Here is a 56,373-nt window from a genome sequence, read left to right as displayed (position 1 = left end):
TAATGACTGCATTGCTGTAATCAATGCTAATTTATACACGTCTTCTGCATTACAGCCGCGGGAAAGATCGTTAACAGGCATATTTAATCCTTGCAGGATCGGTCCGATCGCTTCAAATCCGCCTAAACGCTGAACCATCTTGTAGCCGATGTTCCCAGTTTCAAGACTTGGAAAGATAAATACGTTCGCTTCCCCTTTTAAAGGTGAATATGGCGCTTTTTTCGTTGCAACAGACGGTACGAATGCTGCATCGAACTGAAGCTCCCCGTCATACGTAAAGTTCGGGTCCATACCCTTAAGAATTTCGAGTGCTTCTACTACTTTTTCAGTCTCTGGCGAAACTGCAGATCCTTTTGTTGAAAAAGAAAGCAACGCCACTTTCGGATCGATGCCGAAAACGCGAGCCGTTTCAGCAGAAACAACCGCAGATTCAGCTAAATCCTGGCTGGATGGTGCAATGTTGATCGCGCAATCAGCGAATACGTATTTCTCGTCGCCGCGCACCATGATAAACGCACCAGACGTTTTTTTAACGCCTTCTTTTGTCTTGATGATCTGAAGAGCCGGACGAACCGTGTCAGCAGTTGAGTGAGCCGCTCCGCTTACTAGTCCTTGTGCTTTTCCCGTATAAACGAGCATCGTGCCAAAATAGTTTTCATCCAATAAAATCTTGCTTGCCTGCTCTTCTGTTGTTTTCCCTTTACGGCGTTCTACCAGTGAAGCAACTAACGCATCAAACTCTGGATATTCAGTTGGGTTAAGAACTTCTACTCCATCAAGTGAAAACCCACCTGCATCTGCTTTTGCAGAAACTTCCGCTCGGTCTCCTACTAAAATAGGCTGCAACACTTTTTCAGAAGCTAGACGGCTTGCTGCTTCTAGAATTCTTTCATCCGTTCCTTCAGGAAAAACGATAACCGGATTCGCTGCTTGTACTTTGTTTTTTAAATCTATAAAAAGATCACTCATAAGAAAAATAGCCTCCTATATATCTGACTCTGCAATTTACATTCCCTATTAGGTTACTCCTTTTTTATGACCTTTTAAACCTATCCATACAGTTGTAAGCGCTTGATAAGAGAAGTTCTTTTATTTTGAATTTTTCAACGCCTGCAGTTTAGTCGTTTAAAACAAATACTCGAGGGAAACCTTTAACTGAAATCTTATTTAGGGAGGCGTTTTTGGAATGCACCAAACATATCAAGAATGTATCGATGAATGCCTGCGCTGCATGCAGGCGTGTAACCACTGCTATGATGCTTGTTTGCAGGAAGAGGATGTTAAGATGATGGCTAATTGTATCAGACTCGACCGTGAATGCTCTGACATCTGTAGCTTTGCCGCAGAGATGATGGCGCGTAACAGTCCATTCATCAACGAGATCTGTGAACTATGTGCGAAAGTATGTGAAGCTTGCGGAAAAGAATGTGAACAGCATGATCACCAGCACTGTCAGGAGTGTGCGAAAGCCTGCTTCAGATGTGCAGAAGTTTGCAGAAAAATGGTCGCATAATAAAAACCAAGAAAACTTTCTTCCAAACGGGAGAAAGTTTTCTTATTTGAAAATGAATCTTTTTCCTTTTCCTTCCGTAAAATTGAGAGATAAATTTGGAGGAGGAATCGGCATGTCTTTTGTTAACCGTATGTTGGCTAGTGTAGGAATTGGAGCAGCAAAGGTAGACACGATTTTAGATAAGGATACTTACTCACCTGGCGAAACGATTACAGGTACGATTAAAATAGAAGGCGGAAAAGTGGATCAGAACATTGACCACATCACGCTTTATGTGATGACTGAATTTTACCGTGAAGTTGATGATAAAAAAGTGCGTGATACAGCAGCGATTGGAAACACAACGGTTGGCACAAGTCTTGTTGTCAAGGCAGGGAGTTCTCAGGAGATTCCTTTCTCTCTTAAACTTCCATATGATACGCCTTATACACTCGGACACACCCCTGTTTGGATCAAGACCGGTCTGGATATTCAGATGGCCGTTGACCCAACAGACAACGATCAGATCCGTGTACACCCTGATGCAGAAACATCTGCCATTTTTGATTCGATCGAGCAGCTTGGCTTTAGGCTTCGCAAAGCATATTGCGGATCTGCTCCGCGCTATATGCGCCGCAGACTTCCTTTCCTGCAGGAATTTGAGTACGTACCAACTTCAGGTACATATGCTGGGAAACTTGATGAACTTGAAGTTATTTTAGTTCCGCAAAGCGACAGCATCGAGCTTTTAATGGAGATCGACAAGCGCGGAAAAGGGTTGTTCGGCATGCTGGAAGAAGCAATGGACCTTGATGAAACAAAAGTGCGCATGACCCTTGCACGTACTGAGCTCCAAAACCAATCAAGCGTAAAAGCCAAGATCGAACACACACTCCGTCAATTCAGCTAACCCTTTTTGGATTCGTCCCTACTTATGGTATATTTGTAGGGACGTGTTTATTTTTAGCAGGGAGTGAATAAAACGATGAGTGAAGCAGCTATTACACTAGAAGGCTGGTATTGCCTTCATGATTTCCGTGAGATGGATTGGGCCGCTTGGAAAACGCTTACGAGTGACGAGCGCGAATATGCGATTAACGAATTTCTAACGTTTCTTGAAAAATGGGAGAACGTAGAAGCAAACAAAACAGGCAGTCATGCTCTTTACAGCATTATGGGGCAGAAAGCTGATTTTATGATGATGCTTCTTCGCCCTACAATGGAAGAATTGAACGAGATCGAGAACGCTTTTAATAAAACAGCTTTTGCTCAATATACGATTAAAGCTTATTCTTACGTTTCAGTCGTAGAGCTAAGCACATACAACCCGCAAAACGAGAGCGGCGAGATGGATCCGATGATCAAAGCCCGCCTGTTCCCAGAACTTCCAAAGTGGAAACATGTTTGCTTCTATCCGATGGACAAGCGCCGTGATGGTGACGACAACTGGTACATGCTTTCTATGGAAGAACGCAAAAAAATGATGTACTCCCATGGTATGATCGGTCGCGGATACGCAGGGAAAGTAAAGCAGATCATCACTGGATCTGTAGGCTTTGACGATTGGGAATGGGGCGTAACGCTGTTCTCAAACGACATGCTTCAATTTAAAAAACTAGTATACGAAATGCGCTTTGATGAAGTGAGTGCACGGTACGGTGAATTCGGATCTTTCTATGTAGGAAATATCCTTACAAAAGAAGCTGTGCCTGCATTCTTACAAGTGTAAAATGTATATCATTTAAACCTTTGTCTGTTTCAGACAAAGGTTTTTTTCTTATGGCAAGGTCTAGTTTTCCAAAAAGGCTCATACACATATATCGAATGTTCTGTTTCCCTGCTTGTACACCAAGAATCAACACATAGAGGGGGAAGGCAATTGGCTGTTATTAAAGCAAACAGTAAAGATATTGACCTGCTTGCACGTTTAATACGTGCCGAAGCAGAAGGTGAAGGCGACCAAGGCATGCTGCTTGTTGGCAATACAGGCGTTAACCGGATTCGTGGAAACTGTCTTGATTTTAAAAATATCAGAACAATGCAGCAGATGGTGTTCCAAAAACCAGGTGGATTTGAAGCTACGATCAAAGGATATTTTTATCAAGGTGCACGTGAGAACGAAAGACGGCTCGCAAGAAGAGTAATTAACGGCCAGCGGTTTCACCCAGCCAGAAATGCTTTATGGTTTTTTGATCCTAGCGGCGCTTGTCCGCCTAAGTGGTACAATCAGCCGCATTCAGGAAGCTTTAAAGCACACTGTTTTTATCAGCCAAGACAAAGTGATTGTCCGAATGTGTTTAACACCTTTTAGGGAGGCTTGTTGATGAATAATTTTAATCCTTATTACCGGCAGCAAAATGGAATGAATGGTATGAACGGCATGAATGGAATGGGCGGCATGATGGGAGGCATGGCTGGTATGGGCGTGCCGCAGGACATGGCCCAAAGCCAGCAGGCACCAGGTATGGGTGGCGGACCAATGGCAGATATCGGTGCACCGGGGCAGCTCCCGCTTGAACAATCCTATATCGAAAACATTCTTCGTCTCAACAAAGGCAAGGTCGCAACGGTTTATATGACTTTTGAGAACAACGAAAAGTGGAACGCTAAAGTTTTTAAAGGAATCATTGAAGCTGCTGGCCGCGATCACATTATCCTAAGTGATCCGCAAACAGGCAAACGCTATTTGTTATTGATGGTATATGTAAACTACGTAACGTTCGATGAGGAGATCAATTACAGCTATCCATTTGGAACACAGCAGCAATCCGGGCAGCTCTCCCAATATAGCCCGCGCTGATAAGAAAACGATAAATGTCTGGTCAAGACAGGTCACTTTAAAGAAAAAAGGCGTCCCACAAAAGGAACGCCTTTTCATTATGCTTTTACAACCGAAATGATCAGTAAGATCCAGCCTACGATAAATGCTACTCCACCAAGAGGTGTAATCGGCCCGAAAAACTTCATGCCTGTGTTCGACAGAGCATATAAGCTGCCAGAGAACAACAGAATGCCGATCAAGAATGACCACCCTGCTCCACTTAATAAAGCAGATGCTGGCCATTTTCCAAGAAGAATTCCAACCGCAACTAATGCCAAAGCATGATACATATGATATTGAACACCTGTCTGATACACGTCCAGCATGTTGCGTTCTGTTAATTTGGCTTCGAGGGCATGTGCGCCAAATGCTCCAAGCATAACCGCAAGCATGGCATTAACCGCTCCTAATATAAGAAAAAGCTTCATAGTTCCACTCCTGTTTTTCTTATATCTTACCATTGAAACTCACCGAATCAAAAGGTTGCCACAGGATTGTAAAGAATTTGGCGGACAGCTCGTCCATGATAAAAAAACGAACGCTAACGTTGTTTGGTTTGGCGTTCGGTGTCCAGCATCCGGACGTATTGATCGATTTTTCGTTCTAGCTCCTCTTTTTCTACTAACTCTGCATGCAGTTCTTTAATAATTCCCTCCAGACTCTGAATCCGCTTCTCGAACTGAAAGAGCAGGTATCCTGCAATGACGATAGGAAATCCTACATTACCGAGGAGATTTACTAAGTTAAGCCAATCATTCGCTTGCGTCATATCTGTTTCACCCCTCATTTTTTTCGAACGTTATCGAACATATGTTCGTAAATTTATTATAAAACGAAGGAGAAATTTTTACCATCATTCCTTTTTCATATTTCATTTTTGATTCCTTAGACCTATACAAAAAATAGGTTTAAATAATTTTTATAGTGGAATAAAGATACTAAGACGGAACAAACAACAAAGGAGGAACAACAAAATGGAACTTATTATTACGATGATATATACTATTTTAGGACTTGCCACTCTCAGTTTAATTGCAACAGCAGCTGCAGTTTACTTTTCTAATAAAAAGATCAACGAAAAAATCGAAATCGCAAAACGTAAAGATGAAAGAATGGAAAATCAACATACGTACGTATCGATCTAACAGCGTTTAATAGACGCTGTTTTTTTTTGTGTAAAAAAAGCATCATTAATTTTTGTTCGGTCGCCTGCCATTTTTGTGCGGTAACATTTAATTTTTGTTCGGTCACACTAAATTTTTGTTCGGTCGCCCACTTTTTTTGTTCGCTCATAAACTACCGAGCACCTAAAAACAGAAAAAACCCGCTCCAAAGAGCAGGTTTTTACCAAATCCTAACTTAAAAATCAAAAATGGAATCTCCATTTCCATCGTTATCATCGTTATCGTCATCATCATATTCCATGTCATAGTCCATCATGGATTTTTTGTGGCTTTTAGCTGGGGGAGCCGTAACCATGCTCAGCGGTTTTTGAACCGGATGCGAAGGAACCCACTCTTTTACTGAAAGCTGATCGTCATCTCCTGCTTCCATCATTAATTCGCACAGTGTATGGATGGCTGTGACATGCTCTCGAAGCTTAGGAGAGTTTTCTCCTAATTGCTTGATTTCCGCGAGATGCTTTTCTATTTTTTTCGCAAACTGGCTTACTGGTATATTCATCTATTTCACCACAACTATCTTTTTTTCTTATTCTACCAAACGGGGCAACAGAAATAAAATAACGCACAAAAAGGCAGCTCCAAATAAGCTGCCTTCACTTTCCAAATCCGCGCAATAACCCTCATTAACCAACATGCGTGCGGTGATCCAGGCCGCAAGCCATGCAGATGAATGCTAAACATACAAATCCCTATTTATCTTGTTTTATAAATGGAATTCCCCCTTTTCATCTATTTTTTATATCCGTTAAACAATCGTTATGACGTATCCACCCAACTGAACGCCTGATTATTGAAAGTGCTGTTAACTGCTTGCTGAAAGTATTCTGCAATCACATTTTCCGATTCATCATCCAGCTGCAATCTCCCCCAATGATCCACCACAGGCAGAGCTTGTCCCGATTTCGGCAGTGAAGCAGCAACCATATAGTTCTTCATAACAGACCCCATTAACAGCAGAACCCAAAGGATGTACGTCATAACTTCCATGTCCCTTCCCCTTTCAAAATAAGAATAATAAGTTCCCGATCTATTTAAAAACCTACTGGCAAGCTATTTATATTCTTCCTCCCTTCGAACTTACCAATTTATGTGGTGTTAACTGCGATTATACGTACCTTATGATAAAATGTTTGTCATAATGTGCTTTTGTTTCAAAGTTTCTATCAACAAAAAAACTGCCTCACATACAAAAAAGAGCAGATTGAGCACCCTTTTTTGTATAATAGGTAGTAGAAGCTTGAATAAGTTAGCGAGTTCAGGCTGATTATGATAGAAAAAGACGCATACTTTACGATTACTTTATTAGTGAATTATTTTCTGTAGAAAAGAGGAGGAAAATCATGTCCATACTTAACGAAATACTAACGTACAATCAAAAATTTGTTGAAAACAAAGAATATGAACCTTTTCAAACTACTAAATTTCCAGATAAGGGGCTCGTCATCGTCTCTTGTATGGATACACGTCTTACAGAATTAATGCCAAGTGCCATGAACATTAAGAACGGAGATGTGAAAATCATTAAATCCGCTGGAGCGGTTATCTCCCACCCGTTTGGTTCTGTAATGAGAAGTATACTTGTTGCGATCTATGCTTTAAAAGCTGAGGAAGTAATGGTTATCGGCCACTATGACTGCGGGATGAGCAATGTAAATGCAGACGCATTGATTGCCGAAATGCAGGACCGTGGTGTGGAACCCTCCACACTCGATACCTTGAAATATTCCGGTCTTGACCTTAAAAAGTGGGTTCAAGGCTTTGAGAGTGTAGAGGAATCCGTACAAAACAGCGTAGAATTAGTCAGAAATCACCCATTGCTGCCTGAAGGAATCAAAGTGCATGGGCTTGTTATCGACCCTGCCACGGGAAGACTGGACGTTGTAGATGCAGATAATTAATAAATAAAGGAAGGTGCCTCCAAGCGGGGTGCCTTTTGTTTTTATCAAACAATGTGCAACGAACGTTATTCAAAGATAGTAAAATCCTCCTGTTATTGACAACGATTTTGGTGTTTAGAAACTCCTGATTGCGTGAATACACACTATAACTTCGTTTAAAGGAGAGGATATAAAAAATGGTTAAACCTATTGTACATGAATTTAACTCACAACAAGAATTGATTGCTGCTGCAAGTGATTTGAAAGCAAAAGGTATTCATGAAGACAATCTCTATGTCCTGTCACACGAAAAAGACGATACCCGTGATCTAGCTGATAATGCGGATATCAGCACAATCGGATTAAAAGAAGAAGGATTAGGCACGGCGCTCAGCAACGTGTTTGAGTCCAGAGGCGATGAACTGCGCAAGAAGATGACCGAAATGGGGTTATCTGATGTTGAGGCAGATCAATATGAGAAGAGACTCGACATGGGTAAGATCTTACTCATTGTAAAAGACGAAGACAAAGTAACGAACATGCCATAAGAAAAAGAAAGAGTCGCCGAACCCAATTTGGGTTTGGCGGCTCTTTTAGTCATTTATGCAGGCTGCTTCAACTCTTCTAACTGAGGCTCATGTATCTTTTTCAGCCTGAATAGCGCCGCCTTCATTTCTCGTCTCATCGTCCATTTATCGTAAAAAGTAAGATACCGTTCAAATAGATTCTTCTTAGATGTCCCTTCACACATCCATGTTAGTGTTGTTGAACGTTGATTCCCTGAAAGGATAATACCGAATCTCAAGATGGTTTCGCCTTTATTAATCCTCATCTCGTATTGAATATTTTTTCCTTGTACACAGAGACCGATTTTTAAACTAGCCGGGACGCCGTTGATTTCCCAATATTTCGAAGCTCCTTCTCCTCTTTCTGGTCCCACATACATGAACGGTATAGCTGTATTTTCATCCATCTGCCAACTGGGCCAATTTTTCAGATTCAATAAGAATTCATATAACTCCAAACATGAAATGTTCAAATCAGCAGTTTCTTTTACCCTCCATTTAGCTGGGATAAAAAGCGCTGCCAAAACAAATAAAATCATTACAATCCCTGTAAATAGCCAAACCACCATGAGCATCCCTCCTGTTTTCTATTCTATTGAAAAATTTTTCCTTTCATGCGGTTTCTCTTTTGCTTTTCCCGGGAATGAAAAGAGGACGAGGAGGAGTAAATATGAATTTACACAATGGCCAGCTGTTTTGGCCTTCAACATATACCGATGACGTTCAATATCCAGTACTTGAAGAGAATATTACATGTGACGTGCTCATCGTAGGCGGAGGAATGTCCGGAGCGCTATGTGCCTATACGTTAGGCAAAGAGACCGATCTCGACGTTGTCGTCATTGACAGAAGAAAGCCGGGCTATGGCAGTTCATCAGCCAACACCGGACTCTTACAGTTCTCAAGCGATAAAATGCTTCACGAGCTGATCGAACAAAAAGGTGAGCAAGATGCGGTTTACTTTTATCAGCTTTGTCAAAATGCATTAGAAAAATTAAAAAAGACCGCACAAAATTTATCAGAAGATCCTGAGTTCAGAGAACAAAAGAGCCTCTATTATGCCAGTACGGCTGAAGATGTCCAAAAGCTAGTCCGTGAATATGAAGCTTTAAAGAAGTTTGATTTCCCTGTAGAATATCTCGAACCCCAAGAGATTTCCTCACGTTTTCCTTTTTCAAAACCAGCTGCACTCGTAACGAGCGGTGATGCTGATGTTAACCCGTATAAATTTGTTCATACCATGTTAAAAGATGCTGAAGCAGCTGGTGTAAGAATTTTTGAGGAAACGCCTCTCATGCGAAAAACAAAAACCGTACACGGGTTTACATGCGAATCTGAGAATGGAACGGTTCAAGCAAGGCACATCATATTTGCGACGGGATACGAAAATGATTTTCTCGCACAGCAGCTAGGCGCTGACCTTAATCGTTCCTATGCGATTGCAACGGAACCACTCCCATCCTTAAAGACCTGGTACAAAGAATGGATGATCTGGGAAACGAAGCGTCCGTACCTGTATATGCGTACAACGAAAGATGGAAGGATCATTGCAGGAGGCTTGGATGAAGATCAGGCAGAAGCGCCTTTAAATGACGGCTTGATTGAAGAACGCGGAGAGCGAATCAGGCAAAAGATCATGGAACACTTTCCTGATCTGTCACCTGTAATTTCACATTCCTGGTGCGCAACATTTGGCGAATCGCATGATGGACTACCCTATATCGGTGAACACCCTAACCGCTTAGGCGAATATTATTGCTTAGGTTTTGGCGGCAATGGCACCGTGTACAGTATGCTAGGTGCGGAAATGATTAAAGATTTAATCACAAAAGGCTTCCACCCTGCATCCAGATTGTTCACAATAGCAAGGGCCGTAAGCTTGTGAAACAAAGACACTTCTCCCCTTTTAGGAAAAGTGTCTTTTTCATGTGTATATAAAGTTCCATAAAATGGATAATTATATGATGAACCCTCTTTTTTATGTGTTGAAGGGCATTTTTTATGTGATGTTGTCTCTTTTTTATGTGATGACCTCTTATTTTTATGTGATGATGTATTTTTGCACCTAATCAAAAAGAAAAAGCCAGCTGAATTTAGCTGACTTTTCCTAATTTATGAAGCAGTCGGTGCTGCGGCAATTTGTTTTTTGATAAAATCAATCGATTTTTTATTAAAAATGTCCGGCTGATCGACGTTGCAGACATGTCCACAATCTTTAATCGTCAAAAGCTTTGAATGCTTCTTCTTATCGATAAATGCCTGGATCGGCGGCAAGAACATATAATCTTCCTCACCCATGATATACAGTGTAGGAATCGGCATTTCTTTTTTCGTTAACTTTTGCAAAAACGGATTTATTTTCAGCGTTAGCTTGAACCAGCGCTTAAATTCTTTCTGACACAGCTTTTTCGCTTCTCCTATAAACAGTGAGCGTGATGCTTCATGTCTTTTCTTAGGCATGATCACCCATGCGAATAAACTGTAAAGCCACATATAAGGAATAAAAGATTTGCATAGATTCCCCATGGCGATTAAAAACTGTGAACGGAAATTCATTTTCGTTACAGCCCCGCCAAGTGTCATAGAGGCAACTCGCTCTGGTTTCAACTCAGCCAACGTCTGAATCAGTATCGTACCAAGTGAAATGCCAACAAAATGTGCTTTTTCAATCTTCAAATGGTCCATAACTTCAAGCACATCAAGGCTTATTTCTTTAAAAGAATATTTTTTTAACAGAAATTTATCAGATTGAGATTTTCCGTGACCTCTTAGATCAACAAGCAGAATATTAAAGTGTTGTTTGAATTCTCTTAACTGTTTATACCAAATGGATGAACTGCCCCCTGCTCCATGGACAAAAATCACCCATTGATGATTTTTTTCGTGTGTATAAGTTTTGTAATGAAGCACTAAGTACTCCTCCTATTGGTTAAACGTCGATGAAAAATTCCAGCCTTCATTTTATCATACTATACATGTTTTGTACCCCCATCTGGGCAAAAGAATGTGTACAAACTGGAAACATGACGTATTTCTATTTATACTATAGGTATATTAACGATAGTGAAGTCAGGAGGTTTCAAAATGGCTAAAGAAAGTTCATTTGATATTGTTTCACAAGTCGATCTATCCGAAGTCGACAATGCCATTAATATTGCTACAAAAGAAATTACAAACCGTTATGATTTTAAAGGCAGCAAAAGTGAGATCACGCTTGATAAATCAAGTGAAGAATTAGTTTTAGTTTCTGATGATGAATACAAGCTTGAACAGCTGAAAGATGTACTTATTACAAAGCTGATTAAACGCGGTGTTCCAACGAAAAACCTGGATTACAGCAAGATCGAACAAGCTTCAGGTGGAACCGTTCGCCAGCGTGCAAAGCTTGTTACTGGAATTGATAAAGACAATGCAAAGAAAATCAACACATTGATCAAAAATTCCGGTCTAAAAGTAAAGAGCCAAGTACAGGATGACCAAGTTCGTGTAACAGCAAAGAGCAGAGACGATCTTCAGCAGATCATTGCCCTTGTAAAAGAAGCAAACCTGCCGATTGACGTGCAGTTCATTAACTACAGATAAACATAAAAAAGCTTGAGGGATTTACTATTTTCCTCAAGCTTTTTGCTTAAAATTTTCTTTTGTTGAAAGCCACTCATAAAAATGATGATATTGATAGTATCTCGTACCTTTTAGTTCGATTTTAGGTATATCAGGATACTTTTGAAGAAGCTCATTTACTTCATCAGCCGTTAATCCCACATATGAGTGCAAATCTTTTTCTTTAATCAGCACCGGATACTCCGAAAAACGGTTGCCAGGATTCTTAAAATTCTTCAATCCATCCCCTAAAAAATATCCGAGTGCCGCTAGCCCTAATCCGATCCATAGCAAACTGATCTCCATTTATACGGATTCTTTCTTGTCGCTGGTATCTAAAAGTTTCATCTGTTCAAGCTCCAGCCTCATCTTTTGCGTTTCGATCACATAGTTATCGTGCTTCAGCCTTTCAAGTTCAAGCTCATCTTTAAGCATTTTGTGCTTCAGTTTGGTCTGTGATTGAAAATGTCCCAATACGATTGCGATAATTGGAATTGAGAATATCATAATGACTGAAATTGTCCCCGTCATAGTATTCCTCCTAGTAATTTTTACCTTATGTTCCAATAATAACAAATAAAGAATCGGCTCGTACAGATAAAGATTTAATTGATTTTGTATTTCCTCTTAAACAAGCTCCCATTTCAGATTTTGATTGCTAGGTCTTTTTGAAATGCACAAAAGAAATTAGGACTGAACAAAAATCGATGGTGACCGTACAAAAATCAATGTTTACCGTACAAAAAAGTGTCGTAACCGTACAATTTTTCTTCTCCACCGAACAAAAAATAACTTACCAAATAAATTGTCCGCCTAAAAAAGACACCCACACCGAAAGTGAAAGTGCCTTTTCAAAATGTTAAGAAACCGCCTTTTTCACGCCTTCTTTAATGATTTGTTCTGATAACCTAGCCAGTTCCTTCGCCTCTTGCTGTTGAGGATAGATCGGAGGATGTACCTCAATATGGACGGTTGCAGGCTTGATCCAGAATCCCTGTTGCTCCATGATTTTATAAGAACCATTGATGGTAACAGGAATGATCGGCACACCAGATTTAGTCGCCAGCTTAAAACTCCCCGCTTTAAATTCAGACATGTCATCCCCTTTACTTCTCGTCCCCTCTGGAAAAATAACAAGAGATGTACCATTTTGAAGCAATTGTGCACCTTCATTGATCGCTTTTACAGACTGACGCACATTCTTCCGGTCCATGAACAGACAGTTCAGCTGCTCCATCCACGTTCCGATAAACGGCATTTTTTTCACTTCTATCTTGGATATAAAAGCTTTTGGCTTCTGAATATATCCCAGTAAGAGAGGTATATCAAAATTCCCTTGATGATTACTTACAAAAAGCACAGCTGTATCTTTCGGGATGTTTTCTTCCCCGCTTACGGAAACGTTCGATCCAGTAAGCTTTACTAAAGACCTCGCCCATTCTTTCGCCTTTTTATCAGCCAATTCATCACGTTCTTTAATCCTGCCAGATTTCTGCAGGTTCTTTACGCGATTTAATGCAGGTATCAACTTAATTAAGACCGTCCAAAAATAACCAAACCAAATAATCGTCCTCAAAACTACTCATCCTTTAACTGATTATTAACTCACCTGAATCATCATTAGGTGGATCGAGCAAACTTCCCTCTGGAAATATAAACGTCCATGGCATACTTGTTTGAGCAGGAACCTCCAATGTATATTCCGAATCGAACTCTCCTAAAGTTTGACCTTTCTCTTTGTATACGACCTTCTTGCCTAAAAGTGACATCGGAATTTTAGAATAATTGTTTAATAAAACCGTTACTAAAAATTCACGCTTATGATTAAATGCAGTTTTTAAAAGAACAGCTTGGTACCCTTCTTTTCCTTCAGCATTAATTTCAGAAAAAACTCTCTCAATATCATGTCTATCCTTTTCTGCTATAGTCCTGTCCCATGCGGATTCGAATACCAATTTCTGCAAGGTTTATCACCCTTTCGATTCATCTTATCATAAATTTTTATACACATTTTTCAAAAAAGAGGTTATTCCGACAATTTTCTTGGGTATATCTTCCTTGTGCACAAATAACCAAAATTAGAAAGGGATGTGAATTATTTGAAAAAATGGTTTTTTGCTTTACTTGTAGTAAGTGTCATGCTGGCGCCTATGAGTGCCCTGGCTGCCGGAAATGATTCCTCAAAAGCGCAAACTCAAACGTTGCCGGTTAACCTTCTAGAAATCCACTCAGATGTGACTGCATTTTCTGATTTTACCGTAAGTGATTCTATGCGTAAATTAAGCGGCTCCATCAACCTAAACGGAAATGTACCCGATGCTGAAAATAAAATGCGTCCGGTTTACAAGTTTAAGCTTGAAAATAAAACGATGGATTCATTGAGCAATTTAACGGTAAACATCCCTTATCCCACTGGAACACAGCTAGATACTACATACCCTCCTGAAGTACTGATAACTGAAACCAACAAAAACCGCAACAAAGAAGATATCATTGCAAACTATGATACTACAACAGGTATTAAACTAACGCTTTCTGATATGGAAAAGGATGAGATATTAACATTTGATGTAAAATTCTTCTTGCTTCCATTAGAAAATGATGAAGAAAAAACGGTTATAGATCTTCATAAAGTAATGATTAAACCTGAAGCGAAGGTCGTGGAATGGTTTAAAGAGGATGTAAAGGTAAGACTGATGCTGATGATGCACAACTCGAACAACGGAATGATGGAAAAAGTGATGCTGAAATTAAAGCTTCCTGAAGGAATTGAAATCCATGATGCGATGGTTACCGGCATTGAAGGTGCTACAGTAACAATCAAAGATGGCTATGCCATTCTTTATCTTCCTAAGATGGTAAAAGGGGATTCAAATATTGTCCTCCACTTTAACATGAAAAAAATGCAAGGATGGGACAAACTTCATCTTCCACTGATGATTGGAATGGATGGAATGACTGATGTATCTCTTACTCCGCTTACATTCACTTTAACAGATATGCCTGAGATCGACTGGACGAAGATCATGGCAAAAGGCGATTTTATGGCTGAAATGAAAAAAGGCAAGCTTTGTTTAGATTATAAACTGAACATCGACAACAAAAACACTGCAGCTGCAAAAACGTATAAACTGCGCTTGCTTCTTCCTAAATCGGTTAAAATTGAAGACCTTAAAGTTACTGAATTAGAAGGAGCAAAAATTGAAATGGATACAGAAGGTGTAATATGGATCATCATCCCTACTTTGAACGCAGGAATGTCAAACCTTCATGTAAGCTTAACGGGAACGTACACAGGTTCTTCAAGTGATCTATCAACCGACATCGTGACCGAAGGCTCGAATGGAGTTGCCGCAACACTCTCAACAACTGTCAAAGGCATGACTTCGACTGATAGTGATACGACTGAGGTCATCACAGTTGAGAAACCAACAAATGCTTCCGGCGGGTCAGTGAATACCCTTCCTAAGACAGGAAGTCCTTTCAGTCAGTTAACTTGGTCAATGCTCGGATCACTTTTTGTACTATTAGGAATCGGACTGTATGTTAAAGCAGCCCGGATGCAGGCATGAATAAAAAAATGATAAAACGCGGAGGAATTGCAGTCTTTCTTCTCGGCATCGCTCTTCTTATTCTTCCTGTAATAACAGGCTGGCAGACCAGCAGCGAACAACAGGCACTTGAAAAGGAATGGAATGACCTAAACACCTCTTATGACAATCCTTTTACTCTTCCTTCCGTTAAAGCTGCTAAAGCACCAGAGAATAAAAACGAAGAAAATCCAAACACATCCAATGAATCATCCAAGAAAAAAGCAATGGAAAAAGGCGTTATAGGAAAAATGTCAATTCCTAAAATAGATTTAGAGTCCATGATGGTTCCTGGCGTAACACAAAAAGATCTCCAAAATGCGATTGGATGGATGACATCAACATCTTTTCCTGGAGAAAAAGGAAACACCGTTATGGCAGGACATCGCTCTCACACATACGGCCAGTTCTTTCATCGTTTAAATGAAGTGGATAAAGGCGATACGGTCAAGATAGAAACCACTTCTGGACCGATACTGTACAGAATATATGAAAAAACAGTCGTGAAGCCTGACAACCTTACTGTCCTAGAAGCTAAAAAAGAAGAAGAAATCACATTAATAACTTGCGAACCCCTTTATTCTGACGAGTTTCGTCTTATCGTAAGAGCAGAACGAATTAATTAATAGAGAAAGCTGGCTCTTAACCGTGTTTACCACGATTCGAGTCAGCTTTCTTATTTATTCATAGATAGAACTCGCAGCTTTCAGCAAATTTGATTTTGCCTTCTTGCTGTCGGTCTCTTCTTCTTTCAAATATTCCATTTTATGATACAGACCGTCCTCTTCCCATGCTAGTATCGGCAAGTCTGGACTTCCAGAGAAATAGGCTTTTACCCCGTTCTCTAGCTTAACCTTTTCGTTCGTTTCCAGTTTTTCTGCATTCGGAAGAAAGTTAGAGATCCGGTAGGCTAAATAGACATTCTTGCCTTCCTGCCTTGGATAAAAAACAGAATCAAGGAGGATATTTCTTTTTTCTCCCCAATCTGAAATTTGAAAGGTAGATAAAGCCACTTTGAACGGCAGCTTATCAGGAAGTTCTAAAGAAAACGGCAGAGCCTTTTGTGCCTCTTCTTTTGAAACCTGTTCATAATATCTTGGGTAAGCACCTTTTATATGGTCCTGCAGTTTTAAGTTTTTGTCATTTAACGTACCTTGTCCAGCATCGCTTGAACAGCCAGCGAGAAAGACAATAATAACCAGGTAAACAAAAAGCTTCTGCTTACTCAACCGCCCCACCCATTCCTTTATTTTTTGGAAGATGGTACTTTTACTCTCCAGCTATGATCACACGATGCCTGTATTGTACCTCTTTTTAATAGATAGTTAGCCATCAGTTCTGATACATCAATTGGTATATCCTTTACAATACGCTTTCCTTTGAACATATGGTAGTCTCCTCCACCGCCTGCACGGTAGTTGTTCATTACTACTTGATACAGTGCGTCATCATCTACCTCATCACCTTTGAAGGTTAATTCAGTAATTCTTTGTCCAAAAGGTTTTGATAGATCGATCGTATATCGGATACCTTCCCACATATCGTAATTGTAGTGCTGCGGCTTCGGAACAGAAAATGCAGGATTTACGCCTACAGTACCATCCTCATTCCAGACAAAATAAGAAGCCGATCTCTCCAAAGCCTCTCTCATATCACGGCCTGTGATCTCAACGACTTTTAAAGTATTTGGATAAATGTAGTTCGAAACGATATCACGCATCGTCACCCGGGAAGAGAACCCTCTTGAACGATTATCAAACAATGCCGTGCTCGAAATCTCTGTACCCGCTGCATCCATCTGCACTTTGTTAATAAACTCGATCAAAGGAGTGTCTTTTAATCTCGTTTCCATCGGATCGGAAATCTCCATATCTCCTTCGATAACGCCGATCGGCTGATCCAGCCATTCCTGAGCTTTTTCTTCATATGGAGCAATTAAGTCAAGTACAGTCTGATCTGGATCATAGCCTTTTGCAGAAAGAAGAGCAGATTTCTTATTGACCACTTTCCAAGACCCGTTACTCTGTCTAGTTGTTATTTCTACATGCCCTACCGAAGTTCCTTGTGTACCTGGCTGAATAACCGTTACACCATTTATTTCTCTGTTTTCTATCAAACGGTGCTGATGACCCGTTAAAAGGACATCAATACCCTCAACCTCCATACATAATTGATATCCTTGATTTTCCCCAGTTAATGTCTCCGTAGGTTTTCCAGATTCTATGTCTCTTTCAAACCCTCCATGATAGGAAACGACCACAATATCTGCTTTTTCTTTTAAAGCCGGAACCCATTTTTTTGCCGTTTCAACGGCATCCAGAAAGGCTATGCCTTTTATGTGTTCAGGGTTCTCCCAATTCGGAATATGTTGTGTCGTAAGGCCAAGAACAGCTATTTTACAGCCGCTTCTAAAGTTTTTTATGAGATAAGGCTTACCAAAAAGAGGTTCACCTGACTCCTCCCATACAATATTTGCAGACAGCCATGGAAACTTTGATTCATTTACTGATTTTTGTAACAGAGGCAATCCATAATTGAATTCATGATTTCCGATTACAGCTGCATCAAATTCAAGCTCGTTTAATAGAAGCACCATTGGATTGATGGATGCTGCATTCAGCCTCGCATAATGATAGGTAAGCGGTGTTCCTTGGATGAGATCACCGTTATCAATTAACAGACAGTTATCGTTCTTATTTATTTTCTCTTTAATGAGAGCCGCAGCCTTAGCTAGTCCCAAATCCGCTTTCTCATTGCTTCCATATGTTAATGGAAGCACGTTTCCATGTATATCACTCGTTACATATATATGAATGGTTTCTTCCAAAACATCAACCTTCCCTCTATAAACCTAGTACTCGTATTATACTATTTAACCGATATTAAAAAGAAATCGTTTTCTCACTTTTTGTAAAATTGTTCAGAGGATTCGACATTATTTCCGCGGGAATAATCATTTTTCTACAAAAATAATAAATTAAAAAAGCCTAAGGAAATAATTTATCCCTTAGGCTTATACAAAGTTATTAACTAATCGCTTTTACAGCATTACCTCATACTACTTTCGATTCATTTCCGTAAAGGTCTGTACAAAATCAATGATCGCTGGTCCCAGCAAAACGATGAATAGACTTGGGAATATAAAAAGAACGAGTGGAAAAAGCATCTTTACAGGGGCTTTCATCGCAGCTTCTTCTGCTCGCTGCTTTCGTCTGTCTCTCACTTCAGCCGATTGAACTCTCAACACCTGAACCATTCCGATTCCTAGTTTTTCTGCCTGTAAGATAGCACTGATAAAATAATTTACTTCATCAACGGTTAGCCGCTCACGGATTTTACCTAATGATTCTCTTCTCGTCTTGCCAAGCCTCATCTCTTCTAAACAGCGATGAAATTCTCCTGTCAAAACGCCATCTTTTTTCGAGACTAGTTTACTTAATGCTCCATCAAAGCCTAATCCCGCTTCAAGACTTACGGTTAAAAGGTCCAAAACATCTGGAAGCTCACGCAATGCCAAATAATTTCTCGTTTTAATTTTTTGTTTTAAATAGAAACCGGGTAAAAAAGCAGCAATTCCAAACCCTATCATAAAAAATAACAATCCTGCCCCAAACGAAACGCTCAACAGCTGACTGTAAAGCACAGAGCCGATTGGAAAGAAAACAAACAATGCGATCTGCAGCATGCGATAGTCTACAGGTGTCATTCCAAAAGGATGTCCAGCCTGGTTTAGCAATTTTTCAATCTTTGCTTCTTTTTCACCTGGCATTTTTCGTTTGAAACTTCTTTTAAAATCTTTCCATAACGGCATAATGAATCGATCCGCAAAAGAAACAGTCCCTTCTAAGGCAGCTGCTGTTTCCAGATTGCTTTTTTGACCGTTTTTCCCTAACGCCGTTGAAAGCCGCCTTTCTACAAACTGTCTTTTTTCACTCGTCCAAACATATACCGCGTAGGCTGTTAACGTAATGGTCACAAAAAAAGTAAAATACATCATCCGTCTATACCTCGATCGTTGTGATTTTCCGGATTAAAACAAAGCCAATGATTCCTGAAATAGAACCGCATGCGATCATCACCCACCCAATCACGTTTTCAAACAGTGTTCCGATATAATCTGGTTCAATCATATATAAGAGAATCGCAAGTATAAGCGGTAATAGTCCGATAATAATTCCTGATAGTTTTCCTTGTGCCGTTAATGTTGTAATCTGGCGCTGTATTTTTGTCCGGTCCCGAATGGTTTCTACAATCTTATCCAGAACTGTTGCAAGGTTGCCGCCAACCGTTCGCTGAATAATAATCGCTTGAATCATAAGGTCAAGGTCTTCACTTGGCATACGTACTTTTAATTCATTTAACGCTTCTTCAATCGTGCTTCCATACTGCATTTCTGTCAGTACTCTCTCCATCTCCTCTTTTACCGGAGATTGCGCCTCTTCAACTACTGTCATTAACGCTTGAGGAAAACTGAACCCTGCTCGCAAAGAACCCACAACGGTTGTAATCAAATCCGGCAAACCATCATTAAATTGTTTAATTCGCTGTTTCTTCTTTTTCTTAACCCATATTCCTGGAGTTATAAAACCGATTATCGCTCCAATTATTAAGAGGAAGAAAGAGTTTGTGATCAGTAAAAAAAGCATGGCTAATAGGGCGATCAAGATCCATTGAAACAGCACATACTCTTCAGGCTTTAATGGAATACCAGCTTGCTCAAGCATGACTGAAAGCTTTTTATTTTTTTCCTTTGAGAGAACTTCATCTCTCACTTTCTGCTTATACATTTGAACTTGAACAAAAGCATTGAAATTAGAATTCTTAGGCTTTTTCCCGCCTTTTAATTCTAAAAAATACTTCATGCGACGCTCTAACCGCTTATTTGACATAAAGATCAACTTTAACAATCCATAAAAGAACAAAAAGGCAGTCAGTAATATAAGAAGCAGGAATAAATAAACCATTACTGCCAGTCCCCTTCCATAAAGACACTTGGTGGAATGTGGATGCCAGATTGTTCAAGGCGCTCAAAGAATTTAGGTCTCACACCAGTTGGCACTAAACGTCCTATGATCTTACCGTTTTCATCAACGCCTTCTTGCTTATATTCAAAAATATCCTGAAGGACGATCACATCACCCTCAAGCCCTTGCACTTCGGTTATGTGCGTAATTCTTCGCGTACCATCTTTAAGGCGTGCCTGCTGAATAATAACATCAACAGCTCCTGCAATCTGCTCGCGTATCGCTTTAACAGGAAGATCAACACCACCGAGCAAAACCATCGTTTCAAGTCTGGCGATCATATCTCTTGGCGAGTTCGAGTGACCCGTTGCAAGAGACCCGTCATGACCCGTATTCATTGCCTGAAGCATATCAAGCGCTTCACCGCCTCGCACCTCCCCGATTACAATACGGTCAGGGCGCATACGCAAAGAGTTTCGAACTAAATCTCTGATTGAAATCGCGCCTTTTCCTTCTATGTTTGGCGGCCGCGATTCCAGCGATATAACATGCTCCTGCCAAAGCTGTAATTCTGCTGCATCTTCAATTGTTATAATACGTTCATCACCTGGAATAAAAGATGAAAGTACATTTAATGTTGTCGTTTTTCCTGATCCTGTTCCGCCACTGACAAAAATGTTCAAATGGGCTTTTACACAAGCCTCAATAAATACAGCCATTTCTCTCGTAACTGTCCCAAAATCTATTAAATTTTCAATCGTATAAGGGTCTTTAGAAAACTTACGGATCGTTATTGTAGGACCGATCAAAGACAGTGGCGGAATAATAGCATTTACACGAGAGCCATCGGGCAGGCGCGCATCAACCATCGGACTGCTTTCATCTATTCTTCTGCCGATTGGTGCACATATTTTTTCAATAACATTCAGCACATGTTCATCGTCTCTAAATTGAATAGGTGTTAATATAAGTTTTCCTTTTTGCTCTGCATATACTTGATTCGGACCATTTACCATGACTTCCGTTACGTTTTCATCAAGAAGCAATGGATTGATCGGACCAAACCCTGTCAGGTCATTAATCAGTTCATCGATAACCTTCTTGCGATCTACTGCACCTCTGAATGTCTCATCATCTTTTATAAAATCAATGGCCATGCCATCTAGTTTCGGAATAATCTCTTCTACCGAAATATCTTTTAATTCATCTAAAATTTGTTTGTGCAGAAGATTTTTAAGCTGCTGATGCTTCGTTACCTTTTCCAGGCGTTCAGAGGATTTATCGTTCCCTTTCACATCTGGTTTTTTAGGCTGGCGAAAGGTTGACAGCAAATCCTTTTTAGCTGCAGCTTGCTGTTCAGCAGGCTGTTCTTCTTGCGGAGAGGCTCCACCTGGATTTTTGGCTTGGATTTTTTCTAATAAACTCATGTGTTCCTCTCCTTAACTTTTAACTTTTGATTTGCGGAAAAGCTTGGTTAATAGGCTGCTTGTTTTAGATTCAGCAGGTATTAAAGTGATTTCTCGTCTAGTTGAAATCTGTTCAGCCATTTTAAAAACAGCCTTCGCAATATCTGTTTTTCCTTGATTTACAACAAAGGGAATTCCTATATTTAAAGATTGTGTAGCTACCTGCCAGTCGTTCGGGATAAAGATAGGGTTTTCTATGCCTAAGATATCCGCTACGTCTGACGCATTGATGACGCTTTCCATTGTTGCACGGTTTACAACCACCTGAACTTTGTCTTTCAATCCGAGCATATCGAACGTTTCCAGCATTAGTTTTGTGTTTTTAAGCGTCGCCATCTCAAGATTTGTAAGAAGCAGAATCTGGTCCGCTTTTTCGATGATCGGCAGGTTTCGCTCTGGCAAACCTACTCCAGTGTCAGTTAGAACATAATGGTGCTCTATTAATAATAAGTCGAGAATCTTGCTGACAGCTTCTTCCCCAATTAGATCTGCATGCTCCGGTCTTTCTGGGGCAGCAAGAACCTTTATTCCAGATTCGTGCCGATTCAAATAACTCAGCAAAGAATGCTGATCCATCTGCTGTATTTCTTCAACAACATCTTTAATGGTAAAAGTGGTCTGAAGATCCAGTGCTAGACTTACATCGCCAAATTGAAAGTCTGCATCTACAACACCGATCTGTATGTTCTTTTTACAGAGTGCAACAGCAAGGTTGACGGTTATCACGGTGCGGCCAATTCCGCCCTTCGCACTGCATACTGCAATCATCTCGCCCCGTACCTGTCTTTTCACTTCTCTTTGTTCTCCCAGTTGGCTGTCCATGCTTGCCTACCCCTTTTTCCGCATATTCTTTGACTTAAACCTTACTTTGTTTTCTTCAGTTTGCTTCGTACTGCAAGATGAATATTTCCATTCTCCTCTGCATTTACAAGCTTTAGAACATCATCTTGAAACAGCTCCAATGTAGCGGAACTATATTCCACATACGGTTCACCTTCGACCGGCTCCACCATCTTTCTTCCGATCGCAAGAACCCTTACATTTTGCAAAACCAGCTTTGTTTCAATTTGATCGCCTTTTTTAATAGAAGCAAATACATCCACATAATCTTCTGGTTCAACTAGGTTCGAAACCGACTGTACGAAATTAACACCAACAGATACAGCCCGGAATTGTTCTTTTACCTTTCGGCTGATACGCAGTGATTCTTCTGTCGTCGTACGGGCATTATGGGTTAAGAAAACCTCGCCTTCAGCCATTTTTGTCGTAGCATAGTGATTTTCTATTGATTCAATACTCTTTACTGAATCTGGGTGCACAGAAGCTTCTGGAACGTTTTCAATCGTCAGCATATCGGCTGTAATTTTTTCATTCTGTTTAATAACGCGTTTAGCAGTTACGACTTTAACCGTGTTTTCAGAAAGAACGGTTGCCGCATTGTAATCACCCATATAGTTATAAAATAAAAAAGTTGTAATAAGTCCCATAAAGATTGCCGTTCCTAAAATGAGTTTTGCTCTCATGTCTTCACCTACTCTGTTAGTCTTATACTAAATGCACCTTTGTTCACATCAACCGGCTTAACAAAACCCGTTCCTGCGCGTTTAATAAACATTCCAGTAATTGAAGTGTCTTTTGAATCCATAGGTTTCGTAATGTAAAAGTAAGCAAACCCTGTGATTTTTACTTCTTTTAACTGGTTGCCGTCTGATTCAAGCTTTTCATATACAGGAATCAATATAATTCTAGAACAATCCCGATGGTGTGTTTCTCCTTCTGGATATGGACAACTATTGATTCGTTCTTGAATGACAGCACGTGTTTTACCGGCGATATTACCTGTTTGTGTTTCTAAAACATCTCCCACTTCAAGCTCGTTTAGGTATCCTTTTAATAGATTATCTTCATAAGTTGCAGCACCCGTTCCGCCAAGAGCTAGAACTCCGAAGTTTCCGGCTTCAACACCAGTCTGGTCTACTTTCAGCGAATATTCTTTATTAAATTCCAAACCTAAACTTTCATCGATGCCAAGCGGCGCAACGCCTGCGGCTTTCCCCATCGTTCCCAGCTCTGCAGCAGCATGTACGTTTACTGGTACCGTATCAAAACCAAAAAGCTGTGAAAACGTCAACGGAACTTCTCTTGAAAGATCTACACTCACTTTGTCTTCCATTTGAATCTTCATATCTTCCAAACTATGATTCTCACTATGTTTTTCAAGTGTTTCATGAACAATCGTGCGAACCGATTCCTCTTCATGTGTTAGTTCCTGAGCACCAGAAAGAACCGCAGCATTCGCTGTTTTTTGCAGATGGGTTTTCGTTAAAAACAGCTTACCGCCATCAATAATGAGTCCTGTCATCGCTATGAGCGCTACAAGGCTAAACGCAACAAGTATGATTGTATTACCTTCTTCTTTTTTTATAAGACGCCTCATCTTTATTCACCTCACTCCACCCGAATAGTAGATTCCGTTTCAACAGGTATCGTTTCTCCAAACAATTTTCCCATCCCAGGTGTAATAAATTTGTGCGGATACGACAAGGTAACAGTCACATACTGGCCAGATTCTCTTGTTGAAGAGTCGGGCGTAATTCCTATTTGAAGAAGTGATGGATCCTTTATCTGAACATAATCTCGTGCGAATGCACGGATCTCTTCATCCTCTTTACCAAGCCCTCCAAGCCTGACCGTTTCTTGTGTGGCAAGATGCATCTGCATATATGTGTAGAAAAGCTTCCCAAAATCAAAAATGCCTACAATGAGCAAAAGCAGCAGCGGAAGAACAAGTGCCATTTCAACAAGAGATTGTCCCTTTTCGTTTTTCATCATAAAAAGACTCCCTTCATTGCGAGGCATACCGCTGCTCCGCCGGCAATGGCAAGGCCATAAGGGTAGGTTTGGGTCAGAGCATCTTTTTCAATAAAAACAGGAATTCTAATGCCGAATTTCCAGCAACCCATAGAATAGAGGATGCCTTTTATTCTTGTAATAAATCCCTTTCTGAATAACATGATTCCGAGAGCCATTACGCCTCCGATCAAACCCATATAGATCGCTGTATAAAAAACAAACAACGAACCTTTTAAGGCACCAATTAAAGCAAGCAGCTTCACATCACCTGCACCCATACCTCCCAAAAGATAGGGAATGAGCAGCAATCCGAGACCTAGAAAGAACCCTTTTAACGAAAAGAACAAGCCGGTCCATCCAGATGCGATTACATGAGAAAAAACGCCGATCATAAGCCCAGGAAAAATGACGTTGTTATAGATTTTGCGGCTTTTTAAATCAGTTATGACACAGATCATTAATACGAAAATTAAAATGGCATCGAACCACATTGTTATCACCTTCTATTTAAGAAAGTCTTCCATAAACTTAAAACTTGGTAGCTAGGACAAATGTCATCTGACCGCCAAGTTAGACTGTTTGTTTAAAAAAGGCCTTACGTTAAGTAACGTAAGGCCTTGTGGTGCCTTGTATTAAGGAGTTGTTGTACCACCAGATTCACGGTTTACAACCATATCTTTTGCAGTAGTAAACATCTCAACGATTTCTGTACGTAACATTGCTAGTGCTCCAACAGCCGCAACTGCAATCAATCCTAAAACTAAACCGTACTCTGTCATCCCTTGTCCTTGCTCTTCTTTAATAAGACCCATTAATTTGTTTTTCATGATTAGTTCCTCCTAAGAATTTGTTTTTGGTTTCAATCAATAGTTTGTGTCCCACTTTGGTCTGGCTTTTGGCGATCGTTCCAGACGGAAGTTCAATGACAGATGCAGCATGCTTGTACAATTTTCCGAACCGTTTTGGGGGTAGGTCTTCATCCATTGCCACAATTCGCTTTTCACTGTCTAAATAAAGTACATCGATTGCATAATTCATAAAAAAAGTATGGATAGAATGGCAAGGTTTGATATGCATAGCACTCTCAGTTGAAAGCTCTTTCGTAAACATGAGCCCTTTTAATCGTTTGGAAAAACGGTATGCCGGCCTCACTTCTCTTGCCAGCAATTCACCCGTTTCCAGGTTAAGCAGCAAGTGTCTCCCACCTCCTATTACATATATTTTTACTTTTTTACCGAAAAATGGGGTTTATAGGCAAATAAAAAACACCCCGGGCTCTTTCGGTAACTGGCTGGCATCATGTACGATCGATAAGTTTGTACACCTTAGCCCCTGTAGTTTTGCGTCACTGACTTTCACCAGTTTTGCCTTTATCGAGATTCAGCGTGCTTTGTAGGATTTTATCAAGATGTGTCGATGAATCTGACTTATAACCAAATTCTATCTTTTTTCCTGTTATAGGAAATCAGACCTGTTGCTTATTTTTATATTGCAACTTTTAGTTATTTAAACATATTAAGATTTTTTCATTGTAGGTCCAAGTAACCGTAAAATCTTCAACTCTAATTCAGTTAATAGTTTCATAACAAAGCAAAAAGCTTATAATTACTTAATATTCAAAAAATTCTTATGAGCCAATTTACCCTGAATGTGTTTTTTCCCCCTCACTAACGCTATTAGGACTATTTAACCTGCCTCAATCCATACAAAATATCTATTCTTTTATAAAAAATGAATAATTTTTACAGGAATATCCGTCTATATATCGAATACTAATAATCTTGTTCTTTTATAGAAAAAAGGGGGCATTACCATGAACGTAGATTCGAAAGTAAAAAAGAAAAAGAATCATTCGAATCGAAAAGCTTATCTTCTTCCTCTTGCCATTGTTCTGCTTTTGGTAGGATTGGTGGTTTGGAACAATATCCGCCAGGAGACTAAACTTCCAAACAAGGACTGGAGCCGATCCGTCAGTATATCGGCCGAGTCCATAAGCTCAGAACCTATTGCATTTAAGGAAGAAAATCAATATCATATCTATACTCATATTAAAGATGGTTTAAAAGCTACCATATTGGATGAAAAGCTAAATCTAGTTTCCGAGAAAACTGAAAAGCTGTCGATGGATGAAAGAGGAAACTTTTGGACGAACGGCAAGCAGATCGCTTTCGTATCGCAGGGCGATTTGATCATTCAAAAAGACGGCAAGCAAAGTGTATTAGATAAAGGCGTTGAATTCTTAGCCGATACAAAGGATCGATTTGCGTATACGAAAGGAAATGAAGTTTATGCGTATGATCCTAAAGACGGTAAAAGTAAATTAATTTTCTCGGCTAAAGAAAAAATTGCAGAGTTAAACGCAAATCCGGAATCCACATCATTTATTGCCGTTGTCGGTGAAAAGGTTGAAATGGAAGCATTCTATTTAACTGAAAAAAGCGGACAATATGAACCAGTCTCTATACTTAAGTACAGCAAAACGCCAACTGATAAAATTTATAACTTCAGATTGGCTGAAGCTGGTGATGACGTTCATATTCTTTACACGTTCTATTCATCCAAGCAAGGAACGAAATCCTTTAAAACTTTTTACGGTGCAGCACCATTGAACCAGTTGAAAGAGATGTCCTTTACAAGCGTTAATTTTAAAGATGTATCAGAAGGGTACGAAATTGAAAACCCAACATACCTGAATTTAAACATAGAAAACGATGCACCAACTATTCTTTTCTCTGCCAGAGGAGCAATATCTAATAAGAAAGATGCGGGTAATATTTATAGGGCATCGCTTAAAAATGATACGTGGGAAGCAACACGTATTAGTACGACTAACGATTTCTCAATCTACCCTGTAAAAGCAGATGATCAAACCGTTTTCTGGTTAAAAGCGGAGTCTGTTCAGGATTATCAGGTTCACGCAGCAAGTCAGGATCCGGCAATAATAAAAAGCAGTCAATCCATCAGTAAGCAGGATGTCTACAACGCCACATTTGACGCTTTCGCCGCTTCAATTGTTTCGTTTATCGCAATGACAAATGCATTTATATGGATTGTACCGACTATTTTATTTTTAGGTATTCTGTATGCTGTTCGAATTGATGTGATTGAAGAAGAAAGACCTTGGGTGAAATGGGTATCGATTGCGCTCTTTGTTCTTACACAGCTCTACGTGATTCAATCTTTGTTTAACAATCGATTCTATACATTGGCACCTGAATATTTAACTTTTGACGGCAGCTCACTCGTCGTTCCAATTATCGTTTCCATCGTAGCACTGTATGTCATGCAAGCTGTTAAAAATAAGGATTGGGGCCTTTTTGCTCAAGTCTCTTACTTTATCGGAATAACTGTTTTGTTCCAGTTGTTTATTGTTGGAACGTATGTATATTAATAGCTGTTGTAGCAAACTTTGATGCTATTGAAAGTAGTTAATTTCCGCTACAGGACTCCCTTTCCGCAGGGTGGCGGTGAGCCCCCTCGTCGCTTCGCGACATTGATTGGTCTCACCTGTCCCACTCATCCTGCTGGAGTCTCGTCCTTTCGCTCCAATTAACTTTTCAAAGAAGTGTCTGGCAACTATCTTTTTAAAAAAACCAAAAAGAAAAAGCGGGGGATCAATCCTCCGCTTTCTTTATTTTATTCTGTCACAAAACTCTCTGCACTCGGATATACATATGGATCTTTAAGAGGTTCAATCTTTTTTAAAGAGTCTATTTTAACAAGAGGAAGCCGAACATGATTAAATTCGGTTTCGTCAATAATGCCTGTTACTGTGTACCAAGTATCCGTTTTTAGCTTTGATACTTGATCTCCTTCAACAATGGTTCCGTATACTACCGCATCCGCACTGCAACAGTTCATTGAAAAACGGGCAATGACAGCCTGGTCTTCTTTTAGGCCCTCTTCTCTATAAACAAATCCAGTCGTTTCAATTTCTTTTCCTTTAAATTGATCAAGATAGATATTAAGAACACTCATTGCATCTAAATAATGTTCTGATGTAACGGTGATTTTATCTTCTTTTAATAACTCTTTTCCTAATTTCTCATAGTAATCGGTCACATCATACGTTTCGATAGGATTCTCTTTCTTCACGTTCTCTTCCATCTCTTTTAAATAGCCTTCGGGATCCTCTAGATATGCTTCAACATCTATTTCTTCAGACGCCACGACTTTACCTTCCTCAGTCTTTTGAGCAGGTTTCGCGTACAAACCGGTACCGTAACGGATTCCCCTTTTCTCTGCAATAGAGCTGTCCATCGCTTTCTCGGGCATCATAAATCCTGTTAACAAGGGAATCACGAATAACATATAAATTAAGAAGTGTTTAATCGGCGTACCCTTTGGTGTATGGTCCACGCCGCACCCGCATCCCTCTTCATGATGATGCTGTGACCTTCTGAAAAATTGCATGACTCCTAATATTCCAAATATCGCAACAGCAAAATAAACGAAGATATGCATTTTGGGAGCCACATAATAAGTAAGCTTTCCTGATGTGATCAGTCCGATCAACAGTAGCATGAAACCGATCAAAATAATGCCTCTTAAGTAAATATGAAAGTCTTGGTCATTCTTTTTCATATCAGCTTCTCTCCCATTCTAAAAATACTGAAACACCATTGTTGCGACAAACACTATGCATGTAATTAATCCCATGAGCACAAAAACGAATCGTGTTTTGAAATAAGCGAACATCATAAACATGTTTTTTACATCCAGCATCGGCCCGTAAACCAAGAAAGCGATAATGGATCCAACTGTAAACGTACTTCCGAATGAAGCTGCGATAAAGGCATCCGCTTCTGAACAGATCGATAACAAAAATGCGAGTCCCATCATCAGTCCGGTTGACATCCATTCATTGCTGCCAAGCGCGAGTAAATCTTTTCGATCCAGAAAAACCTGGAACATACTCGCTAAAAAAGCACCCATGATCAGGAATTTCCCTGTATCAAAAAATTCATCGGAAGCATGATACAAAGTCTGCTTCCAACGGCTTTGGGTTAATCCATGAGAATGGTCATGCCCCGCTTGAAGCACTTCAGATTTCAACTGATTTTGATTGCGAAAAAGAAAATAAATGATGATCCCAATTACAACTGCAACAGCCAAAGCAAGGCCAACACGGCCGTATACAACTGTCATATTTGTCCGGAATGCATAAAATGTCGACAGAATAACCACAGGATTAACGATTGGCACTGTCAAAAGAAAAACCACACCTAGATGAAGCGGCATGCCTTTTTTCATCAAACGCCTAACCACTGGGATGATGGCACACTCACAAACTGGAAAGATTACGCCCAAAAACATCACTGCTCCAATACCTGCAAAAGGATTTTTGGGTATAAGTTTTCTGATATGATTCTCTGTAATAAACGTCTGGATCAGAGCAGAAATGAAAACTCCCAATAAAATAAATGGAACTGCCTCTATTAAAATACTTAAAAATACGGTATTAAGGTGCATGATTGAATTAGGGAGATTTTTAAACACTGAATCATTTTTAATCTCTTCCATAAATAGAAACGAAATGATGAATATGGCCAGCAATAAAAGACCGATCATCTCTTTTCTTACAGAATCTCTAGTTGCAATATCTCTCATCACACGAATCTCCCTTCCTATCGTTTTGATCCATTTATGTAATCTATTAATTTTGTATTTAACCACTTTATATTAAATCGTAATTATTACGCTTTGTAAAGTACAAAAATAAAACCAGGGCTTTTAACCCTGGTTTGCTAGACGCTTATACAATGCATGTGTTCCGCTATCTTCTTCTCCCATTTCCGCCAGTTCTTCGTACAGCTTTTTAGCTAAAGATAATCCTGGCGTCAACAATCCCATTTCTTCAGCAGAGTTCAAAGCAATCGTCATGTCTTTGATGAAATGTTTCACGTAAAATCCAGGTGCAAAATCACCTTTTAACATTCTTGGACCAAGGTTGCTTAAATTCCAGCTTCCCGCTGCTCCTGATTCAATGCTCTTCAGCACAGTTTCCGGGTTCAGTCCTGCTTTTTCAGCATATAAAATCGCTTCACATACACCAATCATTCCGGATGCAATCGCGATCTGGTTGCACATTTTTGTATGCTGACCAGAGCCTGCTTTCCCTTGATATACGACGTTTGTTCCCATTTTAGAGAAGATTGGAAGAAGTTCCTTAAATGCTGATTCGTCGCCGCCGACCATGATGGACAATTTAGCATCCCTTGCTCCGATATCGCCGCCTGAAACGGGTGCATCCAAGGCTGCAAGATTTTTTTCAGCAGCTGCTTTTTCAATTTTTTGAGCGAGCTGAGGACTTGAAGTCGTCATATCGATTAAATAGGAACCTTCCTTAGCGTGTTCAATAAGACCATCAGTACCTAAATATACTTCTTCGACATCCTGAGGATAGCCTACCATCGTGATGATCACATCACAATTTTGTGCAATATCCTTCGGTGCTTCGGCCCATTTCGCACCATTATCAAGGAGGTCATTCGCTTTTTCTTTCGTTCGTGTATAAACATGAACGGGATGTCCCGCTTTCATCAAGTGGCCAGCCATGCTTTTTCCCATAACGCCTGTTCCAATAAATCCGATTGTCTTCAATTCTCTCACTCCTTTTTTTCTACATTATAACGAAAGTACATGAAATGAAAAAATCATCGCACTTATGCGATGACTTCCCCTTGTAAAATTCGTTCAATCTTAATTTGAGCTTGATCATAATCCATATTTAAATACGTTAACATCGTCATGATATCGTCTTTCGAATGCCGTTTCAGTAGATAAAACATTTGGGGCTTTTCTTTCTTTAATAAAGTCATAACTTCAATAGTAGGCAGTGTTCTGCCCATGGGTTTGATGCGTAAAAAAGAGCGTATGTAATTTGTGAAAACCGGAATGGAATCAACATTATCTGGGTGTGTGTTTAATAGTTTCTGAAACTTAATTAATGAGTCAATCAGTTCTTTATTTCTTTCCACGATTATTCCCTCGTCCTTTCACAATCATTTATATGGATGCTTAATGATTAGCCTGTTTATCTTTCCAGTTTACTTATCGGCATTTTCTGACAAAGTTCTACAACTTTTTATAATAGGGGGGTCTGACCCCCAACAATTTATTTCCCAAACTGTTTTCGAGATTTTGCCCTAGACTATTTACTTCATTTCATATATGAATAAGCTGCCTTATTAAAATTCCGCACAAAAAAAGTGCAAGCCGTTCGGGTTTCACCAAACTGGCTTACACTTTTTTCTTTATTTTGAAATGATAGATCGCGATCGCTATACATACGAGAATCGTATAGAAAATAAACACATTTCGGTATACGACTTCTAATGCAAAAGCTCTTTGCCCTTCAATCAAGAGTCCCGCAATAGCCACGCCAAGTGCTCCGCCGAAGAATTGCACCAGCTGGAGCATCCCCATGCCAGAACCTACTTCGTCTTTATTTAAGATTCTAGAATTCTCGTTTGCCAAACTAGAAGTAAGACTGGAGAACCCTATGCTCGTAAACATATAAAAGATAGCTGTCATGTAAAACGCTTTTGTTCCTAGAAGCGAAAACAGCACTGCTGATACCAGCAACGACAGAAGACCCGCACGCATGACAGGAAGATTGCCAAAACGGTCGATCCAGCGCCCCACGAATATAGCAGCAAACGCGGATAGCATGGCTCCAGGAAAAATGACTAAACCTATAACAGCGGGTTCTTTTTGAAACAGATTAGAAAGCATCACAGGCATAACAAACAAGAAAGCAAAGTGAGTCATGAACGCTATGAGCCCAACAAGCAAAAGAGATACATACGTGCTGTTTTTAAACAGATTGATCCGAATAAAAGGCTCCGCTTTTTTCTTTGAATACAACACAAGAATCGTAAAGAACAAGACACTCAATCCAAGCTGCCAGAAAGAGAACGAGGAAAGGTAGAGTAAAAGAGTAGTAACTCCTCCACCTGTTAAGAGGGCTCCGACAAAATCAAAAGAACCGGCCCTTCTTTGTTCTACAGGCAGATATATTTTAAAAATAGGCAGCAGCAGCAATACAAGTCCTGTCACGATAAATAAGAAGTTCCATCCGAGAAGCTGTGTGATGCCTCCGCCAATCACTGGCCCGAGTCCAAAACCAAGAGATGCAGCCGACGAAATAAAAGACATTGCGCGTCCTCGTCTTGAGATCGGAATATACCTTGTCGCAAGCACCATTCCGAGTCCCGGAACAGCTCCGGCTCCCATCGCCTGTACCATGCGGCTGACCAGCACAAAAACAAAGCTGTTAGCAAAATAGCCGATGATCGATGCGATGCCTAATATGACTAGCCCCGTCATCAATAACTTGCCAATCGGTATAAAATCAGACAAGCGGCTGAATGTAATCGTCGACAAGGCAAACACAATGGAATAACCTGATACGATCCAGGAACCAGCCGTAGGACTTAAATCAAACTGTGAAATGACACTCGGAAGAGCAACATTAAACATGGTCGTATTCATGACAACCAGCCACACCGTTAAACTCCATAAAGGGATAATCCGGTTTTCTTGAATCGTACCAAAACGCGCTTCTTCTACAGCCATTGTGTTCACCTCTTTCATCTAAACAATATTTCCTATCTTAGCATGAGAAGAAATTAAAAATCTTTTAATTTGCTTAGTAAAATTTACACTTTGTTAGATTTTTTTCAAGAAAGCTTAAATGATATGATAAAGATACCTAACCGCAGGAGGTATTCACATGAAATTACTACTTTTAGGTGCTTCGGGAAGAGTAGGACAAAGAATTGCAGAACTTGCCATTCAAGATGGAATGAAAGTGCATGCTCTTCTTCGCCACCCAGACAAACTCCCATCATCTATTTTAGAAAAAATAACGTATACACACGGAAATGTCTTAAATAAAGAGCAAATAGAAGAAGCCATATCGGGTAGCGATATGGTGGTCAGCGCTCTCTCCACTGACGGCGGAAACGTTCTTTCTGAAAGCATGCCATTATAGAGACAATGAAAAAAGAAGGCGTATCACGAATCATATCGGTTGGTACGGCTGGCATATTGCAGAGCCGCACTGAACCTGATCTGCTGCGCTACCAGTCTTCTGAATCAAAGCGAAAATTAACAAGAGCAGCTGAAGATCACCATAAAGCGTATACTCTTTTAAAAGAAAGCGGTCTGGACTGGACGATCGTTTGCCCGACTTACTTGCCGGACGGTGAGATCACTGGAACATATCGGGTGGAAAAAGATTTCTTGCCTGTGGACGGCAGCAAAATCAGTACAGGTGACACCGCACATTTCACTTTTTCTCTCATCAGAGAGCCGCGTTTCTCTGAGTCACGCGTCGGTATCGCTTACTAAAAGCTATACAAAACAAAAAGGCTTTTGCTAAAAAAACCTCAGCAAAAGCCTTCTCTTTTTTATGCATAATAAGGTGCTATCATCAAATAGACGAGTACACCTGTTAAACTTACATACAGCCATAACGGCATCGTCCAGCGAGCGATCTTGCGGTGTCTCTCCACCTGCATGTTCAATCCGCGTGTTACAGTGATCAAAGCAAGCGGCACAATCACGATCGCAAGCAGAATGTGTGTGATCAATATAAAGAAATAAATATACTTAAGCGGACCCTCTCCGCCGTAAGATGTTGATTCCGTTAAATAGTGATACGTCACATAAGAAAGCAGAAAGAAAGTCGTACTCGTAAACGCGGCAAAAATGAACCGTTTATGAAGCGTTATGTTCTTCTGCTTAATGAAATAAAGAGCAGCCAGTAAAAAAACGAATGTAAAGCTGTTAAAGATTGCATTCAATCGCGGCAGCAAAGTTACATCAAATGCGATCTCCCCTTCATACTCGGGCAAGAAGAAGAGCACGGCAACCAATACATTGATCGCAATCGATAACCCGATAATAAGCGGTGTATAATTACGCTGTTTCGTTTCAGCCATAGTGTATTACTCCTTTTCAACACAAAATGTAGTTTCTTATATCTTTTCTACACGTTCCCCAACTTCATTTTACCATTCTGCACCCTAATTCCAAACTTAATAACCGCTGAAATCAGCATGCCCGATGCAAGTGTCAATAATTCTTCAAATAATGTACAGTTTCGGTTGCCGAAACGAACCGAATTGGGATACACCCCTAGGTATACACAACGGTTTTGCTGAATAACTCCAAAAGTTTTGGTGCTCAATCCAAAACTTTTGCTTCTTTATCCACGAGTTTGGCCCTTAAATCCAAAAGTTTTTGTCTTTTATCCACGAGATGTCATTCCTCGACAATTTCCGCACACTACATACCCCTTACCCTCTACACTCTCAAATCAAAAAAGAAAAACCGGCACTCAGGCCGGTTTCCCCTCAATCGAACACTTATTTAAGCTTTCGCAAACTGCTCCTCATCAATGGCGGAAAGGAACTTCTCTACTTCCCCTGCGACTGACGATACACAGCCTTTTTCAAATGGCGAGATCAATCCCGCTTCTTCCACTAGTTTCGTGAATGGAAGGCTTCCTCCTTTTTGACAAAGAGCGAAATAGTCCTCCCAAGCACCTTCACGGTTTTCAACAGATCGCTTCCAGAACTGAAGCGCACAAATCTGAGCTAGCGTGTAGTCGATATAATAGAACGGCGAACGGAAAATGTGGCCTTGTCTATGCCAAAATCCGCCGTTTTCCAGATACTCCACTCCATTATAATCACGGTGAGGCAAGTATGTTTTCTCAAGTTCTCTCCATTTCGCACGACGCTCTGCCGGTGTTGCTTCTGGGTGATCATACACAAAATGCTGGAACTCATCCACCGCTACGCCGTATGGAATGAATTCTACTGCCCCAGTTAAATGGGAGTATAAATACTTTTCTGTGTCTTTACCAAACAGCTCTTCAATCCATGGGTATGTTAAAAACTCCATGCTCATGGAGTGGATCTCACAAGCTTCCAGTGTCGGGAATTGATATTCAGGCACTTCGTATCCGCGACTCGTATACATCTGGAACGCATGACCGATCTCATGCAGCAGCACGCGCACATCATTATCAGATCCGTTAAAATTCGTAAAGATGAACGGCGCTTGATAATCATGGAGATACGTACAATAACCGCCAGGAGCTTTGCCTGCCTTACTTTCAAGATCCATTAACTCATCTTCAGCCATATAGTTGAAGAAAGCACCCGTTTCTTGAGCGAGCCCTGCAAACACTAGCTTTGCCTTATCAACAATCCAGCCCGCATCGCCTTGTGGTTTAGGGTTGCCTGTTGTGAAACTGAACGGTTCATCATAAAACTTCAGTTCGTTTAATCCAATACGCTTTTGCTGTTTCTTTCTTAATTGCGTGCAAAGCGGAACAATAATTTCTTTTACTTGTTCACGGAACACCTTCACATCTGCCGCATTATAATCGGTTCTTCCCATACGATCATAAGCAAGCTCTGTAAAATTTTTATAACCTAGTTTGCGTGCGATTCCTGTACGCAATTTTACTAGCTCGTCATAAATCGAATCGAATTTTTCTTCGTTCGATTTCAAGAATGCATTCCCCGCCAAGCTGGCTCTTTTTCTTGTTTCTCGATCTGAAGACTGGCTGTACGGTGATAGCTGAGCAAGTGTCAGCTCTTTTCCATCAAACTCAATTTTCGCCGACGCCATTACTTTCACATATTCAGAGCTTAATTTATTCTCAAGTTTTAAATCCTCAAGTACATCATCAGAATAGGTTTTGACCTTTAATTCTGCCAGACGGAACAGCTGGCTGCCCCACTTCTTTTCTAGCTCATCTTTAAAAGGAGACTGCACAAGCGCCTCATGAAACGCCGTTACCATCCCTTGATAAACAGGAAGGTTCTCATCCATGAATGCCTGTTCTTCCTTATAATAAGTGTCTTCCGTATTAATCGTATGACGGATCTTTGCTAGTCTCGCTTTTGATTCAAAGCTGTTGCGCAGTGAAACAACCTTTTTCATCGCTTCATTCTGTTCATCTGCGGATGACGCATCACGAAAAATCTGTACTGCTTCTTCAAAAGCTTTTTTCAGCTCTTCCACATTCGGTCTTTCATATGTAAATTCACTAAATTTCATATCGATGCCCCCTATAAATTTTGCTTACTACCAATTTCTACAAACCGCTCCCTTTCTCCTGTAATATCCCATACTTTTTCGGTAGAATAAAGACAGAAGAATTGAAGGCGGGAGAACAAATGAAAGAGTATCAAACAGATCCTTTTAAAGGCACATTCGGAAGCCTCGAAAATTTAGCTGATAAAATCAGTGATGTTTTGTCATGCCCTGTTACCATTGAAGACCAGAACCATCGTCTCCTTGCTTACAGTACGCATGAAGACAGCACAGATCCTGCACGAGTCGCAACGATCATCGGACGGCGCGTTCCTGAAAAAGTTGTGAATAGCTTATGGAAAGACGGAGTGATACCGAGATTGCAGGAAAGCGATGACCCCGTTCGCGTAAGCTCCATTCAGAAAGTTGGGCTCGGAGACCGTGTTGCTGTATCCATCAGGAAGAACAGCGAGGTCCTCGGCTATATTTGGGTTCTTGAAGTTGAAAAAAAGTTAACCGCAGATGACATGCATCTTTTAAAGCTAGCTGCTGTATCCGCTAAAAGCCAGCTTCTCCAAATGCAGATCGGAACAAAAAAGAAGGAAGAAAACCGCCAGGAGCTTTTCTGGAAGATGCTGACCGGCAACCTTCCTCATGAAGAACGCATTTTAGAAAAACTGCATGAGCTTAATATATTACCCGTCCTCCCTGCAGTTGTCTTTATATTACAGCTGCAGGAAGAGGTCACACCTGCCTTGGAAAAAGATATTTTGTACCTGGCTGCTGTTAATCAAAAAATAAATGTCCTTTTGTCTGCCGCTGACTCGAACCAAATGCTGCTGCTCGCCTCTCCAGTCGGGAAAGAACAGCCGCTCGATTTGGCCAAGTCATTTGTTGAATCCTTTTTCACTCATATGAAAGAGCGATTTTCTGTATCGGAAATAAAAGCAGCCTACGGAAGTTTAGTAACATCGTTCACACAAGTCGAGAAAAGCTATAAAGAAGCATCGAGCGTTTTGGCGGTACAAGAAAAACTCGGTGGGGAGACACTTTCTTTAACCGGGTATCACGAACTTGGCATTTACCAATTTTTAGATACGATTTATGAAAAACAACAAAGACAAGGCTATCAGAACGAAATGCTAAAGAGTTTGCAGGAATATGACCGGCTTCACAAAACAGAGCTTTATCACACATTAGAGACCTACCTGACAATGGATGAGAACCTGAATAAATCCTCAGAAGTGCTTCATATCCATATGAATACACTGCTTTACCGGTTAAAGCGAATCGGTGAAATTACCAACATTGATCTAAAAAGCCCTCATCAAAAGATCATGATCTACTTGGATTTTAAGATAAATAGGTTGTTTTAAAAAAATGTTTCCTTGAAGATAGTTGCTATTGATGGTTTAATACTCATCTTCGACAAATTGATTGGAGTGTAAGGTGCGAGACTCCTGAGGGATCAGCGGGACAGGTGAGACTCCTAAAGGCGCAAAGCGGCAGGAGGCTCACCGCACGCCCCTAGGAAAGCGAGCATCCTGGAACGGAAATCAATCCTGCCAAGCCTTTCAAAATTTACGAAAAGAACCCTCACTAGGAAAAACGTTTGTGAATTATCACAAATGCTTTTTTTATTTTTCTAGTTTCTTAACAATGAAAAGCCAACCACCTCCTTTTATACTGAAACCACAATTGAAAACGCACTCAACGAGTTTACTTATATAGGAGGATTCACAAATGATTATTGGAGTTCCAGCAGAAATTAAAAACAATGAAAACCGCGTAGCGATCACGCCATCGGGTGTAATGACGCTAACAGCGGCTGGCCACACTGTATTAGTTGAAAACAATGCAGGTGTAGGAAGCGGATTTACAAACGAAGATTATGCATCAGCAGGCGCGCAGATCTTAGAAGATGTTCAAGATGTATGGGCAGCAGAAATGGTAATGAAGGTTAAAGAACCTCTAGCTTCTGAATACAAGTACTTCCGTTCAGACCTAATTCTGTTTACATACCTTCACTTAGCAGCTGAGCCAGCATTGGCAAAAGCTCTAACTGAAAGCGGCGTAACAGCAATCGCTTATGAAACAGTTGAATTCAACCGTACTCTTCCTTTATTAACACCAATGAGTGAAGTTGCAGGACGTATGTCTGCACAGATCGGTGCACAGTTCCTTGAGAAGCCAAAAGGCGGAAAAGGTATTCTTCTTGCAGGCGTTCCTGGCGTGCGCCGCGGTAAAGTTACAATCATCGGAGGCGGTGTTGTAGGAACAAACGCAGCGAAAGTAGCGATCGGACTTGGAGCAGATGTTACGATCATCGACCTTAGCCCTGACCGTCTTCGCCAATTAGATGATATTTTCGGAAACAGCATTCAAACATTAATGTCTAACCCATTGAATATCGCACAAGCAGTAGCTGAATCTGACCTAGTTATCGGAGCAGTTCTTATCCCAGGAGCAAAAGCACCTAAGCTTGTAACAGAAGAAATGATCAAAGCCATGACTCCAGGATCAGTTGTTGTTGATGTAGCGATCGACCAAGGCGGTATCTTTGAAACGGTTGACCGCATCACAACACACGACAACCCAACATACGACAAGCACGGAGTTGTTCACTATGCAGTAGCGAACATGCCTGGTGCAGTGCCTCGTACTTCTACGATCGCACTTACAAACGTAACAGTACCTTACGCGCTTCAAATCGCTAACAAAGGTGCACAAAATGCGATCGCTGATAACCCATCTCTAAAAGCTGGACTTAACACAGCTGGCGGTTATGTAACATATGAAGCAGTCGCAACAGACCTTGGCTACGATTATGTTGCTCCTGAAACAGCTCTAGAAAAAGCAGTTCAAACTGTATAATAATTAATTCCAAACCTCCCATCTATTTTGGGAGGTTTTTTACATTTAATAAAACCTTAACAATTCACTAACCTCATCTTAATATTATCCAAATATAATTTCCTTGAGTGACCAAAATCATTTCAGGAGGTTCTAATATGCTATTTTCTAAAAAGGCTTTAACCGTTGCACTTGCATCTACGCTAGCCGTAAGTGGCTTAGCTTTCAATAATGCTTCTGCAGAGAACAAAGACAAAAACGAAATCCGTAACGTTATCTTTTTGATTGGTGACGGTATGGGTCCAACTTACACAACAGGATACCGTGCGCTTAAAGATGATCCAAAAACACCGATGATGGAAGACACAGCGTTTGATAAGCATTTGGTTGGGATGCAGTCAACATACTCTTCAGATGAAAAAGAGAGTATAACGGACTCAGCAGCTGCAGCAACATCAATGTCATCAGGTATCAAGACATATAATGGTGCCATTGCAGTAGATATGGAAAAACAAGACGTTAAAACCGTTTTAGAACAAGCGAAAGAGGATGGAAAATCCACTGGATTAGTTGCAACTTCTCAGATAAACCACGCTACTCCAGCTGCTTTCGGCTCTCATGATGAATCGCGTGAGAATTATAACGAAATCGCAAATGATTACTATGATGATATGATTGATGGCAAACATAAAGTTGATGTTTTACTAGGCGGCGGTACGAGCTATTTTGTTCGTAAAGACCGTGACATCACGAAGGAATTTGAAAAAGACGGCTATTCATATGTAACTTCTAAAGAAGAAATGCTTAATGATAAAAACAAACAAATTCTTGGTCTTTTCGCTCCTAAAGGTTTAGATAAAAAGATTGACCGTCCCGCAGAACAGCCTTCACTTAAAGATATGACCAATTCTGCACTTGATCGTTTAAACAAGAACGATAAAGGGTTCTTCTTAATGGTTGAAGGAAGCCAGATTGACTGGGCTGGACACGATAACGACGTAGTTGCAGCAATGAGCGACATGGAAGACTTTGAACAAGCTTATCAATCCGCAATTGAATTTGCTAAAAAGGACAAGCACACATTGGTTATCGCTACAGCTGACCACTCAACAGGTGGTATGACAATGGGCCGTGATGGTGAATACAAGTGGGATCCTTCAGCGATTAAAGCTGCTAAGAAAACACCTGACTTCATCTCAAAAGAAATTGCAGAAGGTGCACCAGTTGAAGAAACACTTAAGAAGTATATCGATTTAGAACTTACACCAGAAGAAGTTCAATCTGTAAAAGACGCTAAAGAAAAGAGCGGCGATGTATTAGAAATCGATAACGCAATAGAAAAAATCTTTGACCTTCGTACAGGTACAGGTTGGACAACTGATGGACACACTGGTGAAGACGTAACAGTTTACGCTTATGGTCCTGGCATGGAGAAATTTACTGGTAAGATCGATAATACAGATACAGCTAAAGAAATCTTTGCTATCCTTAAAAAAAGTAAATCTGCTATTCAAAAATAAACTCAATTTTAATTGGGTACTCTATTTAAAAAGCATCCCGTTCAATTCTACGGGATGCTTATCTATTAGGAGGTGTTTTCCGTGCCTTTTAAAGGATGGATGATACTAGGGTTAACAGCAGCACTTATAACAGGTTGTTCTACCGATAATACTGAAAAAAATAAAGAAGATCATACACAGCAAGAAGAATCTGGACAAAAAGAAACTGACAAAAATTCAGATAAAATGACCTTTAAAGACAGTTCTCAAGCACCAGATGATACCAAACTTACAAAAGTAAATAAGTCAGTTGAAGATGCCGATGGGATTGTCACATTAAAAAAATATAAAAAGTTAGACGAGGAACAAAAGGCAGATTTAATCTCACTAACCTTATCAGAGGTAAAAGTATTACAATACAAGCCTTCTGTAGACCTGATTGACTTTTTTCACAGCTACACTCATGAGCAGAAAGAGTTTCCTTATGTGAGAGTAAATGTTCGAATTAAAAATAACGGGAACAAACCCGTCCACTTTGCTCCTGTATCTGAAATAAAGACCGACCAAGGAGAAAAAGTAACGTGGAAAGAAGATTTTTATTTAGAAAAGCTGAACGGCGAAATCAAGCCTGGTGAAGTAAAAGTCGGGAGTCTAGGTTTTATTTTAGAAGATACAGACCCAGAAAAAATTAAGCAAATAACGATTAAATCGAGTGAAGTCTTAAACAATAAGAAAAAGATAATCTCAGATCCTCTCTCTTTTCAGGTGAATTTTAATTAAAAACATCCCTTTGGGGTGTTTTTATTTTCCGGGAAATTTTGTCGAATTTTCTGATAATTGACTATCTATAATAACTGCTACAGGAACATTCTAGTTATTGCTTATCTGCATAAACTGACTTATAATGGGAAACTGTTGTCATTTATGTATTTTCGCGGTTCGAAAACTCCCGCGTTAACAAAACTAGGAGGAATTTTATGTTTAATTTTTATTTTGGGGTAGGTTTTGCACTTGTGAATTTTGTGCTTTTCTTACTGTGCTATAAGTGGTTTGGGAAAGCAGGTTTATTTGCCTGGATCGCTGCGGCAACCATCTTAGCAAACTTACAGGTCGTAAAAACGATCGAGATGTTCGGTCTAGTTATGACACTTGGAAACGTTATTTACGGTACCATTTATTTAGCAACGGATTTGCTAAACGAAAAATATGGAGAAAAAGAAGCTAAAAAAGCCGTTTGGTTCGGATTCTTCACACTTGTTATGACCACAATCATCATGCAGCTTGTTCTTGTATTCGAACCGCATGAAAGTGACTTTGCCCAAACGCACCTTGAAGCTCTTTTTGGCTTAATGCCGCGTCTAGCGCTTGGAAGCTTAACAGCCTATCTTGTCAGCCAATACCTTGATGTGAAGCTATTTGCTAAATTAAGAGAGAAATTTTCTCGTCCAGACCAGCTTTGGATTCGAAACAACGGAAGCACGATGGTGAGTCAGCTGATCGATACATTCATCTTTTGTATGATTGCATTCGCTGGCGTTTTTTCATGGGACGTATGGCTTCAGATCTTCTTCACAACGTATGTGATTAAGTTTGTTGTATCAGCAGCATCTACACCATTCATCTATATAGCAAGAGGTTTCAAACACACTGAAGAAACCCAAAAACCAGGCATTTAATCGCCTGGTTTTTTCTATATCACTTTTATATAACTTCCTTTTCGTGCTCTTTCTTTCGCTCTTTCATTCATCTCTTTTACTGCAGAAGAGATTTCGGATGCTGCAGCAATTCTATCTCTGTCAATCACCGTTGGGTCTATCAAACGAGGTTTTACTTTTAAATGAATTTCATACTCTTTTTCATTTTCTTGAAGATTTACAGGATTAATGATTTCCTCATATCGTCTGTTCAATTCAAATTCCCCAGAATGTCTGATTTTCTCTAGCACTTCTTCATCCGTCAGCAAAAAATCATCATTTGTAATCACTTTAGCCCGCAAAGCCTCTTGAAGTAACTTAATCAATTTATCATAGCCATATACATTAAGAGGATTCATAAAAAAGTCCTGCACTTCTTTGTAATATGCCTGAACAAACCATTCAGCATGTTGGATACCTTTTATGGAGATCTCGCTGTCGTTCACACAAAGACTAGGTAAAAAAGCTTCAATTTCATCGGTCGTTATGTAGTTGTATCGAGATAAATCTCTTAGCGTATAATCGATTCGATCGGCACACAAAAGAGGAAGCGGCTGTTCTAGAAGCGGGAATACCCCATTTATTATCACATTCATTGAATAGCCATGTTTTTTCAAGATCTTCGGCACATCAGACTGCAAAAGTGTGTCTTCAAAGATTTCCTCATGAAAGTTCTCGGACTCATTCTTTAAAACAAAGTCGATGACATGAGAAAACGCTGTATGTGATACATCATGCAGCAATCCAGCGATTTGTTCTTCAATCGGTCCTCCAAGCCTGCGAATCAAAAGCATAACTCCAATCGAATGTTCATATCGGGTTACGTTCCATGTTGGGTTTACTAAATAAGAAGCTCCGCCTTGATGAATGCCTTTTAATCTTTGAACAGGTTGGGATTGAATAAGGTCTTGCAGCACAGCTTCAACTTCATACTCACCGTAAATTTCATCTTTAACAAGCATTATTTTAGCCCCCTTATGTCTTTGTCATCTTAACATAAATGAAACGTCATTCACTCCCACTTTACAAAAGTAAGTTTTATTAAGATTCCTGTTCTATATGGCCTCTTTTTCTTTAGAATTGTAGGGAATATCTGACCATTCTTTTCCAAAATACCTTTGTTAGCATAAGTCTTGTGAGTCCTGCCTGTTTGCATGAGGCAGGCAGGATACACATAAAACCAGTGCAAAGGGGATGGAAAGATGAACGTAAAGAAAATGACAGCTGCTTCACTTCTTTCGATGGGACTTATCAGTTCATTATTCACTACTACAACAACATACGCTTATGAAGCATCCGACCAAGTAGAAACGGTTGCTCACCGTGGTGCGGCAGGATATGCACCAGAGAATACGATGGCTGCTTTTCAAAAAGGTGTTGATATGAAAGCTGATTATATCGAGATTGATGTTCAGCAAACAAAAGATGGGGAACTTGTAGTTATCCATGACGTGACACTTGATCGTACAACAAATGGCACTGGATATGTAAAAGATCATACGCTCCAAGAGATTCGCCAGCTGGATGCAGGAAGTTATTTCGGACCGGAATTTGCTGGAGAAAAGGTTCCTACATTTGAGGAAGTGCTTGATGAATTTCGAGGGAAGACAGGTATTCTTATAGAATTAAAAGCTACTTATTACTATCCCGGAATCGAACAAAAAGTAACGGATGCCTTAAAGGAACGCAACATGCATCTTCCTAACAATGAGAAAATTATCGTTCAGTCCTTTGAATTTGAATCTATGAAAAAAATGGACGAGCTTTTGCCAACTGTTCCAGTTGGTGTACTAACAGGACGTGCAACTGATTTAAGCGAAGAAAAACTGAATGAATTTTCTTCATATGCAGAGTATGTAAATCCAAGCAAATCCCTCGTTAACTCCTCTCTTGTAAATGAAGTTCATGAGCGTGACATGGGGATCATGGCTTGGACTGTACGTAAAAAAGAAGAAGTTCAGCCGCTGCTCGATGCAGGTGTCGACGGTATTATCACAGATTATCCTGATTATCCTCCAGCACATAAAGCTGAATAAAGAAAAAGTGTTGAAGCGTCAGAAGCGCTTCAACACTTTTTTGTTTAATTGTATTGCTTTATGATCTCATCAAGTTTCTGAGATTTTTCACTAAGTTTGTTGTTTATCTTTTCATTGATACTCAGCCATTGAGTCATTTTTTCTTTTGCAAGTTTTTCATCATCAGCTCTCATTGCTTCATGCATCGATTTTTTCGTTTTGTGCGCTTCTTGCTTTAAGGCTTTCAAATCATTGTGGATCTGCTTCATATCCTGCCAGATTGCCTTTTTCTCGCTTCTTGTTTCTTTTTTTCCACCTTCAGCAGCTTTTACGTGAAGGCTGAACAACTGATCCTTTTTTTGAACAATCTCTTTTTTGATTTCAAGACGTTCTATTTTTAGCTCATTCGCTTTATGTACCTCGGCCTCGAAGTTTTTCATGTGCCTGAAATGATGTTCTCTTTTCTCTTTTACAACTTGAACGTTATCCGCATGTTGCGCAAAAACCGTTACTGATCCACTCGATAGTAAAGCAAAAGCCAATGCAGCTGGTAAGATTTTTTTCATCTATATCACTCCTTAACTGTTATACTTGTATCATTTGTTAAAGAAGTGAATTTCTTGCGTTCACATGTATGTAAATTCTTTGACAATTTATTTTAGCTTTTTTAAAACCCGGTTCACCGTTTCTCTTCGTAATCCAATAAACTGGCCGATTTCCTCCTGAGTCAGAACCTTTTCAACAGGCACTTCTGGAAAATAACTCGCAAACCATTTTTGAAGTTTCGCGACTTTCCCATCAGGCGTTAACGTCGACATCTGATTGATTCTTTGCTGCATCATTCTTAATTTTGTTTCTAACAGATGCGCTACTTGTTTAAAGACTTTAGGATCTTCCTCTAAAGACCTGTACCACTGTTCCGGGTCAATTCTTGTGACCTCTGAAGGCAAAAGTGCAACCGCCGAACCGTTGTATTCTTTATGGCTTGTCAGTGAATGATGCGGGATCATCTCACCTGGAACGATTAAATTTAATAATAACTGGCTTCCATCCTCGTGTACCCTGACTATTTTTAATAAGCCCTTATCCAGTTTGTATAGAGGTCCTTCTTCCCCTTGTCTAAATAATGTTTCTCCTTTTGCAATAAACATGAAGAACTTCATCCCCCTTTTGCGTCATTCGTGTTCACCTATTTCACCCCATGCCCATACTCTTTTATATGGGGAGGAAACAAAATGAACCAGTTCACTCATTTCACACAGGAATTAACACTATTGTACAGCATAGCCCTGATCGGTTACATGCTTCGAAAAAAAGAAATATTGCCGGACGGCAGTGAAAAAGTATTAACAGTAATTATATTAAACGTTACAATGCCTGCACTTATTCTATTTGGTATGGACGTTACGTTTTCAATTGAAAATTTAATTCAGTTCGGCTGGCTTTCTTTATTGTCAGCGTTTGTGCTCATACTCTCATCTGTCATCTCCTCTTTTACTGTAAAAAAATTGAACATTGAGGTTGAAAAGAAAAATGCCTTAGAAGGCATCATGATCTTTGGTAATCAAGGCTTTCTTGGCATCGCTGTCTGCTTTTTATTGTTCGGAAAAGAAGGAGTATTCTATGGTACTCTATTTAACTTCGTATATTTGTTATATATCTGGACCTATGCGATCTACCTTTTTGCAAGGAATGCAGAAAGTGTCCAATGGCGGAAAGTATTCTTGAATTCCGGAGTTATTGCTACCTTAGCCGGGCTATTATTGATGATTCTGCCAGGAACTCTACCTGTCGTTATATCAAATACACTAGAACTGACAGGTAAACCTACTGTGCCGCTTTCCATGCTGTTGATCGGTTCTCTATTAGGTGGGATGCCGCTTGCAGATTTAAAGCTTTATTTGAAAAACAAAGCTCTTTGGCTCGCATCCTTCTACAAATTGATCCTATTTCCGGCTTTATTGCTGCCGTTCTTACTTTTTTCATTACCGATTCAGCTTTTCGCAGTAGCCTTTTTAATAGCCGGGATGCCCTCAGCTCCAACGATCTCAATGTACGCTCAAGCATATGGAGAAGATGCTTCTTATGCAGCAGCAGGAGTTGCTTTAAGTACTTTTCTTTCTTGTATAACCATTCCAGCTTTATATAGCTTCCTTCTAATAATCTCGTCCTTTTCCTGAATCAGAGATCTCAAGCAGTATCTCAGGATATGGAGCAAAGAACGTCTGCTGCAATACCTCGTTATCTTCAAAACGGATAGCGTGTGATTTTAATAGTGTGGTAATACTAGAAAACGGCTCTTTCTTATTGGCGTATTTTTGCATGAGTTCTTCAAAAAAAGCTATTTCCCTTTTGGATAGCTCGTGTTCAAACCGATTGAATATTTCTTTTGCAACACTGCGGTTAGAGTCGTTTCTGGCTGCTCGGTTAAACAATTTGTGCAGTGCTTTTGCATACAGCTCAATCGTCTTCTCTTCACCGTTCTCCTGGACATTTTTTAAAATCCGGTTCATCACCTTTAATGTCGGCTTGCTGTATGCCATGAGTAAGTAGTAATTCTTCTTATGAAAATCGTTAACTGCATCTAATCCCATAGGCAGCAATCTGCGAAACGAGGCTAACGTGAAAAGTTTCGTATAAAACCGGTCACGGATCGTAAAATTATTCAGTCTTCCTTCCTCTTCAACAGCCAGATGGGAAAAGAGTTGCGTGACCTTTCCGCCAAACAATCCGCTTGCATGCCCGATCGCTGGACCCTTTTCAGTCGATGCATACACTTTTACTTCCTTTATTCCGCATGATGGAGAGCGTGTTTTTAAAATAAATCCATCAGTCTCCTTTACGCCTGCTAAATAATTTTCTGAGAACGAAGTCACTTCTTTAGTTACGTCTCTTTTCGTAGAAGGTTGCAGAAGCAGGTGTTCTTCTCCTTGTTTTACGATTCTGATTGTCTCCCTCGGTGTTCCGAGGCCAATCTCCACTTCCGGGCATACGGGGACAAAATCTACGTAATCTATTAATTTTTTTATCACATCGTTATAGATCACATCACCGTTGTAGCGGCATGCGTCAAATTCTAGACACTTGCTGATGACCACTCTTGGTCTTGCATAAGCTTCCATCCATTCTGCTCCTCATTTATGTTTTCTAACAGTGTTTCCATTTTCAGGTGATTTTTTATCATCTTTTCTGTAAAATGTTGGTTAACGAGAGGAGAGGTTCGATGGCATATTATGAAGATCTTCGAAAACATGTAGGAAGTGCTCCGCTTATATTACCGGGATCGGTTGTAATCATTTTAAACGAAAAAGAGGAAATATTACTGCAGCACCGCAGGGATGGCGGCTGGGGACTTCCGGGCGGTTTGATGGAACTAGGTGAAAGTTTTGAAGAAACAGCCATTCGTGAAGTAAAAGAAGAAACAGGTCTAGATATTGGCGGCCTAACACAGCTGCATGTATATTCAGGAGCCAAACATTATTTAAAAGTTTCAAATGGGGATGAACTCTATTGCGTAACTGCTGTCTATACGGCAACAGACGTAAAAGGCAGCCTCATCATAGATGAAGATGAATCTTATGATTTTCGCTACTTTCCTGCAGAACAGCTTCCAGAAGGGGTGTTAAAGAGCGACCAACGATACATAAACGATTATCTCGAACAAAAAGAAAAGAACAGAGCGTACCGGTAATTAAGCCGGTGTCTCTGCTCTTTTTTCGTTAAACTTAAATTCAACGAAATCACATACAGGCTGATATCCAATATTTTGATAGATTTTGTTTGAAGTTGGATTCGCTAAATCCGTAAATAAGGAGCAAAATTCATACCCCTCTTGTAAAAGGTGTTCACTTAATGCAGCAACACATGCACTCGCGTAGCCTTTTCCTCTTAACTCCTTTGGCGTATAAACAAGATTTACCGCTACACCTTTAACATTAGGTCTCGTTTTAGATGCCATACATACGGCTTTCCCGCCATCTTCCCAAACAAAAAGGAAGCCATCCCTTACTCTTGTGGTCGCATATTCCTCTGCTTCTTCACGTGTCATGAGCTGATTGATCTCACCTGTCATCTCAACAATCCACTGCGGTAAAAACGTTAAGTCACTTTCTGTTGCCGGCCGCAATTTCCCGTGACGTACCGCCGGCTGTATAACAGACTGCAGCGTATACAAGCGCACATCCATTAACACTTTTTCCTCCAAATGATGTGCTGCTGTCCAATGCTCGGAAAAAGCTTTCCCGACTGTTTTTGGTGCATGTACTTTTTGTATCGCGTAATTTTCTTTTATTAAATAGTCAGCCAGATGAGGAGCTGCTTCGATACCGTCCGCTTCTTCTTTTTCTAAAAGCAAGATGGCATGCGGAGGAATCAGCATTGCCGCGAGCATGATTTTCCCGTCTTTCTTTACTGTTGCTAAGAATGGTTTTTCTTTATCCCATACTCTATCTTTGTTTCGCAGGCAATTCCCTAACATAATTTGTGCTCTGTCTTCCTGATCAAGCAAGAACGTTTCCACTTCATCATAGAATGCAGAAATAGATTCATAACGTTTAACTTCCATGCCGATGACCCTCTCTTATATATGTTCTGTAATCTTATATATTTCAATTTTTACAAATCGATTACCTCTTTTTCACAGAATCTTAAAGTCTTTATTTGATTAAAGGGTATTGATTTCTGTTATACTTACTACAACGTAAAGGAAGGTGAGCGTAATGAGTACACATGTATTTACAAAACGTGAAGAAATAGCGAACGCTATCACGCATGGTATAGGTGTCCTTTTAAGTGTTGCTGTAACCTCCATCCTGCTTGTGTTTGCAGTATGGAAAGGGACAGCTGTTCATATTGTAAGTTTTGCGGTATTCGGTGGAACCATGCTTGCGCTTTATACAGCATCCACTCTCGTACACGCTTTTCCTAAAGGACGGGTAAAAGATATATTTGAAATCATGGATCATGCGGCGATCTATTTGTTTATAGCAGGGACATATACTCCGATCGTATTGATCGTTGTCGGCGGCGCATTGGGCTGGACATTGTTCGGAGTCGTTTGGGGTCTTGCCGCTTTTGGCGTAGTCTTTAAAGTCTTTTTTACAAAGAAGTTTGTTGTATTGTCCACGCTTGGTTATGTAGCAATGGGCTGGCTGATTACATTTGCGCTTCAAGATATCTCGGCTAACATGCCTCCTGAAGGAATTCAGTTGCTTGTCGCCGGCGGGATCATCTACACGCTCGGAAGCATCTTTTATGTGTGGCGCAGCTTCCCCTTTCACCACGCGGTTTGGCACCTGTTCGTTTTAGCGGGCAGTGTTTTACATTTTCTTATGATGTTTTATGTGCTGCCTCTGTCATAGAATAGATATGGGGTGACAAAAATGAAAATCGTGCTGAGGATTGTTTTTGGAATTGCCTTTTTGCTAGTATCCTTTTTCGGATTAGGTCCGGTTCTGATGGCAGATGGCATGCCGGGTGAACGGACGCTTACGTTAATCGTTGTTTTATTGATATTTGCAGTACTTTTTGTGGTATATAGATGGCTGATGAAAAGAATTTCTTAAGAGCAGAGATGGCCTCTGCTCTATTTTTATGCCGTGGTTTTCTCCAAGCTCTTTTCTTCATGTTCCGTTTGAAATAAAACATAATAAATAATTAAACTGACTGACCCCATGACCATAAAGAGAAATGTAATCATACCTGCTGAAATAATTCCGCTTAACATCACGAATAATGCAGCTATAATTCCAGAAAAATGCAAGGATAAACCATATACCGCCATATACGATCCTCTTGCATCATCTGGTATTAAAGAAGCCAGATAAGCCTGCTTTGCCGGAATATGTGCAAGCTCCCCAATTGTTGCTACAAACATTGCTATTATGAGAACAACAGGGACACTGCTATAACTGATAACAATAAAGCCAAATGCATAACAAAACCCGCCGCCAAGCATTAATAGACGATCTTGATACTTCTTCAACAAACCCGCTATCACTAGGCTTAGCAAAACGACTAAGATCGTGTTTTCTGCTTTAAGCAAACCAATCAGCTGGAAGCCATCTACCTCAAAAAAAGCAGTGAGTGGAAATATTGAAACTGGATTTTTTATTTCTTCTACAAGCTTTATTCCCATATACGTCGTTAAACTCTCTTCTAAGGAAAAAAGGAACAAACCTGCTATTGTGAAAAATACAAATCGTTTATTTGATAAAATTCTTCTATAATTCTCAAGCCAGCTTTTCGTTGCTTGTTGACTAATGTTAGCAGCAGTTGCTGATACATGAATGTCCTGCAGCCATATTTTCGTTACAACCCATGAGAGAAAAGCTACAAGTGCAATTCCAATAAACATTTCATATGGATACTTTTTAAAAAGAAAAGCTCCAATTATACCTCCTGCTGCAACAGCGAGATTATTAAGCCAATATGACACCGTATAAATGGCTTTTCTGTTTTCCTTTGTACTGGCATCAATAATTACTGCCCCATAGGCCGGACCAGCCATTCCCGTAAAAAATAAGATGAAGAGAAAAATTCCAAAATTGGCGTAAGGAGATAAAGAAAATATAAGATTACTAACTCCTGCTAATAGATAACCAATTCCTATCATTCCCTCACATAATAAAATCGTATCTTATCTTCCTCTCTGATCTGCACGTCTCCCCCCTAACAAAGCTCCTGTTATTCCTGATAAAATCACCCCGATGTACATAAGCCCTGTTGCAAATTCACCAACTTCATTGGAAAAAAATATCGCCAAAAATGGAATCACCGCAGATGATGCGAGTGTTGTGAAAAATTGAAGAGCAAGTCTTAATTGAATGTTGCGATGAAATGAAAAATAATTCATAACCATGCCTCCTTTTTTACGATTGATTAATCAATCATTAATAAACCGAAACCCATTTAGCGTTTCGGATATAACAATTGGAAAGCCGGTATCTTAAGTTTTTCCCAGATATATGACACTGCATAGTCGGTGAATGTTAACCTGATTCCTAATAAAAATCCCAAGTAGGCTTTTGCTGTTAAATCAGCTTCAGATTCTTCAAGAATTCCTCTTCTTTGCGCATTTGTAATCATTAGTATGAGCTTTTGAATAAACTCAAGGCTAAATTCATCGAGCTCTTTAAATGGTTCAGGAAACTTCGTATGCTGTCCTATGACTTGCACAACTAATTGCAGATACGTACGCATCTCGATAAAGATGCGAATATGTTTGTCTATCATATTTTTAATTTCATTCAGTAAGTCTTCAGCTTCTGGATCGAAATCTAGAAGGTCCACTTTAAAAACGGTGTTCAATGGCTCTGTAACAGCATGGTAGAAAAGCTGGTCTTTGTTTTCGAAGTATGTAAAAACACTGCCGAAGCTAACACCAGAAGCTTTGGCTACTTTCGCTATCGTTGTACTTTCATAGCCTTGTTCAGCAAATAAGATAATCGCCTGCTGCAGTATTTTTTCACGTTTTTGTTCCATCGCTTTTATTTGTTTGTCTGATAAAGGCAAAATAACGATCTCCTTTTCACGAATGATTGGTTAATCAATCATTATTATAAGTGATATGTTAAAATTAGTAAACAAATTTTTAAGGAGTTTTTTAAAATGACAATTGACCACCGTCTTTATACGATGTGCATGATTCAAAATGAAGATAAAGTGTTGTTAATTAAGCGTCCAGACAACCGTGGCTTTCCAGGCTATTTAGCTCCAGGAGGCAAAATTGATTTTCCTGAAAGTTTGATAGATGGGGCAATCAGAGAGGTAAAAGAAGAAACTGGACTCGATGTCTCCGAGCTTGTTTTTAAAGGAATTGACGAGTATGTTAATCCAAAAGAGAACGTACGCTACATGGTTTTTAACTATTGGACTGGTACGTTTTCTGGCGAATTAATGGAAGATCCACCAGAAGGTGAACTTGTGTGGGTGTCGATTTCTGAAGCTCTTGAACTGCCTATGCAAACCTGGTTCAAAGAGCGGTTCCCGTTGTTCTTTGAATCAGGAACTTTTGAGATTCAAAGAATGTGGGATGCGGACTTAGATGAGCAGATCGAAGTGCAAATTTCAAAAACTTGATTTAGCATTTATGACTAATGTCGAACTATGTCTGGAAATATAAACTCGTGGATTAACAGATAAAACTTTTGGATTCAAGGGCAAAACTTTTGGATTCAACACCTTTTTTTGTGGATTAACATCTAAAACTTTTGGATTGGGTCTCGCAGCACTACCGAAAACCACTATCACACAGCCAAATGCTCCTCTCAAGACCCACTAAAAAGGAAAGGATGACCCAATCACGAGTCATCCTTCTTCATTTCACCTGTTTTATTTAATAATCTGCAATTCTTTCGGGTATTTCGTCAATGTTTCATGCCCATCAGCAGTCACATAAACATCATCTTCAATACGAACTCCGCCGATATCATCAATATAGATGCCTGGTTCAATCGTGTATGTCATACCTTCACGCAGCACGCCGTCATTGTTATCACTCATGGACGGGAACTCATGGACATCGATTCCAAGGCCATGCCCGATACGGTGCGGGAAGTTATCTCCATAGCCCGCTTCTGTAATATGGTTACGCGCGATCACATCAAGATCACCGATGCGCGTCCCCGGCTTGGAAGCTTCCAGCGCCTTCAACTGAGCTTGCAGCACGGTATCATAAATCTCACGGCGCTTCTCATCCAGATCGCCAAACGCTACCGTCCGCGTGATGTCAGAGCAGTACCCATCTAACACAACACCTAAGTCAAACAATACAAAATCACCATGCTGAAGTTTTCTTAAGCCTGGCTTACCATGAGGCTGTCCTGCTTTCTCTCCAAACAGCACCATTGTCGAGAACGACATTTGACTGATGCCTTTTTTCTTCAGTTCGTACTCGATCTTTGCGAGCACTTCCATTTCTGTAACGCCTTCTTTAAGTGCCGCTACACCGACTTCAACTCCGTAGTCCGCCAGTCGTGCTGCTTCTCGCAACGTTTCAAGTTCGCTTTCTTCTTTTATTAAACGAAGCTCGTTCAGCAGTTCTTCTGCTCCGACTAATTTTGCACCGTCAAACATCCCAAGCAGCTTTTCTCCCCGTGCATATGGGAGTGTTTCTTTTTCAACTGCAATAGAAGATGCAGCCGTCACACCACGGCTAGCCAACGCTTCTTGCACCTTAGTCCACGGATCTTCAGAATCACTGTATCCCACAATCTCATGTGTCCAGCCTGCGCCTTTTGCTTGTGAGCGCTCCATTCCCGGGCACACCATAAACGGTTCACCATCTGGCAGCACTACTACTCCAAGCACACGCTCATGGGGATCTGTGTAAAGTCCAGACAAGTAAAAAACGTTCGCCGTCGTATGGATGAAAGCTAAAGAATAACCTTCTTCCTTCAACCAATCCTTGACCTTTTGAATACGTCCTTCGTTCATATGTATACCTCCATTAAAGCCTCAATCGGCATAAAGATTTATCTCTCACTGTCTATTGTAGTAGAAACCTCAATAAAAAAACAGAAGCACACATTTACAATTCACAAATGTGTGCTCTAATTTTTCTGTTAGCTCCATTGATGAAAGGTTTTTGCTTTAGAATGAATTGGCCGCATTGAAATTTGATTGGAGCGCAAGGTGCGAGACTCCTGGGGGATCAGCGGGACAGGTGAGACTCCTATGGGCGCAAAGCGCCGAGGAGGCTCACCGCACGCCCCCCGGAAAGCGAGCACCTGGAGCGGAGATCAACCCCTTCTAGCGGCAACAAGGTTACGAAGACAGCTTTTTATTAAAACTGTACTTTTTCCTCGATAAAGCTCTTAAGGTCAGCAATCTTCACACGTGTTTGTTCCATCGTGTCACGGTCACGAACCGTTACCATGCCATCTTCTTTGGAATCAAAGTCATACGTGATACAGAACGGTGTACCGATCTCATCTTGACGGCGGTAACGTTTACCGATTGATCCTGTTTCGTCATAATCTACGTTGAAGTCTTTAGCTAATGAACTGAACACTTCAGTCGCTTCTTCAGACAGCTTTTTAGACAATGGCAGGATTGCTGCTTTATAAGGCGCCAATGCCGGGTGCAAGTGCATCACCGTTCTGCTTATACCGTCTTCTAATTCCTCATCTTCATATGCATCGATTAAGAACGCTAGCGTTACTCGGTCAGCACCTAGAGAAGGCTCGATGCAATAAGGAATGTAACGTTCGTTTGTTTCTTGGTCAATGTAGTTAAAATCTTCACCTGAGAATTCCATGTGACGCTTCAAGTCAAAATCTGTACGAGATGCAACACCCCAAAGTTCGCCCCACCCGAACGGGAACTTGTATTCAAAGTCTGTTGTCGCGTTAGAGTAGTGAGAAAGCTCATCTTCGTTATGATCGCGAAGACGAAGGTTCTCTTCTGTCATACCTAATGACTTCAGCCAGTTTTCAGCAGTATCTTTCCAATAGTTGAACCACTCGATCTCGCTTCCTGGCTTACAGAAGAACTCAAGCTCCATTTGTTCGAATTCACGCGTACGGAATGTGAAGTTACCCGGCGTGATTTCGTTACGGAAACTCTTACCGATCTGAGCGATACCGAACGGCAATTTTTTACGCATCGTTCGTTGAACATTTTTAAAGTTAACGAAAATCCCTTGTGCTGTTTCCGGACGCATGTAGATCTCGTTTGAACTTGATTCTGTTACACCTTGGTGCGTTTTGAACATCAAGTTGAACTGGCGGATGCTTGTAAAGTCGTGGCTTCCACACTCGGGACAAGCGATGTTGTACTCTTTCACTAACTCTTCCATCTTTTCGAACGGAAGTCCGTCAACGATAATCTCTTTTCCAGCTTGATCCGCTGCATCTTCAATCAGCTTATCCGCACGGTGACGCGCTTTACAGTTTTTGCAGTCCATCATCGGATCGTTGAAGTTTCCAATATGTCCTGATGCTTCCCATGTACGAGGATTCATTAGGATGGCAGCATCCAAACCTACGTTATAAGGAGACTCTTGGACAAATTTTTTCCACCATGCTTTTTTCACGTTGTTCTTCAGTTCAACACCAAGCGGACCGTAATCCCATGTGTTTGCAAGACCTCCATAGATTTCAGATCCCGGAAATACAAATCCGCGATGTTTCGCATGATTTGTGATGGTTTCCATGTTTTTTGACATTGTAATTCCTCCCATTCGGATTATGCCTTATGGACCGTTCGTCTTTTATAAAAAAATAAAAAACTCCCGTCCCAAGGCGCTATGCCCAGGGACGAGAGTTGTATCTCCCGCGGTTCCACCCTAGTTGATCCGTCCGTATGTAAAACGAATCCTCTTTTCAAAAACAGCTCCGGATTGCCGTTTCACTAATGTCTCTTACCGGGCTTGCACCGGCCCCGGCTCGCTTTAAAGAGTGTCAGATTAGCTACTATTCATCCTTCACGGCTGCATATCATGTTTTTATAATAAAGTAATATTACCAAAAAACAAAAACATTAGTCAAAATATTTTCCTATTATATGCTTTTGTTACTTCAATTGTGCAAGTTCTTCTTTAATTTGTTCCAAAGTTGGCAGAGATGTCATGGCACCTTTACTCGATACCGTAAGTGCCCCTGAAATACTGCCGAAAACCGCCATATCCGCTGCTTCATCGAGCGTAAGTTCCTCAAGCGTCCCCTTATATTCATTTAACTGATGCAATACCGCTGAGACATATGCATCCCCTGCCCCCGTCGTATCAATGGCTGAAACACCTTTTGCTGGAATATACTCACCGCCATCTTTCGTTACGACATAGCTGCCGTCATCTCCCAGAGTGATAAAAAGCAGTGGGATATCGTATTGCTGAAGA

At 40.3% G+C, this 56,373-nt stretch carries 65 protein-coding genes, 1 pseudogene and 2 riboswitches (2 of these 68 only partly in view); of the genes and pseudogenes, 25 read left to right on the top strand and 41 right to left on the bottom strand.

Going from position 1 to position 56,373, the window contains the following annotated elements:
* A protein-coding gene (pta, locus tag EV282_RS00905; RefSeq protein ID WP_130292975.1) for a phosphate acetyltransferase crosses the window boundary here: on the bottom strand, positions 1-969 show its 5' portion. 12 nt of this gene lie to the left of the window's left edge; the window shows 969 of its 981 coding nt (coding positions 1-969); its start codon is at positions 967-969; the stop codon falls past the left edge of the window.
* Between the two features lie 217 nt (positions 970-1,186).
* Between pta and EV282_RS00900 the strand changes: the two genes are divergently transcribed.
* The 5 genes from EV282_RS00900 (at position 1,187) to gerQ (ending at position 4,292) form a co-directional block, all read left to right on the top strand.
* On the top strand, positions 1,187-1,513 hold the full coding sequence (locus EV282_RS00900) for a four-helix bundle copper-binding protein (RefSeq protein ID WP_077360742.1): 327 nt from the start codon (positions 1,187-1,189) through the stop codon (positions 1,511-1,513).
* 112 nt (positions 1,514-1,625) lie between these two features.
* The gene (locus EV282_RS00895; RefSeq protein ID WP_165389310.1) at positions 1,626-2,402 is read left to right on the top strand and encodes a sporulation protein; all 777 of its coding nucleotides are present in this window, start codon (positions 1,626-1,628) and stop codon (positions 2,400-2,402) included.
* 75 nt (positions 2,403-2,477) lie between these two features.
* Positions 2,478-3,221: a hydrogen peroxide-dependent heme synthase gene (gene hemQ, locus EV282_RS00890; protein ID WP_130292971.1), complete on the top strand. Its 744-nt coding sequence runs from the start codon at positions 2,478-2,480 to the stop codon at positions 3,219-3,221.
* 150 nt (positions 3,222-3,371) lie between these two features.
* Complete coding sequence (locus tag EV282_RS00885; RefSeq protein WP_130292969.1) at positions 3,372-3,803, top strand: cell wall hydrolase; 432 nt, start codon at positions 3,372-3,374, stop codon at positions 3,801-3,803.
* Between the two features lie 60 nt (positions 3,804-3,863).
* Positions 3,864-4,292, top strand: a complete 429-nt coding sequence (gene gerQ / locus EV282_RS00880) for a spore coat protein GerQ (RefSeq protein WP_413466146.1) — start codon at positions 3,864-3,866, stop codon at positions 4,290-4,292.
* 77 nt (positions 4,293-4,369) lie between these two features.
* Here gerQ and EV282_RS00875 read toward each other — a convergent pair whose 3' ends face one another.
* Positions 4,370-4,741, bottom strand: coding sequence for a DUF423 domain-containing protein (locus EV282_RS00875; protein WP_130292967.1), 372 nt, complete (start codon positions 4,739-4,741; stop codon positions 4,370-4,372).
* Between the two features lie 113 nt (positions 4,742-4,854).
* Positions 4,855-5,082, bottom strand: coding sequence for a YvrJ family protein (locus EV282_RS00870; protein WP_130292966.1), 228 nt, complete (start codon positions 5,080-5,082; stop codon positions 4,855-4,857).
* A gap of 205 nt (positions 5,083-5,287) precedes the next feature.
* On the opposite strand from EV282_RS00870, the gene EV282_RS20055 reads away from it, so the two are divergent.
* On the top strand, positions 5,288-5,458 hold the full coding sequence (locus EV282_RS20055) for a hypothetical protein (RefSeq protein ID WP_156774322.1): 171 nt from the start codon (positions 5,288-5,290) through the stop codon (positions 5,456-5,458).
* Positions 5,459-5,672: 214 nt separating this feature from the next.
* On the opposite strand, the gene EV282_RS00865 is transcribed toward EV282_RS20055, so the two are convergent.
* Positions 5,673-5,996, bottom strand: coding sequence for a DUF5327 family protein (locus EV282_RS00865; protein WP_130292964.1), 324 nt, complete (start codon positions 5,994-5,996; stop codon positions 5,673-5,675).
* A gap of 257 nt (positions 5,997-6,253) precedes the next feature.
* On the bottom strand, positions 6,254-6,484 hold the full coding sequence (locus EV282_RS00860; protein ID WP_130292962.1) for a hypothetical protein: 231 nt from the start codon (positions 6,482-6,484) through the stop codon (positions 6,254-6,256).
* 353 nt (positions 6,485-6,837) lie between these two features.
* On the opposite strand from EV282_RS00860, the gene EV282_RS00855 reads away from it, so the two are divergent.
* Positions 6,838-7,395 (top strand): beta-class carbonic anhydrase, encoded by a 558-nt coding sequence (locus tag EV282_RS00855; RefSeq protein ID WP_130292960.1) that lies wholly within the window; start codon positions 6,838-6,840, stop codon positions 7,393-7,395.
* 176 nt (positions 7,396-7,571) lie between these two features.
* Positions 7,572-7,922 carry a general stress protein gene (locus EV282_RS00850; protein WP_130292958.1) on the top strand — a complete coding sequence of 117 codons (351 nt, stop codon included), beginning with the start codon at positions 7,572-7,574 and terminating at the stop codon, positions 7,920-7,922.
* 53 nt (positions 7,923-7,975) lie between these two features.
* Here EV282_RS00850 and EV282_RS00845 read toward each other — a convergent pair whose 3' ends face one another.
* A complete protein-coding gene (locus EV282_RS00845; RefSeq protein ID WP_130292956.1) occupies positions 7,976-8,509 on the bottom strand; it encodes a hypothetical protein in 534 nt (177 codons plus the stop codon).
* 101 nt (positions 8,510-8,610) lie between these two features.
* Here EV282_RS00845 and EV282_RS00840 point away from each other — a divergent pair, with 101 nt between their 5' ends.
* Complete coding sequence (locus tag EV282_RS00840; protein WP_130292946.1) at positions 8,611-9,825, top strand: NAD(P)/FAD-dependent oxidoreductase; 1,215 nt, start codon at positions 8,611-8,613, stop codon at positions 9,823-9,825.
* 227 nt (positions 9,826-10,052) lie between these two features.
* On the opposite strand, the gene EV282_RS00835 is transcribed toward EV282_RS00840, so the two are convergent.
* Positions 10,053-10,850 carry an alpha/beta fold hydrolase gene (locus EV282_RS00835; protein ID WP_130292944.1) on the bottom strand — a complete coding sequence of 266 codons (798 nt, stop codon included), beginning with the start codon at positions 10,848-10,850 and terminating at the stop codon, positions 10,053-10,055.
* A 174-nt stretch (positions 10,851-11,024) separates the two neighbouring features.
* Between EV282_RS00835 and EV282_RS00830 the strand changes: the two genes are divergently transcribed.
* Positions 11,025-11,522 (top strand): YajQ family cyclic di-GMP-binding protein, encoded by a 498-nt coding sequence (locus tag EV282_RS00830; protein WP_130292942.1) that lies wholly within the window; start codon positions 11,025-11,027, stop codon positions 11,520-11,522.
* 33 nt (positions 11,523-11,555) lie between these two features.
* On the opposite strand, the gene EV282_RS00825 is transcribed toward EV282_RS00830, so the two are convergent.
* The 4 genes from EV282_RS00825 to EV282_RS00810 form a co-directional block, all read right to left on the bottom strand.
* Entirely contained in the window at positions 11,556-11,846 is a 291-nt protein-coding gene (locus EV282_RS00825; RefSeq protein ID WP_130292940.1) for a DNA-binding protein, read from the bottom strand.
* Positions 11,847-12,071: a hypothetical protein gene (locus EV282_RS00820; RefSeq protein WP_130292938.1), complete on the bottom strand. Its 225-nt coding sequence runs from the start codon at positions 12,069-12,071 to the stop codon at positions 11,847-11,849.
* Positions 12,072-12,399: 328 nt separating this feature from the next.
* Positions 12,400-13,116, bottom strand: coding sequence for a lysophospholipid acyltransferase family protein (locus EV282_RS00815; RefSeq protein WP_130292936.1), 717 nt, complete (start codon positions 13,114-13,116; stop codon positions 12,400-12,402).
* A 13-nt stretch (positions 13,117-13,129) separates the two neighbouring features.
* A complete protein-coding gene (locus EV282_RS00810) occupies positions 13,130-13,504 on the bottom strand; it encodes an SLAP domain-containing protein (protein ID WP_130292934.1) in 375 nt (124 codons plus the stop codon).
* 135 nt (positions 13,505-13,639) lie between these two features.
* On the opposite strand from EV282_RS00810, the gene EV282_RS00805 reads away from it, so the two are divergent.
* A complete protein-coding gene (locus EV282_RS00805) occupies positions 13,640-15,112 on the top strand; it encodes a hypothetical protein (RefSeq protein WP_130292932.1) in 1,473 nt (490 codons plus the stop codon).
* Positions 15,109-15,756 carry a sortase gene (locus EV282_RS00800; RefSeq protein ID WP_130292931.1) on the top strand — a complete coding sequence of 216 codons (648 nt, stop codon included), beginning with the start codon at positions 15,109-15,111 and terminating at the stop codon, positions 15,754-15,756. Before EV282_RS00805 ends, EV282_RS00800 begins: the two co-directional genes overlap by 4 nt.
* A gap of 54 nt (positions 15,757-15,810) precedes the next feature.
* On the opposite strand, the gene EV282_RS00795 is transcribed toward EV282_RS00800, so the two are convergent.
* The 12 genes from EV282_RS00795 to EV282_RS00740 form a co-directional block, all read right to left on the bottom strand.
* Entirely contained in the window at positions 15,811-16,359 is a 549-nt protein-coding gene (locus EV282_RS00795) for a hypothetical protein (protein ID WP_130292929.1), read from the bottom strand.
* A gap of 17 nt (positions 16,360-16,376) precedes the next feature.
* Positions 16,377-17,957: a bifunctional metallophosphatase/5'-nucleotidase gene (locus tag EV282_RS00790; RefSeq protein WP_130292927.1), complete on the bottom strand. Its 1,581-nt coding sequence runs from the start codon at positions 17,955-17,957 to the stop codon at positions 16,377-16,379.
* Between the two features lie 231 nt (positions 17,958-18,188).
* Positions 18,189-19,127 (bottom strand): type II secretion system F family protein, encoded by a 939-nt coding sequence (locus tag EV282_RS00785; RefSeq protein ID WP_130292925.1) that lies wholly within the window; start codon positions 19,125-19,127, stop codon positions 18,189-18,191.
* Between the two features lie 4 nt (positions 19,128-19,131).
* Entirely contained in the window at positions 19,132-20,094 is a 963-nt protein-coding gene (locus tag EV282_RS00780; RefSeq protein WP_130292923.1) for a type II secretion system F family protein, read from the bottom strand.
* Positions 20,094-21,521 carry a CpaF family protein gene (locus EV282_RS00775; protein ID WP_130292921.1) on the bottom strand — a complete coding sequence of 476 codons (1,428 nt, stop codon included), beginning with the start codon at positions 21,519-21,521 and terminating at the stop codon, positions 20,094-20,096. Before EV282_RS00775 ends, EV282_RS00780 begins: the two co-directional genes overlap by 1 nt.
* Positions 21,522-21,533: 12 nt before the next feature.
* On the bottom strand, positions 21,534-22,382 hold the full coding sequence (locus tag EV282_RS00770; protein ID WP_130292919.1) for an AAA family ATPase: 849 nt from the start codon (positions 22,380-22,382) through the stop codon (positions 21,534-21,536).
* 41 nt (positions 22,383-22,423) lie between these two features.
* On the bottom strand, positions 22,424-23,083 hold the full coding sequence (gene cpaB / locus EV282_RS00765) for a Flp pilus assembly protein CpaB (RefSeq protein ID WP_130292917.1): 660 nt from the start codon (positions 23,081-23,083) through the stop codon (positions 22,424-22,426).
* 8 nt (positions 23,084-23,091) lie between these two features.
* Complete coding sequence (locus EV282_RS00760; RefSeq protein WP_130292915.1) at positions 23,092-23,997, bottom strand: TadE/TadG family type IV pilus assembly protein; 906 nt, start codon at positions 23,995-23,997, stop codon at positions 23,092-23,094.
* An 11-nt stretch (positions 23,998-24,008) separates the two neighbouring features.
* The gene (locus EV282_RS00755) at positions 24,009-24,389 is read right to left on the bottom strand and encodes a TadE/TadG family type IV pilus assembly protein (protein ID WP_226536906.1); all 381 of its coding nucleotides are present in this window, start codon (positions 24,387-24,389) and stop codon (positions 24,009-24,011) included.
* Complete coding sequence (locus EV282_RS00750; RefSeq protein WP_130292914.1) at positions 24,389-24,904, bottom strand: A24 family peptidase; 516 nt, start codon at positions 24,902-24,904, stop codon at positions 24,389-24,391. The genes EV282_RS00755 and EV282_RS00750 overlap by 1 nt, the downstream gene beginning before the upstream one ends.
* A 141-nt stretch (positions 24,905-25,045) precedes the next feature.
* Entirely contained in the window at positions 25,046-25,240 is a 195-nt protein-coding gene (locus EV282_RS00745; protein ID WP_130292912.1) for a Flp family type IVb pilin, read from the bottom strand.
* Entirely contained in the window at positions 25,212-25,607 is a 396-nt protein-coding gene (locus tag EV282_RS00740; protein WP_242611802.1) for a DUF192 domain-containing protein, read from the bottom strand. Before EV282_RS00740 ends, EV282_RS00745 begins: the two co-directional genes overlap by 29 nt.
* 85 nt (positions 25,608-25,692) lie before the next feature.
* Positions 25,693-25,792, bottom strand: a riboswitch (cyclic di-GMP riboswitch).
* A 434-nt stretch (positions 25,793-26,226) separates the two neighbouring features.
* Between EV282_RS00740 and EV282_RS00735 the strand changes: the two genes are divergently transcribed.
* Entirely contained in the window at positions 26,227-27,804 is a 1,578-nt protein-coding gene (locus EV282_RS00735) for a hypothetical protein (RefSeq protein WP_130292910.1), read from the top strand.
* Between the two features lie 245 nt (positions 27,805-28,049).
* Here the strand turns inward: EV282_RS00735 and EV282_RS00730 are convergent, their stop codons facing one another.
* From EV282_RS00730 to EV282_RS00710, 5 genes are all read right to left on the bottom strand, one after another.
* Positions 28,050-28,997, bottom strand: coding sequence for a TIGR03943 family putative permease subunit (locus tag EV282_RS00730; RefSeq protein WP_130292909.1), 948 nt, complete (start codon positions 28,995-28,997; stop codon positions 28,050-28,052).
* 18 nt (positions 28,998-29,015) lie between these two features.
* Positions 29,016-30,023, bottom strand: coding sequence for a permease (locus tag EV282_RS00725; protein ID WP_130292907.1), 1,008 nt, complete (start codon positions 30,021-30,023; stop codon positions 29,016-29,018).
* A 123-nt stretch (positions 30,024-30,146) separates the two neighbouring features.
* Complete coding sequence (locus EV282_RS00720; protein WP_207224273.1) at positions 30,147-31,016, bottom strand: NAD(P)-dependent oxidoreductase; 870 nt, start codon at positions 31,014-31,016, stop codon at positions 30,147-30,149.
* A 62-nt stretch (positions 31,017-31,078) separates the two neighbouring features.
* The gene (locus EV282_RS00715) at positions 31,079-31,393 is read right to left on the bottom strand and encodes a hypothetical protein (protein ID WP_130292905.1); all 315 of its coding nucleotides are present in this window, start codon (positions 31,391-31,393) and stop codon (positions 31,079-31,081) included.
* 262 nt (positions 31,394-31,655) lie between these two features.
* A complete protein-coding gene (locus EV282_RS00710; protein WP_226536899.1) occupies positions 31,656-32,993 on the bottom strand; it encodes an MFS transporter in 1,338 nt (445 codons plus the stop codon).
* A gap of 157 nt (positions 32,994-33,150) precedes the next feature.
* Between EV282_RS00710 and EV282_RS00705 the strand changes: the two are divergent.
* Positions 33,151-33,770 (top strand): annotated as a pseudogene (locus tag EV282_RS00705) (NAD(P)-dependent oxidoreductase).
* Between the two features lie 59 nt (positions 33,771-33,829).
* Here EV282_RS00705 and EV282_RS00700 read toward each other — a convergent pair.
* Positions 33,830-34,363 (bottom strand): DUF420 domain-containing protein, encoded by a 534-nt coding sequence (locus tag EV282_RS00700; protein WP_130292901.1) that lies wholly within the window; start codon positions 34,361-34,363, stop codon positions 33,830-33,832.
* Positions 34,364-34,793: 430 nt separating this feature from the next.
* The gene (locus EV282_RS00695; protein ID WP_130292899.1) at positions 34,794-36,497 is read right to left on the bottom strand and encodes a M3 family oligoendopeptidase; all 1,704 of its coding nucleotides are present in this window, start codon (positions 36,495-36,497) and stop codon (positions 34,794-34,796) included.
* A 119-nt stretch (positions 36,498-36,616) separates the two neighbouring features.
* Here EV282_RS00695 and EV282_RS00690 point away from each other — a divergent pair, with 119 nt between their 5' ends.
* The 5 genes from EV282_RS00690 to EV282_RS00670 all read left to right on the top strand — a co-directional run bounded on the left by EV282_RS00690 (position 36,617) and on the right by EV282_RS00670 (position 42,501).
* Positions 36,617-37,849, top strand: coding sequence for a PucR family transcriptional regulator (locus EV282_RS00690; protein ID WP_130292897.1), 1,233 nt, complete (start codon positions 36,617-36,619; stop codon positions 37,847-37,849).
* A gap of 367 nt (positions 37,850-38,216) precedes the next feature.
* The gene (gene ald, locus EV282_RS00685; RefSeq protein ID WP_130292895.1) at positions 38,217-39,347 is read left to right on the top strand and encodes an alanine dehydrogenase; all 1,131 of its coding nucleotides are present in this window, start codon (positions 38,217-38,219) and stop codon (positions 39,345-39,347) included.
* 137 nt (positions 39,348-39,484) lie between these two features.
* Complete coding sequence (locus EV282_RS00680; RefSeq protein ID WP_130292893.1) at positions 39,485-40,846, top strand: alkaline phosphatase; 1,362 nt, start codon at positions 39,485-39,487, stop codon at positions 40,844-40,846.
* An 81-nt stretch (positions 40,847-40,927) separates the two neighbouring features.
* Positions 40,928-41,605: a DUF4352 domain-containing protein gene (locus EV282_RS00675; protein WP_130292891.1), complete on the top strand. Its 678-nt coding sequence runs from the start codon at positions 40,928-40,930 to the stop codon at positions 41,603-41,605.
* Between the two features lie 148 nt (positions 41,606-41,753).
* Positions 41,754-41,798: riboswitch (PreQ1 riboswitch) on the top strand.
* 4 nt (positions 41,799-41,802) lie between these two features.
* Positions 41,803-42,501, top strand: a complete 699-nt coding sequence (locus tag EV282_RS00670) for a queuosine precursor transporter (RefSeq protein WP_130292889.1) — start codon at positions 41,803-41,805, stop codon at positions 42,499-42,501.
* Between the two features lie 14 nt (positions 42,502-42,515).
* Here EV282_RS00670 and EV282_RS00665 read toward each other — a convergent pair whose 3' ends face one another.
* The gene (locus EV282_RS00665) at positions 42,516-43,481 is read right to left on the bottom strand and encodes an HD domain-containing protein (protein WP_130292887.1); all 966 of its coding nucleotides are present in this window, start codon (positions 43,479-43,481) and stop codon (positions 42,516-42,518) included.
* A gap of 240 nt (positions 43,482-43,721) precedes the next feature.
* Between EV282_RS00665 and EV282_RS00660 the strand changes: the two genes are divergently transcribed.
* Positions 43,722-44,555, top strand: coding sequence for a glycerophosphodiester phosphodiesterase (locus EV282_RS00660; protein ID WP_130292885.1), 834 nt, complete (start codon positions 43,722-43,724; stop codon positions 44,553-44,555).
* A gap of 44 nt (positions 44,556-44,599) precedes the next feature.
* Here the strand turns inward: EV282_RS00660 and EV282_RS00655 are convergent, their stop codons facing one another.
* Together EV282_RS00655 and EV282_RS00650 are read right to left on the bottom strand one after the other, a co-directional pair.
* A complete protein-coding gene (locus tag EV282_RS00655) occupies positions 44,600-45,100 on the bottom strand; it encodes a hypothetical protein (protein WP_130292884.1) in 501 nt (166 codons plus the stop codon).
* Between the two features lie 87 nt (positions 45,101-45,187).
* Positions 45,188-45,685 (bottom strand): Crp/Fnr family transcriptional regulator, encoded by a 498-nt coding sequence (locus EV282_RS00650; RefSeq protein WP_130292882.1) that lies wholly within the window; start codon positions 45,683-45,685, stop codon positions 45,188-45,190.
* A gap of 84 nt (positions 45,686-45,769) precedes the next feature.
* Between EV282_RS00650 and EV282_RS00645 the strand changes: the two genes are divergently transcribed.
* A complete protein-coding gene (locus EV282_RS00645) occupies positions 45,770-46,714 on the top strand; it encodes an AEC family transporter (protein WP_130292880.1) in 945 nt (314 codons plus the stop codon).
* On the opposite strand, the gene EV282_RS00640 is transcribed toward EV282_RS00645, so the two are convergent.
* Positions 46,691-47,656, bottom strand: a complete 966-nt coding sequence (locus EV282_RS00640; RefSeq protein ID WP_130292878.1) for a YbgA family protein — start codon at positions 47,654-47,656, stop codon at positions 46,691-46,693. The two genes, EV282_RS00645 and EV282_RS00640, sit on opposite strands and share 24 nt — an antisense overlap.
* Before the next feature lie 101 nt (positions 47,657-47,757).
* Here EV282_RS00640 and EV282_RS00635 point away from each other — a divergent pair, with 101 nt between their 5' ends.
* Positions 47,758-48,225, top strand: a complete 468-nt coding sequence (locus tag EV282_RS00635) for an NUDIX hydrolase (RefSeq protein WP_130292876.1) — start codon at positions 47,758-47,760, stop codon at positions 48,223-48,225.
* On the opposite strand, the gene EV282_RS00630 is transcribed toward EV282_RS00635, so the two are convergent.
* The gene (locus EV282_RS00630) at positions 48,226-49,098 is read right to left on the bottom strand and encodes a GNAT family N-acetyltransferase (RefSeq protein WP_130292874.1); all 873 of its coding nucleotides are present in this window, start codon (positions 49,096-49,098) and stop codon (positions 48,226-48,228) included.
* Between the two features lie 154 nt (positions 49,099-49,252).
* Here EV282_RS00630 and trhA point away from each other — a divergent pair, with 154 nt between their 5' ends.
* Positions 49,253-49,894, top strand: coding sequence for a PAQR family membrane homeostasis protein TrhA (gene trhA, locus EV282_RS00625; protein ID WP_077360852.1), 642 nt, complete (start codon positions 49,253-49,255; stop codon positions 49,892-49,894).
* Between the two features lie 21 nt (positions 49,895-49,915).
* A complete protein-coding gene (locus tag EV282_RS00620; RefSeq protein ID WP_130292872.1) occupies positions 49,916-50,098 on the top strand; it encodes a DUF6954 family protein in 183 nt (60 codons plus the stop codon).
* A gap of 26 nt (positions 50,099-50,124) precedes the next feature.
* On the opposite strand, the gene EV282_RS00615 is transcribed toward EV282_RS00620, so the two are convergent.
* Genes EV282_RS00615 through EV282_RS00605 form a run of 3 tightly spaced genes read right to left on the bottom strand, consistent with a single transcriptional unit; the run spans position 50,125 to position 52,046 of the window.
* Positions 50,125-51,147 (bottom strand): MFS transporter, encoded by a 1,023-nt coding sequence (locus tag EV282_RS00615; RefSeq protein ID WP_130292870.1) that lies wholly within the window; start codon positions 51,145-51,147, stop codon positions 50,125-50,127.
* Positions 51,148-51,171: 24 nt separating this feature from the next.
* A complete protein-coding gene (locus EV282_RS00610) occupies positions 51,172-51,387 on the bottom strand; it encodes a hypothetical protein (protein WP_130292868.1) in 216 nt (71 codons plus the stop codon).
* Between the two features lie 56 nt (positions 51,388-51,443).
* Positions 51,444-52,046, bottom strand: coding sequence for a TetR/AcrR family transcriptional regulator (locus EV282_RS00605; RefSeq protein WP_130292866.1), 603 nt, complete (start codon positions 52,044-52,046; stop codon positions 51,444-51,446).
* Between the two features lie 96 nt (positions 52,047-52,142).
* On the opposite strand from EV282_RS00605, the gene EV282_RS00600 reads away from it, so the two are divergent.
* Positions 52,143-52,613, top strand: coding sequence for an 8-oxo-dGTP diphosphatase (locus EV282_RS00600; RefSeq protein WP_130292864.1), 471 nt, complete (start codon positions 52,143-52,145; stop codon positions 52,611-52,613).
* A 252-nt stretch (positions 52,614-52,865) separates the two neighbouring features.
* Here EV282_RS00600 and EV282_RS00595 read toward each other — a convergent pair whose 3' ends face one another.
* The 3 genes from EV282_RS00595 to EV282_RS00580 all read right to left on the bottom strand — a co-directional run.
* Entirely contained in the window at positions 52,866-53,969 is a 1,104-nt protein-coding gene (locus EV282_RS00595) for a M24 family metallopeptidase (RefSeq protein ID WP_130292862.1), read from the bottom strand.
* Positions 53,970-54,318: 349 nt separating this feature from the next.
* Positions 54,319-55,701, bottom strand: a complete 1,383-nt coding sequence (locus tag EV282_RS00585; protein WP_130292858.1) for a glycine--tRNA ligase — start codon at positions 55,699-55,701, stop codon at positions 54,319-54,321.
* 347 nt (positions 55,702-56,048) lie between these two features.
* Positions 56,049-56,373, bottom strand: the 3' portion of a protein-coding gene (locus tag EV282_RS00580; protein WP_130292857.1) for an aminoimidazole riboside kinase. The gene runs 629 nt beyond the window's last position; 325 of the gene's 954 nt are visible here — the last part of the coding sequence; the start codon falls outside the window, past its right edge — the gene reads right to left on this strand; its stop codon occupies positions 56,049-56,051.

The organism is Fictibacillus sp. BK138, assembly GCF_004216955.1.
Lineage (GTDB): Bacteria > Bacillota > Bacilli > Bacillales > Fictibacillaceae > Fictibacillus.
This window is presented reverse-complemented; position numbering and strand designations above follow the sequence as displayed.

Coding starts and splice junctions, on each gene's coding strand:
- EV282_RS00660 (WP_130292885.1), top strand. CDS start 43,722: ATGAACGTAAAGAAAATGACAGCTGCTTCACTTCTTTCGATGGGACTT.
- EV282_RS00830 (WP_130292942.1), top strand. CDS start 11,025: ATGGCTAAAGAAAGTTCATTTGATATTGTTTCACAAGTCGATCTATCC.
- EV282_RS00680 (WP_130292893.1), top strand. CDS start 39,485: ATGCTATTTTCTAAAAAGGCTTTAACCGTTGCACTTGCATCTACGCTA.
- EV282_RS00800 (WP_130292931.1), top strand. CDS start 15,109: ATGAATAAAAAAATGATAAAACGCGGAGGAATTGCAGTCTTTCTTCTC.
- EV282_RS00750 (WP_130292914.1), bottom strand. CDS start 24,904: ATGTGGTTCGATGCCATTTTAATTTTCGTATTAATGATCTGTGTCATA.
- EV282_RS00710 (WP_226536899.1), bottom strand. CDS start 32,993: ATGGCTGTAGAAGAAGCGCGTTTTGGTACGATTCAAGAAAACCGGATT.
- EV282_RS00610 (WP_130292868.1), bottom strand. CDS start 51,387: ATGAATTATTTTTCATTTCATCGCAACATTCAATTAAGACTTGCTCTT.
- EV282_RS00690 (WP_130292897.1), top strand. CDS start 36,617: ATGAAAGAGTATCAAACAGATCCTTTTAAAGGCACATTCGGAAGCCTC.
- EV282_RS00775 (WP_130292921.1), bottom strand. CDS start 21,521: ATGAGTTTATTAGAAAAAATCCAAGCCAAAAATCCAGGTGGAGCCTCT.
- gerQ (WP_413466146.1), top strand. CDS start 3,864: ATGAACGGCATGAATGGAATGGGCGGCATGATGGGAGGCATGGCTGGT.
- cpaB (WP_130292917.1), bottom strand. CDS start 23,083: ATGAGAGCAAAACTCATTTTAGGAACGGCAATCTTTATGGGACTTATT.
- EV282_RS00860 (WP_130292962.1), bottom strand. CDS start 6,484: ATGGAAGTTATGACGTACATCCTTTGGGTTCTGCTGTTAATGGGGTCT.
- EV282_RS00695 (WP_130292899.1), bottom strand. CDS start 36,497: ATGAAATTTAGTGAATTTACATATGAAAGACCGAATGTGGAAGAGCTG.
- EV282_RS00755 (WP_226536906.1), bottom strand. CDS start 24,389: ATGAAAAACGAAAAGGGACAATCTCTTGTTGAAATGGCACTTGTTCTT.
- hemQ (WP_130292971.1), top strand. CDS start 2,478: ATGAGTGAAGCAGCTATTACACTAGAAGGCTGGTATTGCCTTCATGAT.
- EV282_RS00770 (WP_130292919.1), bottom strand. CDS start 22,382: ATGGACAGCCAACTGGGAGAACAAAGAGAAGTGAAAAGACAGGTACGG.
- EV282_RS00745 (WP_130292912.1), bottom strand. CDS start 25,240: ATGAAAAACAAATTAATGGGTCTTATTAAAGAAGAGCAAGGACAAGGG.
- ald (WP_130292895.1), top strand. CDS start 38,217: ATGATTATTGGAGTTCCAGCAGAAATTAAAAACAATGAAAACCGCGTA.
- EV282_RS00850 (WP_130292958.1), top strand. CDS start 7,572: ATGGTTAAACCTATTGTACATGAATTTAACTCACAACAAGAATTGATT.
- EV282_RS00730 (WP_130292909.1), bottom strand. CDS start 28,997: ATGAAAAAGAATGACCAAGACTTTCATATTTACTTAAGAGGCATTATT.
- trhA (WP_077360852.1), top strand. CDS start 49,253: ATGAGTACACATGTATTTACAAAACGTGAAGAAATAGCGAACGCTATC.
- EV282_RS00865 (WP_130292964.1), bottom strand. CDS start 5,996: ATGAATATACCAGTAAGCCAGTTTGCGAAAAAAATAGAAAAGCATCTC.
- EV282_RS00635 (WP_130292876.1), top strand. CDS start 47,758: ATGGCATATTATGAAGATCTTCGAAAACATGTAGGAAGTGCTCCGCTT.
- EV282_RS00895 (WP_165389310.1), top strand. CDS start 1,626: ATGTCTTTTGTTAACCGTATGTTGGCTAGTGTAGGAATTGGAGCAGCA.
- EV282_RS00900 (WP_077360742.1), top strand. CDS start 1,187: ATGCACCAAACATATCAAGAATGTATCGATGAATGCCTGCGCTGCATG.
- EV282_RS00645 (WP_130292880.1), top strand. CDS start 45,770: ATGAACCAGTTCACTCATTTCACACAGGAATTAACACTATTGTACAGC.
- EV282_RS00870 (WP_130292966.1), bottom strand. CDS start 5,082: ATGACGCAAGCGAATGATTGGCTTAACTTAGTAAATCTCCTCGGTAAT.
- EV282_RS00630 (WP_130292874.1), bottom strand. CDS start 49,098: ATGGAAGTTAAACGTTATGAATCTATTTCTGCATTCTATGATGAAGTG.
- EV282_RS00670 (WP_130292889.1), top strand. CDS start 41,803: ATGTTTAATTTTTATTTTGGGGTAGGTTTTGCACTTGTGAATTTTGTG.
- EV282_RS00735 (WP_130292910.1), top strand. CDS start 26,227: ATGAACGTAGATTCGAAAGTAAAAAAGAAAAAGAATCATTCGAATCGA.
- EV282_RS00600 (WP_130292864.1), top strand. CDS start 52,143: ATGACAATTGACCACCGTCTTTATACGATGTGCATGATTCAAAATGAA.
- EV282_RS00840 (WP_130292946.1), top strand. CDS start 8,611: ATGAATTTACACAATGGCCAGCTGTTTTGGCCTTCAACATATACCGAT.
- EV282_RS00855 (WP_130292960.1), top strand. CDS start 6,838: ATGTCCATACTTAACGAAATACTAACGTACAATCAAAAATTTGTTGAA.
- EV282_RS00875 (WP_130292967.1), bottom strand. CDS start 4,741: ATGAAGCTTTTTCTTATATTAGGAGCGGTTAATGCCATGCTTGCGGTT.
- EV282_RS00725 (WP_130292907.1), bottom strand. CDS start 30,023: ATGAGAGATATTGCAACTAGAGATTCTGTAAGAAAAGAGATGATCGGT.
- EV282_RS00825 (WP_130292940.1), bottom strand. CDS start 11,846: ATGGAGATCAGTTTGCTATGGATCGGATTAGGGCTAGCGGCACTCGGA.
- EV282_RS00820 (WP_130292938.1), bottom strand. CDS start 12,071: ATGACGGGGACAATTTCAGTCATTATGATATTCTCAATTCCAATTATC.
- EV282_RS20055 (WP_156774322.1), top strand. CDS start 5,288: ATGGAACTTATTATTACGATGATATATACTATTTTAGGACTTGCCACT.
- EV282_RS00615 (WP_130292870.1), bottom strand. CDS start 51,147: ATGATAGGAATTGGTTATCTATTAGCAGGAGTTAGTAATCTTATATTT.
- EV282_RS00640 (WP_130292878.1), bottom strand. CDS start 47,656: ATGGAAGCTTATGCAAGACCAAGAGTGGTCATCAGCAAGTGTCTAGAA.
- EV282_RS00595 (WP_130292862.1), bottom strand. CDS start 53,969: ATGAACGAAGGACGTATTCAAAAGGTCAAGGATTGGTTGAAGGAAGAA.
- EV282_RS00650 (WP_130292882.1), bottom strand. CDS start 45,685: ATGTTTATTGCAAAAGGAGAAACATTATTTAGACAAGGGGAAGAAGGA.
- EV282_RS00700 (WP_130292901.1), bottom strand. CDS start 34,363: ATGGCTGAAACGAAACAGCGTAATTATACACCGCTTATTATCGGGTTA.
- EV282_RS00620 (WP_130292872.1), top strand. CDS start 49,916: ATGAAAATCGTGCTGAGGATTGTTTTTGGAATTGCCTTTTTGCTAGTA.
- EV282_RS00780 (WP_130292923.1), bottom strand. CDS start 20,094: ATGGTTTATTTATTCCTGCTTCTTATATTACTGACTGCCTTTTTGTTC.
- EV282_RS00760 (WP_130292915.1), bottom strand. CDS start 23,997: ATGAGGCGTCTTATAAAAAAAGAAGAAGGTAATACAATCATACTTGTT.
- EV282_RS00665 (WP_130292887.1), bottom strand. CDS start 43,481: ATGCTTGTTAAAGATGAAATTTACGGTGAGTATGAAGTTGAAGCTGTG.
- EV282_RS00845 (WP_130292956.1), bottom strand. CDS start 8,509: ATGGTGGTTTGGCTATTTACAGGGATTGTAATGATTTTATTTGTTTTG.
- EV282_RS00585 (WP_130292858.1), bottom strand. CDS start 55,701: ATGTCAAAAAACATGGAAACCATCACAAATCATGCGAAACATCGCGGA.
- EV282_RS00785 (WP_130292925.1), bottom strand. CDS start 19,127: ATGATGTATTTTACTTTTTTTGTGACCATTACGTTAACAGCCTACGCG.
- EV282_RS00655 (WP_130292884.1), bottom strand. CDS start 45,100: ATGAAAAAAATCTTACCAGCTGCATTGGCTTTTGCTTTACTATCGAGT.